The organism is Serratia sp. N21D137 (assembly GCF_047530005.1).
Classification (GTDB): Bacteria; Pseudomonadota; Gammaproteobacteria; order Enterobacterales; family Enterobacteriaceae; genus Chania; species Chania fonticola_B.
Map to the genome: position 1 here is coordinate 1 of NZ_JBLJAJ010000007.1, position 57,671 is coordinate 57,671.

Below are 57,671 nucleotides of genomic sequence, written 5' to 3' on the forward strand. Positions count from 1 at the left end.
GGGGGAATAATGCTGACGGGAACGTCGTTCTTTAGTACTCACGGAGGTGTCCACCTGGAAGAATAAGTGGACACCTAAACTACAGCGCCTGACGCATTAAGCCAGACGGTGCTGAGTTGACGCTTACAGAAAATTGCTCCGCTGCCCCAAAGCAGAACAAAAAGCATGGTTGTGCCGTACGAGGCCCAGGCATTCTTGGTTAGCATCATATAATCTGCCTATATTGTTGTCTTTTCAGGTCCACCAGACAACCTCCCCCGTAGGTAATTGCCCCATAAAACAAGTAATCAACAGGCGTTGCCGTACAGAAATACCGCTACCACCAAGTACAGCATGAACGAGATTACCATTTAGCAGTACGAGGTCACCTGCTTCCAAATCAATAGTTAGATGAGCATGTTCGTGCAAAAGCTCTACTGGATAAGGAAAACCACTATATTCAAGTCCTAGCTTTATTCGGGAATCATTATCTGGGGCGATATTCCAAACTTTGAGTTGGCCACCTTCACTTGGCATATCTGCGTAGAAGTTCATAGCCATTACATGCTCAACCCCCTGAATCTCAAAGCCATGTTGTGAAGGATCGCTCAATTGGGCCAAATCGTCATGCGGTAGTAGCAAATAATCTCCAGTATTGTTCCAGTAAACAGCCTTAGCATCCCCCGCAGGTCGTCCATCGTGGATTGCTGCTCGAACATTCATAGATTCCTTACGGAATCCTTCCCTCACTCGAGCAAGCGGATCCACACTGCCCTCGTAAATCGCATCTACCGGTTTCTTAAAGAAAGCGACTTGATCCAGATACTCTTGAGTCGTCTTTTCAATATGTGATGCGCCGACAAAGTATCCCTCAATCCCACCCTCACCTTCTCCATACCGTGGCGTGCGCGCTTTAGAACACCAAAAATTCTTTACTATTTGCGTCCTCTCTTCCACAGATAGAAACTGGCGTACTCGATACGCAGCCAACTGTCCGGATAGCACCTGATTAGCCCAAGTGAGATCCAAACGCTCAACAGATCCCTGAACCATGAAATTGCTATCAAATAGCCTTTCCCCCGTAATTGTCTCTCTATTCAAAGACATGATGACCTCCTTAATCGCCTTGGCGAAGATGACCCGTGTTCACTTTTTTGTGCAGCATCGTCCGCTGTCGATGCAAGAAACCCAAAATTGCAGGAACCGGGCTGATGACACGCTGATGCTCTGAGAGTTGCTTAGCATATTTCTGACGCGTTAAGGGTAAATATAGCCAGTGCGCTGTTGGCACAAGGTGATGCTCCTGATGATAACCATCGTTGAACGCGATAAAATTGTAAAACCGACCGTAATGACTTACCGAGTTGGCAAATGGGTCATCGGGATTTGCACCAAAATGTTCGTAGTAGTTCTGGATATTAACCAGCGCGAAAGACAGATAGAGTGCAGGAAAATAGCACAAGAGCACCCAATCCCATGCCACACATAACAATAGGAATAGCGCTAAGCACTGCACCACTCGGTCCCAGCGTAATTGCGCTATCTCACGCGATCTTGCTGATGGCGAGCGCGAATAGAAGAGGTCCATCTCAACGACACCCGCATGACTCCTCCAAAAGCAAACTGATTTGACCATTGCAACTAAACTGCTGAAAAAAGTGTAGAACGCTCCCCGAAATGCGTAATGTATTAGGCCCACGTGTTCACCGTTTACGCCATCGACGAACGTAGAAGAAGTATCTTGAGGCGGATGCCCGTTTTTACCACGATCATTATTGTATCGATGATGATTCCGTACATGCGTCAAATGGTAAGCTTGGACGGATTGCCCAATATTTATGGAGTTAAACATAGATACTGCGGCATTTAATTTTGATGAAACAAACCAAGGGGTATGCGTAAAAAAATGTGAAATAATTATAATGTTATAAGTCGTCATAACCACAAGCAGCGGTACGTTAAAACCCCAAGCACTCCAAGAAAAAAAAGACCATCGCGAGGCTAGCCAGAACGTTAGCACCAATTGTGCCAGACTCAGGATAAACATCAGAATATCCCATTGAGAATATTTCCACAGTTTCATCGCTGGCCCTCCTACTATAGATAGGATTGGAGGTTGCCACGCCGGCGAACATCCAATGTTGCGCAATGAAAAGAACCACCGAAACTATTAAAACACCTGAAATTACATGGGATAGGCGTAAATCCCCAAGACTTCATTTTTCTAATCATCGGTTCATCCTGTGCTTCAACAATCACACGGTGCTCATCCAGCATAAGGATATTCATATTTATCCACTTACTGGTCATATATAGCGGATGCGAGTCTGGAACTATTGGTTCTGGTGCCAGTAACATATCCCAGTTTTTGAAGATGGAGGGTTTCTCTCGTACGCGCTCAGGATTTACCAGCAGCTTGCCTGGTGCCAGTGGAACCAGAGTTGCATCTATGTGCATCGGATGCTTGTCATCAAACTCCAAAACATGGACACGATATTCGCTACCAAGATGGCGTCTTAACCATTCAATGCCGAATGCATTAGTCACATTGCTCTTTTGGGCTATGATATCTCGGCCACAGCGAGCAAAATCCGCCGCGTCAAACGTAGGCTCGAATTCAGTGACCACTAGCGGTATTGTGCCAAACGAGGCATTTTTTTCCCAATCAGGATCAAACTGCTCATCCGTCAACTGCGGTTTCGGCCCGGCACTCCATCGAGCGCCGCTATTAAAGTACTCTTTGAGCAATGGTTTATATGCGGAAACCTCGAAGTAACGGGAGCGCCATGCAAGAGGACATTCGATAATATCGTTGCCTATCACCAACAATACGTCTCGAGGCATTGCACAATATAACCCGCTGCTAGACCAACCCGGTGCACCAAAAATCAATGTCTGATCTTGGGGAACTGGACGACGAACTGTGACGCCTTCTCCTGTAAGAATACTGACAAATTCCTCGAGTTCCTCACGGGCCTTATCGATAAGATTCACGGGAAATGAGCGACCGGCCATGCGCTGAAACAGTGAATGTTGTGCAGCGGGCAATACGGGCTCAAGAGCAACATGCCAAGGTGGGAAGCACGCACCATCTACAACACCGACAATAACCTCTTCCAATGGATCCCATTCGGTATACGAACTCACAGCGCAATATTGAGATAATAACGCAGATTGATTATCTTGAGGTTTAAAAACTGTATTCATATGTTCCTCCTTGATTTTATAATCACATCCCTTAGGATTCCTCCCGTGCCAGATGTATAGATATTTTATCTAAAAAAATTACATTTATTCAGACTATCAATTACTCTACTACACTAACTACAACACCGATTAAATGATGTCATCATGGACTAAGGATCGCAGATAAGGCACTCATTATCATTAATTAAATTATTGCCACATCAATAACATACAATAAATCACAATGCGTCTTAAACGTATCGAATTTTTAGTCTCAAATATGAAACACCTTAGACTGTAGCAATACCACATATGAATTTCATCAAATTAAAGAATGAATCACCTAAACACGAATCAAGACTAACGTCAGAATTAACAGCAATAAGCAACGAGTAAAGTTCGACGATATATTGAGAGAAATAGAAAATGACGCAAGCTCTTTTGTAATGTCAACTTACAGGAGGTTTTTCGTGGCTTCCATGATACAGGTCACAACACTCACACAAACTCCTACATTTTTATAACATCTATACGAGTGCAGATTTGTCACTTAAACGCGCTTTGGCCTTATTGCCTGCCCCACTATTTCACCAGCATAGTGTGCCACAGACCTTCTGCGATTTCCTGCTACGTTAACTCTTTCAGCGGGCGGGCTTTGTCTGAGGCGTTCTTTTCACCATAGTGTCCATAGCAGGAGGCGCAGCTATTTTTATAGATCACACCAGGAGTCTGGACCAATTCCGGGACGGAGCCTGGCAAACGCGCTATTAATAGTGTTCCGTGTTACTCGCTTATCAGTTAATTACTCTACCGTTTTAATGCTTGGTTATTGCCGAAATGGGCTGCTGGCTACCCTTACTTCGCTGCAGGCTTCAGCAATCCGTTGTTACTGGTAGAGCTACCAGGCTTTATCCAGGTGTGACTGAAAGTTATCGCTCCGCTGTGGATAGTTTGTGGCAGCCAGCGCTACAGAGCTGAGAAAATATTATCCGTCACAGAAAAACAGGATCCGACTTATAGTACACATTGACATGATAGCAATTCTTTTAATAGGCGTAATTCTTATTATTAATTTCGCATCAAGGACATAGGCTGATTAAGGTCAAACTATGGAGGTAAGGCATGACCAAACGGGCGTAGCATGATGCTACACCCATTTAACCGCATATAGCGCTAGCGTTTTACGGCTGCGAGGTACTTGGCCATCTCTTCCTCAGGCACCATTCCACCACCTGTTGCCCACACCAAATGCGTCGCATTAGCGATACGTTGGGCATCGATCTTATGGCTGCCCAGATAATGTGGGTCGGCGCAGACTCGAGCTGGCCCCGCCATGCCAGCCAACGCAGAAGGCTCCAACTGAATGCTCTCTTCAGCGGCAAGCAAGCCAAGCAGGTCGTACATCTCCTGATCGCTCAGGGTGTAGAAACCATCCAGCAAGCGTTCCATGGCACGCCCGACAAACCCGGAAGCCCGGCCGACGGCCAAACCATCCGCCGCCGTGACGTTATCAATCCCCAGGTCCTGCACTGCAATGTGATCGTGCAACCCGGTGTGGATCCCCAGCAGCATGCAAGGTGAGTGCGTCGGCTCGGCAAAGATGCAGTGCACATGGTCGCCAAACGCCAGCTTCAGACCAAACGCCACTCCGCCAGGCCCGCCGCCTACGCCACAGGGCAAATAGACAAATAACGGATGGTCCTGATCAACCGGGATGTTCATCTGCGCAAACTGCTTTTTCAGGCGACCACCGGCCACCGCATAGCCGAGGAACAGGGTTTGCGAGTTCTCATCATCGATAAAGAAACAGTGCGGGTCAGACTCCGCCTGCTTACGCCCTTGAGCCACCGCCACGCCATAATCCTGCTCGTACTCCACCACGTTAACGCCGTGCTCACGCAGTTTGCGCTTTTTCCAGGCGCGGGCATCGGCAGACATATGCACGCTGACGCTGAACCCCAGCTTGGCGCTCATGATGCCAATCGACATCCCCAGGTTACCGGTTGAGCCCACGGCAATGCTGTACTGGTTGAAGAACTGGCGGAACTTGTCGCTAAACAGGATGCTGTAATCGTCGTCTACAGACAGCATGCCCGCCTCGATGGCCAGCTTTTCCGCATGGGTCAGCACTTCATAGATGCCGCCACGGGCCTTGATGGAGCCAGAAATCGGCAAATGGCTGTCCTTTTTCAACCACATCTTGCCCGCGATCGCCTGCTCATAACGCTGCTCCAACGCGCCCTGCATCGCCGGGATCGCCACTACCTCAGACTCGATAATGCCGTTCGTTTGCTGCGTTTCGGGGAAGGCCAGGCACAGATACGGAGCAAAGCGTTGCAAGCGCGCTTCGGCTTCGGCGACATCATTTTGCGTCAACCCGACATAGGGTAACCCTTCCTCCAGCGTGGTCGTATTGGGGTTGAACCAGGTCACCGCTTCCAAATCCATCAGCCGTTGCACCAAAGGAAATTTCACTACCAGGTTTTCAATGTCTAACGTATTCATAAAGAGTCTCTTTTGGTCTAGATGATATAAGAAAGCAGGAATGTGGTTCCCAGCGCAATCAGCGAAGCAATAAAGGTGGCCGAGGTATAATACTTAAACATCTCGCTGAGCGTCGCGCCGCAGTATTGTTTCACCAGCCAGAACAGCGAGTCGGTGACGATGGTGCAACCGATGGCACCCGAGCCAATGGCCAACGCGATGATCTCCGGGCTGACGCCAGGGTAATGCGGCAATACGGGGGCAACAATAGCCGTTGCTCCCATCATCGCCACGGTGGCCGACCCCACCGCCGCATGCAGGCAGATAGCCACCAGCCAGGCCAGCAAGATCGGATGCATATCCATATTCGACAGGATCACGGCCAGCGTATCCGCCAGCCCACTGGCTTTTAATATGCCGTTGAATGCACCACCAGCCCCGATAATCAGCAAGATGTTGGCGATGGAAGAGAAGCCGTTTTCGGTTTTGGTCAGCAAGGTGCCCATGCCCATATTGCGGCGAATACCCAGCACGTAGTAGGCCACGAAGGCGGCAATAAACATGGCGGTGATCGGGTTGCCGATAAACTCCAAGAAGGTATACAGCGCACTGTCTTTGGCCATATAGAGTTCCGCTGCGGTTTTCACCAACATCAGAATGATCGGCAATAGCACGGTAAACAGTGTGGCACCCAACGAAGGCAAGTCCTGCTCGTTGCGTACCTCCACGGAGGAAAACTCGGCGGGTACGGGTTTGAACGGCAGACGCTTGCCGACCAGCTTAAGGAACAGTGGCCCACCGATCAGCGAGGCGGCCAACCCGACAATCAAACCATACACAATCACCGAGCCCACATCGGCACCCAGCTTGTTGGTGACAAACAGCGCCGCCGGATGCGGAGGAACCACACAGTGCACGGCCATCAATGCGGTACACAGCGGGATCGCCAACTTCAGCAAGGAGGTATTGGTTTTTTTGGCAATCGAGAACGCCAGCGGGATCAGCAACACCACGCCCACTTCAACAAACAGCGTAATACCGCAGACCAACCCCACCAGCACCATGATCACATCAGCCGACAGCCAACGGCACTTTTGCAAGGTGATGCCAATGCGTTCTGCCGCCCCGGACACTTCCATCATGTTGCCCAGAATGGTGCCTAAACCAATCACCGCCGCCAGGAAGCCCAAGGTCCCGCCGATACCGCCTTCAATGGCATTGACCATTTCCAGCGGGTTCATGCCCATCAGGGCCCCCACATAAAAACTGGCCAGCAACAGCGCCAGGAACGGGTGGATCTTGAATTTTACGATAGTGAGAATAATGATAATGATGCTGCTTAGTAACGTAGCGACTACCCAGATCTGCGAGTCCATGTTCAGCGTCCTTCCAGGATAAATTTCACTCCTATTGGAAACTAACGCCCCAGCGCTGACAAACGATCAAAACGCCTCTTCACATGAGCCAGATTCAATCAATCAGGTGATTTCAGTCAACATTTGGTACTATTTCTGTCTTTGACTCACATTGCTTCATCTTTAAACCCCCAGCTTCGATATAATCTGGTTTATTTCACCGGTGATAACCATGTACGACGACAAGCACCAGCTCGCCCGCAACCGGCACCTGAATGGCTATCAGCTAGCCAAGTTGCATACGTTTGAGATTGCCGCGCGGCAAGGCTCATTCGTGCTGGCCGCCGAAGAGTTGGCGATCACCCCCAGCGCCGTCAGCCATCGGCTCAACAATCTGGAAGCCGAGTTGGGTTTCAAGCTATTCCAGCGCTTTCACCGCCGGATCGAACTCACCCCTGAGGGCGAGCGGCTGTTCTGGGTGTTGAAATCGTCACTCAGTTATCTCAATCAGGAGATACTGGAGATTAAAAGTCAGGAACTGTCTGGCACCCTGACTATCTACTCCCGCCCGTCGATTGCCCAATGCTGGCTGGTGCCCAAGCTGGCAGATTTCGATCGCCAATATCCGGCCATCAGCCTGAATATTCTCACCGGCAACGAGATGGTGAACTTCCACGGTGCGGGGATCGATCTGGCGATCTATTTTGATGACAAAACGCCGGAGAAACTCGATTGCCAGCATTTGATGGATGAGTCGATTGTGCCCGTTTGCAGCCCGGAGTACGCCGAGCACCATGAGCTAGCGGGTAATCCCGCCAACCTGCGCCGCTGCACGTTATTGCACGATCGTCAGGCATGGAGTTACGACTCGGACATTGGGGAATGGAATACCTGGGCTAGACACTTTGATTTGGAGTTTGCTGAAGGCCAGCGCGGTATGGGGTTTGATCGTTCGGATCTGGCGGTGATCGCGGCCATGAACCACGTGGGAATTGCCATGGGCCGCAAGAAGTTGGTGAGTAAGCGCCTGGAGAATAACGAACTTATCGCGCCCTTCCCCGGCATGGAAATGCAATGCGCCCAGCGCTACTACATTTCCACGCTCTCGGACCGGCAATGGCCTAAAATCAACGCCTTTATCCAGTGGTTAAAGGCCATGGCCGACGAGTCTTAATTAGCCGCCTGCTGGCGCGCCCATGCCAGCGTCTGCGCTGCCAGCTTATCGCTGGCCAGGCCAAAGGCCTGCACGACGTTGTCCATCGATGTACCGTGGATCGGCTCGCGCACCGCAAAACTACGGCTGGCCATCACTCGGCGATCGGAGGTGCGAACCAGGCGAGCATCAAAGCGGATCACCACTTCGCCCCGATCCCCGTTATAGACCCCTTGGAAGGAGGACAAATCGCCGCCTAGCTCAAGATCTGCCTGTAAATTGTCATCGTCGCTGCTCACCGAGCGGAAATGGCCGTTACTACGGAACTCCTGGATCAGGCGATTACGCAACAACAGCGGGGCCGGATCGCTCCAGCGTGAACCGCTAAAAGAGGTGATCTCCGCACCCTGAGGCTGCACAGCAATGCGCGTACCGTTCAAAAACTGGCTGGTATTGGGCTGCACGATACGTACCGAGCGTTCAGACGCCTGGCCCCCTGCCACGGCCACTGGCTGTGCTGGCAGCAAATACACCTGCTGTATCGGGCTTTCCGGCAAAATGGTGCAGGCGGCCAGCGGCATCACGGCCACCAGCACCAACAACCGAAGCACCTGGCGAAGTTTTAGCTTAATCATTTAGGGGTAAACTCCTTGGTACGTTCGCGGCCCCTGAGCAAGGCGGACGGGTTCTCTTCCAGGCGGCTCATGGCACCGCGTAAGGTCAATAAGGTTCTGCGTAATTCATCTACCGCCGGGCCAAGATCGTTGAATCCCTGGATGCCGCTATTCAGTGACTGCTGATTTTCACCAATCAGCTTGTTGAGCAGTGCAGTGGTTTTCTCAAGCGAAGCCATGGTATTTGCCGCATTGGCCACCAATTGCTTGCCCTGCCCGTCCAGCAACACGTTAGCATTGCGCACCAACCGATTGGTCTGCGCCAGCGTATCGTTGCTTTGCTTGGTCACCAGCGCCAGCTGCTGCAAGATGGTGCGGATATCTTCACGTTGCCCGGCTACGGTAGAGGTGATCTGTTCCAGATTATCCAGCGTATTCACCAAACGCTGCTGATTGTCCGGCGTCATGAGCTGATTCAAACGCACCAGCACCTGGTTGACATTGCTCATCACATCTTCGCCATTGGCGAGCAACTGGGTCAACGGTGATGGCGTGGCGACAATCACCGGGATTGCCCCATCCTCTCCTGTCAGCATCGGGCTGGTTTCGCTCCCACCGCTGAGCTGGATATTGGACGTACCGGTAATGCCAGCTATCGCCAGGCGAGCCTGAGTGTCCTCACGGATCGGTGCAGAGGCCGTGACCCGAATGCGCGCCCAGACTTTGGTCGGCACATTGGGATCCAATCGCAGCTGAGTGACTTCCCCCACGCGGATCCCACTGTAATTGACCGTGCTGCCCTGTGACAGGCCACTGACGGCTTCATTAAACACGATATCGTACTGCTTGAACTGGCGATCGGTGCCGGACTTGGTTAGCCACAGGCTGAACAGCAGCACGGCAGTGAAAATAATGAGCGTAAATAAACCAATCAAGACATGATGCGCACGGGTTTCCATTTGTTATTGCCTCTCTGGGATATTCGTTACGGCCTGCTGTGCCGCCCGCCCACGCGGGCCGTGGAAATACTCTTGGATCCAGGCATCGTCAGTGGCGGCCACCACCTCCAGCGTATCCACCACCAGCACCTTCTTCTGCGAAAGTACCGCTACCCGGTCACAGATTGTATAAAGCGTATCGAGATCGTGGGTGACCAGAAACACCGTTAACCCCAAGGCATCGCGCAACGTGCGGATCAGGCTGTCAAAGGCGGCGGCACCGATGGGATCCAGCCCGGCCGTTGGCTCATCCAGAAATACGATTTCCGGATCCAACGCCAGCGATCGGGCCAACGCGGCACGCTTGACCATGCCGCCAGAAAGCGAGGCCGGATACTTGTTGCCGGCACTGGCAGGCAGCCCGGCCAGCGCCAGCTTCACCTGGGCCAGCTGCTCGGCATCACGGCGCGGTAAGCCTGCGTATTCAATCAGCGGCAGCGCCACGTTTTCCGTCACCGTCAGCGAGCTGAACAAGGCACCACGCTGAAACAGCACGCCAAACCGCCTTTCCAGCACAGAGCGGCGCGTACCAGAGAGCGCCATCAGATCCTCGCCAAAGACGTGGATCTGTCCAGCGGTTGGGCGGCGCAGACCAACGATGCTACGCAACAGCACGGACTTGCCGGTGCCCGAACCACCGACCACGCCCAGGATTTCTCCTCGGCGCACGTCCAGATCGAGGTCCACATGCACACATTGGGGGCCAAAACAGTTTCGCAATTTACGGATGCGAATAATGGCTTCAGGGGTCGTCTGGCTCACACGCCCATCTCCATGAAGAACAGTGCAGCGACCGCATCCAGCAGGATCACCACAAAGATTGAATGCACGACGCTGGCGGTGGTATGAGCCCCTACCGACTCGGCGCTACCGCTGACTTTAAACCCTTCCAAACAGCCGATAATGGCAATCAGGAACGCAAATACCGGCGCCTTGCTCATCCCCACCAGGAAGTTCTGAAAACCGCCGCTACTCTGCATGATGGTTAAAAACATGGTGGGTGAGATATCCAGCGTCAGGGCACAAACCACCATGCCGCCAAAGATGCCGCTAATCATGCCGATGAAGGTCAGCATCGGCAACGCCAGGAGCAGCGCCAACACACGCGGCAGCACCAGCAGTTCAACCGGGTTCAGGCCCATCGCCTGAATAGCGTCTATTTCCTCATTGGCCTTCATCAGCCCAAGCTCTGCGGTAAAGGCGCTGGCGGTACGGCCCGCCATCAAGATAGCCGTCAGCAGCACTGCGAACTCTCGCAGGAAGGAAAACACCACCAGTTGCACGGTAAAGATGCTGGCACCGAAGGTAGACAGGACGGTTGACCCCAGGAAAGCGATGACGGCCCCTACCAGGAAGGTCAGCAGCATAATGATCGGCACCGCGTTCAGGCCGATTTGCTGGAGATTGGCCACCAGCGAGGTGATTCGCCAGCGCGTAGGGCGTAGCAGATTGGCAAACAGGGTTTGCAACGTCAGGCCGATAAACCCCAGCAGGGCAACCAGGTTGTGCCAGAAATTTTCCATCGACCGGCCGACGTTGGCCAGCAGTTCGATCGCCAGACCGGGCGGCTTTTCTGCCGGTGGCGGCTCAAAACCTTGCAAAGCACGGCCAACGGTTTCCAACAGCACGCGGCGTTCCACAGGAAGCGTGGGGGCTAACTGTTTGAGATCGGATATCCGTTGGTCACCCAGCAGATTGACCAGCAAGGTGGCACCTGCGGTATCCAGGCTGCCCAGTTGGCTGAGATCGAACACCGCATCGGCCGGCAAGCGGGCTTGCAGTTGCCCAACGGAGGGTTCCAACAGGCGATAATGTGCCAACACCCAATCCCCAGATGCCAAGATACGGGGAGGATGGAGCGTCTCGTCCAGGTTGAGAAAGGTGCTGAGTTGCGGTTCTGCCATCGATGACAGCCTCTGCTGGCGAAGAAATTTATACCCGTCGTCCTTCAAGCAACATCGTGAAAGCGATTGGGCAAAGTCTATTTATAACATTAGCGTAGCGGCTTTAAGCAGATTTGCTATAGCAGGGTAACATATCGTTATTCTTTATGGTCGTTCGGGGCGCTGCGCCCCTGAAAAGACGCAGGGCCGGGAGATCCCCAGCCCTGCTTGACGCGAATTACTTCACTTCGCCCATTGCTTTCAGCTTTTTGGACAGTTCGCGGCGTTCTTTCGACAGATCGGCATTTTTGATGATGTAATCATCAACGCGATCTTCATAGTCACCGCGCATGTTGGCGATGATGCCCTGAATGTCTTCAATGCTCATGCCCGGCTTGATGTACTCGCTCAGGTTGTCGAGCAGCAGCACACGCTTCTGGTTGTCACGAATTTTCTTTTCGTTGTCGACAATTTCACGCTGTAGCTTGTTTTTACGGCGGAACATACGCACAAACTCCAGAACGTCCTGGAAACTCGGCTTATTTGCATTATCCATCTTTATACCCTTGCTTTAGTAATACACAGATTCATTTGCTTACGGCCACAATGATACCAAGATACAGGGTTGTGGCCGTCAGACACAACTGTCATTGCCTTATCTTACCCACTTTAGCGCATTGACCCTATCCTGATGCACCTGCTTCATGATCTGATCCACTATTCCTGAGTATTGGCCGTACAGACCTTGAGCAGATCGCCCAACTCTTCCAACTGCTGCGCCAGTTCCATGCTCAGCCAGACATAGCCATAGATCGGGGCTTCGCTGAGTTGAGCGGCACTGGCCTCTTGCATTAATGCCTTCAGCTCTGCGGAGATATCGTTCAGTTCCCCGGCAATAACCTGTGCATGCAGGGGTTCACCATCTCGCATAATACTCGCCAGCGATTCGATCGCGCGCTGCGTCAACAGCTGTGAACTACGCAAGGTTTTGGCATTAAGCATAATAAAATGGGTTTCACGCGAGGCCCAGTAAGCATCGGCTAACAGCTCCAACGTGCAAACCAGATTGCGGCTCAGGGTTTGTACCGCCTCAAAGACCGGTTTGGCGATATGAGTCTCTTTGCTGGCGGGGGCGATCAGTGCGCGTAGTTTTACCACATCGCCCAGCAAGTTTTTGAGCCGGGGCTCCAGCCGGGGCCGCTCAATCATATTGGGTGAAAGGTAAGCGCCGTAGATCTTCCCTACCGTCTCCAGGCAATCCGCCATTTTCATTCGCCACAATACATAAGCCCGCTGCGGGTAGATACTGGTAAACAGCAGCGCCAGCAACGAACCAAAAATCACATCGCCACTGCGCCACAGTGCGATAGAGATATCGCCAGCCCCGGCGCCGATGACCACCGCCAGCGTAATGCCCACCAGCAACGCCATATAAGGCCGTTTGCCTAGCGTCAGATAACCACAGGCAAACATCACCACCCCGCACCAGGCCAGCATCAGCGGCAGTGAATACAGCTCCAGATATAGCGCAATCAGACCAGAGGCCGCACCAAACACCGTACCGGCAATACGCTCCAGCGCCCGTTGCAGTACGTTACCCCAAAAAGAGATCGGCCCCATCACCACGATCAGCGTGATCAACGGCCAGGTACCTTCCGGCACCGCCAGCAGACGGATCAGCAGAAAGGTCAGGATAAAAGCCAATCCGATCCGTACCCCGTGGACGATCCGGTAATTACGGTAGATCAGATGTTCAAAAGAAGAGATTTTTCTATCCAGACGCACGCTTGTACCCGCCAACCCTGCTGTAAAACCCTTATTTTAGTGGAACAATGCGGCTGAGGTACACACAAGCTGTTGAAAGATGTTTCCTGGTTAGGAATAGGTTTAGGTTGGCGCTAAAGATTTTAGCGGCGAAGGATTTACCTTTTTGCTAAAGAGTGAGATCATCGGCCCATGGAAACCAAAGAAATCAGGCGCAATAACCTGCGCGATCTGATGGCACGTTTCGCCCGGCAAGGCACCAACCAGAATGAGTTTGCTCTACTGGTGGGATCTTCTGCGCCAACGCTGAGCCAGATCACCGGTGAAAAATCCTCCCGCAACCTGGGCGACAACCTCGCCAGACGCATTGAGGCCAAACTCGGCTTGCCCAAAGGCTGGTTCGATGTGTTCCATGAGAAGGCGCTGGAACAGCCGTTTGCCAACGTGGCGGCCGAGTCTGATTTCCAACCGGCACGGCTCAAACCCGTGGTATGGGAAGATACCGAGCAGGACAAGGAAGAGTTTGTGGAGATCCCATTGCTGGATATCGATTTCTCCGCCGGTGACGGCTGCTACGAAATTGTCGATAGTGAAGAGTTTTCGCTGATCTTCCGCCGCTACTATCTACACAAGATGGGGGTGCCGGTAAACGCGGCGCGCATTATCCGCATCTCCGGATCCAGCATGGAACCCCGATTGCAGGATGGGGATGTGGTGGGAATCAATACCGCCGATACCCGCATCCGCGAAGGGAAAACCTATGCGATCCGCCACGGCAATCTGTTACGGGTCAAGATCCTGATTGAGCAGCCCGACGGTGGCGTGGTCATCCGCTCTCTGAATCGGGAAGAGTATCAGGATGAGCAGCTCAGCTATCCACAGCGCAAAGAGCAACTGGTAGTGCTGGGCCGGGTATTCTGGTCTTCCTCCTCCTGGTAAGATCCTGGAAGCGGGCGCAGCATGCGGCGCCCCTCCGTAACCAACCATTCAGCCTCTATTTAAAATCCACCGCCATTTGCTGCGGTATCGACAACCCACGCGTCGATTGCACACAGCGGCCAATATAATCGGTAAAGCGCGGCGGTTTAGGCATACCCAGCTTGAGGATTTTTTCGTTGCTAAAGCGCACGTTCAGCATGGCAAAGGAGCCGTACAGACGCATCGCTTTCAACATCAGGCGCTCATTGCACGGCCCGAAGATATCCTTCAACTGTTTGCGCATTTGCAACAGGGCTTCGTAGCTGACCTGTGCATAGCGATCGCCCACCGGTGGCTCCTCTAATGCGGCGGCGATGGCATAATCGATATCTGCAAAACTGACGCTGCTCTCCTCCCCCGCCGAAATATGGTAAACATCGTTATCCAAGCTCTCGCGGTTAAGCAGCATCACTAACGCATCGGCGCAATAGTCCACCGGGATCACATCGATACTATCTTGCAGCGAACACATAAACTTACGCAACATCAACGCCATACTGAATACCCAGAAAATACTGCTGGAGGGTTTGCAACCCAACTGCGTATGCCCCACCACGATCGAGGGCCGGGCGATCACCAGCGGCAGCTGTGGGCAGGTTTGCCGCATCAGTTGCTCGATGGTCGATTTGGAGCGGGTATATTCCACCAAGTGTTCGGCGGTTTCCTCAAACTCGGCGCTTTCTGCCACCAACGACCCCACCTGAGGTGAGCAAGACATTGCCGTGCCCACATGCAGAAAACGTTTTAATCCAACCACCTGAGCCATTCGCTGCGCAAATGCCAGAGTGCCTTCAACGTTAACCTTCCAAATAAGGGGGTTGTTACCAAATGACGCCACCGCGGCACAGTTAACGACATGGGTTACCTGGTTAATGCGGGCGTCAGACAAAAAGTATTCAGGTTCACTTAAGTCACCCAGTAAAATATTCTCTACAGTGAGCTTATTCAGAATGTTTTTATCTATATTGAACTTTTCCATATTAGTGAAAATACGGTTCAAGCCCTGCTCTTCTGTTTCCGCACGCACCAATAATAGATAGTTAACCTTCTGATTTTCTTTCAGTAACTTTTCAAGCACCGCACCACCGAGAAAGCCAGTCGCTCCAGTCAACAGTAACGTTTTCATCTTACATACCTACATTTGCATTGAATGAGGTGGAGTGTATGCCTATATTTATAAACCAGAAGTAAATAGAAATTAACTGATTACGTAACTACCCCTATTAATATTCTCTTGAAGAATATCCTGAAACACTCACAGACAATTAGTAACAGCTCAATGCCTCTTTCATTCCGTTTGTTTAATTAACATTTATGTTATCTCTGATTTAATTAACCAGATTAATCCCATACGCTTTTTAGGAGCTATCATGAGCTACAACCAAAAGGTCTGGCTGGCTGTATTAACGGTTTGCACGCTATTCTGGCTTGCCCTGATTAGCGGTCTGTATACCTATGCTAAATCATTGGATCATCAGCACGATCATGGCCAGCAAGAACAAGCGATGAGCATCAAGCCAGTAAAGCACCACCCCACTCTGGCACAGGCGCTATGAAGGTTCTGCCCTGAATGAGGTAGCGACAAATTCTCTTTAGCCAAATATTATGCGCTATCGAATAGGGAGAAAGACATGCCACGACCACTGGATGGCCTACCCCAGCAAGAACGTGAAAAGATCCAAACCGATTTGCTGGCACTCAGAATTATTTATAGCGAACGCTACGGCTACGCCGCCGAGTGGGAAAGCGCCGAAACGCACGTCCCCACGCATCTACGCGGCTACTTTCAGCAACGGTTGAACTTCTATCGTACTGCGCAGCGCCACTCAATTTAACGTTAAGCCTTAACCAATACTTGGCATCGGTGATCGCGCCGTTACAATAGGGCTATTCCCTACGCCAACAAGAGATGCGACTTTGAGCAGCAAGGCACCGGCCACATTCTACATCCACGACTACGAAACCTTCGGCAAAAGCCCGTCAATGGACCGTCCGGCGCAGTTTGCCGGGGTGCGTACCGATATGGATTTCAACATTATCGAAGAACCGCAGGTGTTTTACTGTGCGCCAGCCGATGACTACCTGCCTGACCCCGAAGCGGTGATGATCACCGGCATCACGCCTCAGCAGGCGCTGGCCAAAGGTGTTAACGAGGCCGAGTTTGCCCGCCGTATTCATGAAGCGTTCAGCGTCCCTGGCACCTGCATTCTGGGTTACAACAATATCCGCTTTGACGATGAAGTCAGCCGCAACATCTTTTACCGCAGCTTCTACGATCCTTACGCCTACAGCTGGCAAAACGGCAATTCCCGCTGGGATCTGCTGGATGTGATGCGGGCCTGCTACGCCCTGCGCCCGGAAGGCATCATCTGGCCAGAAAACGAAGATGGCTTTCCCAGCTTCCGTCTGGAACATCTGACGCGTGCCAACGGCGTTGAACACGAACACGCTCACGATGCGATGTCCGATGTGCATGCCACCATCGCCATGGCCAAGCTGGTCAAACAGTCGCAGCCAAGGCTGTTTGACTACCTGTTACAGCACCGCAACAAGCACAAGCTCAATGCGCTGATCGACGTCGCGGAAATGACGCCGTTAATGCACGTTTCCGGCATGTTTGGCGCGGCACGGGGTAACACCAGTTGGGTTTCACCCCTGGCCTGGCACCCGGACAATAAAAATGCGGTGATTATGTGCGATCTGGCAGGGGATATTACCCCGCTGCTGGAACTGAATGCCGACGAGCTGCGAGAACGCCTCTACACCCGCCGCGATCAATTGGCGGCCGATCAGGCCCCGGTGCCGATCAAGCTGGTGCATATCAATAAATGCCCGGTGCTGGCTCCGGCCAAGACGTTGCTGCCAGAAAACGCAGACAGGCTAGGCATCGATCGTCAGGCGTGTCTGGATAATCTGAAGGTGCTGCGCCAACACCCGGAGATCCGTGAAAAAGTGGTGGCCCTATTTGCCGAAGCTGCTCCTTTCACCCCGAACGATGATGTGGATGCCAAACTGTACGACGGTTTCTTCAGCGATGCCGACAAAGCAGCGATGAGGATCATTCAGCAAACCAAACCGCAGAATTTACCCGCGCTGGATTTGACCTTCAGCGATGGCCGGATGAAAGAGCTGCTGTTCCGCTTCCGGGCCCGTAACTACCCCAATACGCTGGACGACGCAGAGCAGCGCCGTTGGTTGCAGCACCGCCAGGAGGTGCTCAGTGCCGAGCGGGTGCAAAGTTATATCTTGCAACTGGAGTCGCTGTACAACCTGCACGAAGGGGATAAAGAGAAGATGGCGCTGCTAAAAGCGCTGTTTGATTACGGTAAACAGTTGGTGGGGTAGCCTCAACACACCTTCTCACTGAGTGGCATTACATTTCTTCAAGCAAATAAAAAGGGTTCCAACATGTGGAACCCTTTTTGCTATCGCGAAGCAGAAGAATGGATTAAGCCACGTCTTCGCTTGCTTGTGGCACCGGCAGGCTGAAGCTACGGGTGACAAATGTCAGATACAGCAGACCAATCGCCGCCCAGACCAGACCCAGCGTCATGGAACTGACTTCCAGGTTGACCCACAATGCACCGACGGTTAACGCCCCCAACACCGGCAGGATCAGGTAGTTGAAGGTGTCTTTCAGCGTACGGTTACGTTTCTCGCGAATGTAGAACTGCGAGATCACCGACAGGTTAACGAAGGTGAACGCAATCAGTGCGCCAAAGTTGATCAGTGCCGTAGCCGTGACCAGATCGAACGAAACGGCAGACAGCGCAATCGCACCGACCAGCAGCACGTTCAGCGCCGGAGTACGCCATTTTGGATGCACATAACCGAAGAAACGCTCCGGGAATACGCCATCACGGCCCATGACGTACATCAGGCGGGAAACACCCGCGTGAGATGCCATACCGGAAGCCAGTACGGTTACGCATGAGAACACCAGGATCACCGACTGGAAGAACTTGCCAGCCACATACAGCATGATTTCCGGCTGTGACGCATCAGGATCTTTGAAGCGTGAGATATCCGGGAAGTACAGCTGCACGAAGTATGACACCACGATAAAGATCACGCCGCCGATCAAGGCCGTCAGGAAGATGGCTTTCGGGATCACGTTTTCTGCATCTTTGGTTTCTTCGGATAACGAGCTGATGCCGTCAAAGCCAAGGAACGAGAAGCACAAAATGGTTGCACCGGTGATCATCGGCACCACGTGCGCGTTGTCAGACCAGAACGGACGGCTGCTCACTAGGGTACCGGCGCCTTCACCATGGGAGATGCCGTTAATGACCAGGCCCAGGAACACGATCATGATCGCCACCTGGACCACCACGATAATGGAGTTCAGGTTGGCCACCAGCTTGATGCCACGCAGGTTGAACGCCGTCATCAGCCCAACCAGGGCCGCAACGAAGATCCACGAAGGCACACCCGGGAAAATAGCTTCCAGGTAAATTTTTGCCAACAGGATGTTGATCATCGGCATGAACAGGTAGTCCAGCAGTGATGACCAACCCACCATAAAGCCGACGTGCGGGCTGATGGCTTTCTGGGCATAGGTATAGGCAGAACCGGCGGAAGGGAATTTCTTCACCAGTTTGCCGTAGCTCAGGGCGGTAAACAGGATCGCCAGCAGAGCAAAGGCGTACGCGGTCGCGACGTGACCGTCGGTCAGGCCGGAGACGATGCCGAAGGTGTCAAAGATGGTCATGGGCTGCAAATAGGCCAGACCCATCATGACGACCGGGACTAAAGTCAGTGTTTTACGCAGTTGGGCGCGTTGGCCGGCAGCGGGTGCGGCGTTGATGATGTTATCGGACATCGCGTAGCCCCCCCTTACCTTCAGTCTTGCGGATAGTAGACACGCCAAGACTCAAGGTTGCGGGGAAACTTCGCAACGTGCGACTGAATTCTAAAAGGGGGATGAGGGAAGCTGGATAACTAGGCACAAAAGCCTGTGTTGCTCCATAATCGCTGCGACCGCAACGGAAACCGGCGGGCACCGGTGCCAAGGTGAAAAATTGCCCCATCTTTCTTATCCTCATGAGTCACGACCATAAAGTTTTGGTTGATCGCGACGAACCTATTTATCTATCCGGCTCGATGTCCGGCCTCGCTTGATGTATGAAACGCACGTTGGTAGAACATAATGCAAAAAAAATAACCGACGCGTTAAAACGTCGGCTATCTGCATTTCGCGTATTTTGCCATAAGATCGCAGAAAGACAAGATCCTGAAACCTTCTAATACAAATTCTTTTGCTTAATATCAGGAAAAACGCCCTTCATTCCCATCAGGGTACCTGATATCAGGCATTTTTCAGCATCCAGTCGATCTCGGTTTCCGTCACCAACCGTTCAAACTGCATCAGTTCACCCATTTTGCAGGCATGATAAACCTGTGAAAAGCGTTCGCCGAGGTAGTGCGTCAGTTCGTGCTGATGCTCGAATTCGTACAGGGCATCGCTTTGGCGGATCGGGAACGGTAGCCCCTCCTGTTCCAAACCGTTGCCGGTCACTGGCTCAGGCAGCGGTAATTCGGTGTCCAGCCCGTACAACATCCCCGCCAGGATAGTCGCCACCACCAGATAAGGGTTGGCATCGGCACCGGCAACGCGGTACTCCACGCGGTGGTTCTGCGCATCGCCACAGGGAATACGCAACGCCACGGTACGGTTGTTATGCCCCCAGGACGCCTGGACCGGCACATACATCCCCGGCTGGAAACGGCGGAACGCATTCACGTTGGGCGCCAGCACCGCCATCGACGCGGGCATCAAAGCAATCATCCCGGCTAATGTCCGCTTAAGCAGCGCCGAGTCTTCGCCATCCGCTTCGGCAAACAGGTTTTTCCCCGCACTGTCTACCACGCTGAGATGGACGTGCATGCCACTTCCCGCGTAATCCTCATAAGGTTTCGCCATAAAGGTGGCATGCATATGGTGATGTTCGGCCACTTGGCGCACCAACCGCTTCAGCGCCAGCGCATGATCGCAGGCTTGCAGCACGTTGTCGGTATGATTCAGGTTCACCTCGAACTGGCCGGGGGAAGCTTCAGCCACCGCGCCATCCGCCGGTAGCCCTTGCATCTGTGCCAATGTGTCGATGTCGTTGAGCACCCCAGCAAAATGGTTGAGGTTATCCAGCGAATAGACCTGGCTCTGTACGTTACGTTCCTGGGTGCCTGGTGCGCACGGCGGCTGCAGATAACCTTCCGAGTCTCGCTGTCGATCGATGAGATAAAACTCCAGCTCTACCGCTACCACCGGGAACAGTCCGCGCTGGCGCAACGCCTGCCATATTCGGTTCAGTACATTGCGGGGTTCAACGTCAAAGGGAGTACCATCTTCATCCAGCATGGTCAGCAGCACCTGACCGATATGTTGCGGATCCGCCGCCGACGGCGTCAGCGTACCGGGCACGGGCATGCAGATCCGATCCGGCTCGCCCAGTTCCTGTCCCAACCCGGCCTCTTCCACCACGTTGCCCAAAATGTCCATAGCAAACACCGAAGCGGGGAAATAGCAGCCTTTTTCAACTTTTTTCAGCCCGGAGACGGGAATGCGTTTACCGCGGAAGGAACCATTGAGATCGGTGAGAAGGATATCGATATACTGCGTGGCAGGGTGGCGTTCCAAATAGTGAGCAACCTCACTTTGGAACGCGCTACTTCGCCTTTCTTCATTATGCTGTGCAAAATCTTCTACTACTGCGCTATTGGTTTGCATACATCACCTGCCGTTGTGCTCTTGGGAATGCCTTCGCATCCGCTTGCCGATTGACTTAACACATGGTCTGATTTCTCTGTAGAGTGCGCCACAGGGTGGCGCTCAAAATAACACCCATAATATGAAACATAGCTTTAACATAAATGGTTTGCAAATGTTACAATGGCGTTTGATTATTCGCCAGGGACTGCTAAATTGATAAAATATTGACCGAAAAGGCGTTGTTTGCGCTTTGTTGGTACAGAATTTCTTCCGCCAGACCAGGGGGAAACATGGGCAATATATTTTACAATGGCCGCCCAACTACCGATATCATGTGGTTTCGATATCACTCAGACAGGTACCCGGCTCCGGGTGTGATCCCAACCTGTCGCTCCTATCAGAAGGAACTACCGCTATGAGCGAAGTCAGCTTGGCACCAGGCAAGCGCCTGTCGCAGATCCGTCAGCACTTGGGTTTGTCACAGCGCAGGGTCGCCGAACTGTCCGGATTAACCCACAGCGCCATCAGCACCATTGAGCAGGACAAAGTCAGCCCTGCCATTAGTACGCTGCAGAAACTGCTGAAGGTCTATGGGCTATCGCTGTCTGAATTTTTTGCTGAACCTGAACGGCCAGATGAACCCAAAGTGGTGATCGAGCCGGACGATCTGATCGAGATCGGCAGCCAGGGCGTTTCGATGAAGCTGGTGCATAACGGCAGCCCTACCCGCAGCCTGGCCATGATGCTGGAGACTTATCAACCGGGCACCACCACCGGTGAGAAGATCAAACATCAAGGCGAAGAGATCGGCACGCTGCTGGAAGGAGAGATCATGCTGACGGTCAATGGCCAGACCTATCTGCTGACCGCTGGCCAGAGCTATGCCATCAACACCGGCATGCCCCACAGCTTCAGCAATACCTCAACGCGCGTTTGCAAGATCGTCAGCGCGCATACCCCAACCACCTTCTGACAAGACCCGCCGGAGGAGTGATGATGGAACATGTTGCCAGCTATTATGCCGCCAGCGCCAACCCCCATGCTCCTTATCCCCAGTTGAACGAGGCTATCCGCTGCGATGTCTGCATCGTCGGTGGCGGTTTTAGCGGCCTCTCCAGCGCCCTGCACCTGACCGAGGCCGGTTACGACGTGGTGGTGCTGGAAGCCGCCCGCATCGGTTGGGGAGCCAGTGGGCGCAACGGTGGGCAGGTGGTGAACTCCTACAGCCGCGATATCGATGTGATCGAGGCTCGCTACGGCCAGCAAACTGCAGCCATGCTCGGCAGCATGATGTTTGAAGGGGCGGAGATCATTCGCCAACGTATCGATCGCTACGCCATCGCCTGTGACTATCGCCCCGGAGCGGTTTCTGCCGCCTTAACCACCAAACAATTTAACGCGCTAACGGAAAAAATGGCGCATTGGCAGCGTTATGGCCACCAGCAACTGGAACTGCTGGACGGGGAAACCGTGCGCCGCACCGTGGCCAGCGAACGCTATGTCGGCGGGCTGCTGGATCGCCAAGGTGGCCATTTGCATCCGTTAAATCTGGCGCTGGGTGAAGCCGAAGCGGTACGCCGCCACGGTGGGCGGCTGTTTGAACAATCGGCGGTCACCCATATCAATTATGGTCAGCCCGCCACACTACACACTGCTCTTGGCTCCGTCAGCGCCAGCTTGGTGATCCTGGCAGGCAACGCCTATCTGGGGGAAAAGCTGGAACCCCGCCTCGGCCGCCTGAGTATGCCCTGCGGCTCGCAAATCATCGCCACCGAGCCTTTATCTGCGGATATGGCTCTATCGCTGCTGCCCGATAATTACTGCGTTGAAGACTGCAACTATCTGCTGGATTACTTTCGCCTGACGGCAGACAACCGTTTGTTATACGGCGGTGGCGTGGTCTATGGCGCACAGGATCCAGCAGATATCGAAGCCAGGATCCGGCCCTTGATGCTCAAAACCTTCCCGCAGTTGAAGAAGGTGCGCATCGATTACCGCTGGACCGGCAATTTCCTGCTGACCCTGTCGCGCATGCCACAGTTTGGCCGCCTGGAAAATAACGTTTACTACCTGCAAGGCGACAGCGGCCACGGCGTGACCTTGACCCATCTGGCAGGCAAACTGATTGCCGAAGTGCTACGCGGCGACGCGGAACGCTTTGACGCATTCGCTCAACTCCCCCATTTGCCGTTCTTCGGTGGCCGCCATTTACAGGTGCCATTTACCGCCCTAGGTGCCGCCTACTATGCCCTGCGCGATCGCTTAGGGTTCTGATCCCGCTTTTTATCTACGTTATGCCATTTTGCATGTTGCAAAAATGGCAATTCATGTTACAAAAGAGTTTCTTTAGCCATCTATACATCCAAATGAATTTCACGTTGCCGCCACCACGCCGCGATTTGAAACACGAGGGGCGCAACGTCTTCAGCCAAACTATGCCGACCAATACCGCTTCACGCCTGGAGATGCGCAATATCTCCATCGCCTTTGCCGGGTTCAACGCTCTGCAAAACGTCGATTTTACGCTGCAAGGCGGTTCAACCCATGCGCTGGTGGGAGCCAACGGCGCGGGCAAATCCACGCTGATGGGCATTCTCTCCGGCGCGCATAACCATTACCAGGGTGAAATTTTTATCGACGGCCAAAAGGTCGATATTCATTCGCCGCTGCAGGCCCGCCAGCACGGGATCCAGGTGGTGCAGCAGGAGGTGGATGTAGCGCTGATCCCCACGCTGTCCGTCGCGGAAAACATCATGCTGGACTGGCTCAATCAGCCGGGCCATCTGCTGAACTGGCGGCAGTTGCATCGCCAGGCTGCCGCGCTGTTGCAGCAGCTTGGGCTGAATATCAACCCACGCCAACGCCTGGAAGCCTGTACGTTGGCGGAGAAACAGCAGGTGCTGCTGGCTCGGGCACTATCCCACCGCTGCCGTTTTCTGGTGCTTGATGAACCGACGGCTCCGCTGGACAGCAATGAGAGCGAACGCCTGTTCCACATCGTGCGCCGCCTGCGCGCCGAAGGCATCGGCATCGTGTTTATTTCCCATCGTATCCACGAATTGAAAACCGTCTGTGATCATTTGACGGTCCTGCGCGACGGTCGCCATGCCGGTGAAAGCAGCATGCGGGGCCTGAGCGGTGAACAGATCGTCGAAAAAATGCTGGGCCATTCGCTGGACGATATCTTCCCGGCCCCGCGCCCACAGCACGGCTCGCGCCCGTTGCTGCGGGTAGAGGGATTGCACGATCGCCATAAACTGCGTGACGTTTCTTTAACCCTGCATCAAGGGGAGATCCTAGGCATTGCCGGGCTGGCGGGCGCAGGAAAAACCGAGCTTTGCAAAGCGTTGTTCGGCGCAACCCCCAGTAAATTGATGCAGGGAGAGCTGCGCGGCAAACCTTGGGCACCGCATTCACCGCATCTTTCGGTAGAACAAGGCCTGGCGCTGGTGCCGGAAGAGCGCCGCAAGGAGGGTATTTTTATCCACGAAGCCGTCCCGATGAACCTGAGCGTCAGTGCCGATGACAGCTTCTCCCGCTGGAGCCTGTTCAGCCGCCGCCAGGAACTGCGCTGGGCCTTAGAGATAATGCAACGGCTTGGCGTACGGGCCTCCGGCCCACAGCAAAAGCTGGCCCGCCTGTCGGGCGGCAATCAGCAAAAAGTGGCGATCGGCAAATGGTTACGTGGCAACGCCGAGGTGCTGATCTTTGACGAACCCACCAAAGGCGTAGATATCAAGGCCAAACAGGATCTGTTCCGGCTGATCGACGGTTTGGCTCGTGACGGCAAAGGCATTATCTATGCTTCCGGCGAGTTTTCCGAGCTGGTGGGCCTGTGCGATCGCATCTGCGTGTTATGGGATGGCCGCGTAGTGGCGGAGCTCAACGCCGCCGATATTGATGAAGAAACCCTGTTACTGTATTCCACCGGAGGAACTCCTGCGTGAGTAAAGCATTGTCCCTGAAAAGCGTTCTGCCCTGGCGCCACCAACTGTTTGAGTTTTTGTATAAATGGGGGATGTTGCTCACCGTTGTCGCCTTGATCGCGCTGTTTGGCCTGGCTTCCGACAATTTCCTCGAAGCCAACAACATCATCAACATTCTGCGTTCGATCGCCATCGTGACGGTGATTGCCATTGGCGTGTCGATCTCACTCTCGGTGGGCGGCTTCGATCTCTCCGTCGGTTCTACGGCGTCGTTGGCTAATGCGTTGGTGATTTCGTTGTTTGCCTGGTACGGCTTCGGCACTACCGGTGCCATCGTGCTGACGCTGCTGCTGTGTACGCTGGTCGGCCTGTTCAATGCCTTTTTGATCGTGGTGCTAAAGATCCCCGATATGCTCGCCACGCTCGCCAGCCTGTTCGTTATCCAGGGCGTGGCCATGACCTACAGCTACGGCGGCTCCATCACCCAGAATATGGTGCTGCCGAACGGGGATATGGCCGAAGGCGTGATCCCAGAGGTGTTTTCCTCTCTGGGGCAGGTGCCGGTGATCGTGCTGATTATGCTGGCGGTGACGGTGATCATGCAGCTTTTCCTGTCGCTGACCAAGCATGGCCGCCGGATGTATGCCATCGGCGGTAACCCGGAGGCCGCCCGGCTTTCCGGTATCCGCACGGTACGTTACAGGGTTACCGCATACGTGCTTTCTTCGCTGCTGGCGGGCCTTGGCGGCATTTTGCTGGCGTCACGTATCGGTTCCTCACAGGTTAACGCCGGAGGCGGTTACCTGATGGATGCGGTAGCGGCGGCCTATATCGGTTTCTCCCTGGCGGGCTCCGGCAAACCTAATGCGCTGGGTACCCTGGTTGGCGCGATTATCCTGGGCGTATTGCAAAACGGCTTGGTGATGCTCTCCGTGCCCTACTACGCTATGGATATCATTAAAGGGCTGGTGCTGGCATTGGCACTGGCGATCACCTACATCCAAAAACGCTAATCCACCCGGCGCACCACCGCGCTGCGCCGGGCTATCCCCCCTTTTCCCCGGGTTTGAATATATTACCGAACAAATATACAAATGATAGTTGTTATCATTTGTATTTACATTCATGACGATTTCCTTACAATGGCCTGACGTTTTCCTCACGCAACGAAAATTCTCGCGGCAGCGTGAAAACATATTCTTTTAAATCAAACAACTAACAGGAAAACCTGTTGACCTCGGACGGGAATATTTAACCCATGGAAAAGCCAAGCTATAACACTTTAACCGCGTTAATCCTCGCATCACTCGCCAGCGGCAGCGCTCTGGCACAAACAGAAGATACCATGGTGGTCACCGCCTCCGGTTTCCAGCAAAGAATTCAAGACTCGCCGGCCACCATATCGGTGATCCCTCGCCAACAGTTGGAAACCCGCGCGTACCGCGACGTCACCGATGCGTTGAAAGACGTGCCGGGCGTGGTGGTAACCGGCGGTGCCAGCAGCAGCGACATCAGCATTCGTGGGATGTCCTCTAAATACACGCTGATCCTGATCGATGGTAAACGTGTCGATACCCGAGGCACCCGCCCTAACAGCGACAACGCCGGTATCGAGCAAGGTTGGCTGCCGCCATTGCAGGCTATTGAACGTATTGAAGTGGTACGCGGGCCAATGTCTTCTCTCTATGGCTCCGATGCCATGGGTGGGGTGATCAACATCATCACGCGCAAAACCTCCACCACTAAAGACTGGGTTGGCTCCCTGCAAGGCGATGCCACCATTCAGGAAGACCGGGATTCCGGTGATATCTACCAGACTAACGCCTACGCCTCTGGCCCGCTGATCGATGGGCTGCTTGGCCTGCGGGTGAACGGTCTGTTCTCCCATCGTGGGGAAGACCACTTTACCAATGGCTTTAACGAACAGCGTATGCGCAGCGGCACGGCGGTATTCAGCCTGACGCCGGATGAGAAAAACGATTTTGATTTCGAAATCGGTCGTTCCCTGCAGGATCGTAACAGTACGCCGGGTAAGTCAGTCGCATTAGAAAACTGCCGCAAAGGCGTTTGTAAGCCGAATTCCTCCAGCGACAATCTGTATACTCGTAATAACTACTCGATCACCCATAACGGCTATTACGACTTTGGTAACAGCACCAGCTACGTTCAACGAGAAGAGACCAATAACCCCGGACGCAACATGAAGATGTACAACACCATCTTCAACACCCAGACCCAATTTGATCTTGGTTCCCACATGCTGAACCTCGGCGGGCAATACCGCTATGAGAAACTGAGTGACGGTGGCAACCAGTTGGAAGCGGCTGACGGTCTGGACCAACTGACCCGCTGGAGCTGGGCGCTGTTCGCCGAAGACGAATGGGCGCTGACCAACGATTTCAGCCTGACCACCGGGATCCGTATGGATCGCGATCAGAACTACGGCAGCCACTGGACACCGCGCATGTATGGCGTGTGGCACCTGACAGAAATGTGGACCGTGAAAGGCGGGGTTTCTGCGGGTTATCGCTCGCCAGACCTGCGCCAGTCCTCTGCCAACTGGGGCCAGATCACCGGCGGTGGCGTGAGCAACGGCATCATCGTGGGTAACCCGAATCTGAAGCCAGAAAAAAGCATCAGTGAAGAGGTCGGTATCCTGTGGGATAACCAGGAGGGGCTGAACGCAGGCATCACTCTGTACAACACCGATTTCAAAGACAAGATCACCGAAGTTCGCCGCTGTAACAGTTCAGAGGATCCGGCCTGTACCATCGGTAACACCACTTATGATTTCGTCAGCGACCGCGTCAACGTGGATAAAGCCAATATGCGCGGTATCGAAGTGACCACCGGTTGGCAGATCACCGAAGACTGGAAGCTGAGCACCAACTACACCTTTACCGAATCTGAACAAAAGAGCGGTGAGTTCCAGGGCAAGGCGCTGAACCAGATGCCGAAGCACATGATCAATGGCGTGCTGGATTGGCAAGCCACCGAGGATCTCGGCCTGTGGTCACGCGTTAACTTCCGCAGCGAAACCTCGGAATACCTGAGCCGCACCTCAATGGCGGTCAGCACGCCATCCTATACTTTTGTTGATGCCGGGGTGAGTTACCAGGCGCTGAAAAACCTGCAGCTTAGCGGCGGAGTTTACAACATTCTGGATAAAACCGTGGATTACGAGCACTACAACACCACGCTGGATGGCCGTCGTTATACCGTGGGCATGACTTACAACTTCTGATTGCCAAACAGAGTTTGTACCAAGGGGCTGCCATCGTGCGGCCCTTTTTTTGTTTGGTTTTTAGCTGGGGGGATTTTTGAGGGGGGGGGGAGAACGCGACGGTAACCCGCCGCGTCTAGAACTAATCGCTTACTTATCAGGGTTCCATTTCGGGAATTCCATTTCGCTGTACTTCACCACTTTGGTGCCGCGCGTCAGCTTATAACCGAACCAGATAATCAGGAACAGTGGAATACCGATGTAGGTTGCCGTCACGCCGTACCAGTCGATACGGTCCGCCAGGAAGGCCTGATAGTTCTGCCCCAGCGTGATGATCAAGCACAGCACGAAGGCAAACATTGGCCCCAACGGGAAGAAACCGGATTGATACGGCAGATCGCTCAGGCTATTCCCTTGCATCACATAGCCGCGACGGAAACGGTAGTGGCTGATGGCGATCCCCAACCAGGCGATAAAGCCGGTCATGCCCGAGGTATTAAGCAGCCACAGATAAACGGACTGATTACCAAACATCGAGCTAAGGAAGCACAGCGCCGCTACAACGGTGGTGGCATACAGCGCATTACGTGGCACTCCACCTTTTGACAGCTTGGCGAAAATACGTGGCGCCTTACCTTCCGAAGCCAGCGTGAACAGCATACGGGTTGAGGCATACATCCCGGAGTTACCCGCAGAGAGTACCGCCGTCAGGATCACCGCGTTCATCACCGCCGCCGCAGAGAGCAGGCCAGCATGTTCGAATACCAGCGTGAACGGGCTGACGCTGATGTCTTTCACGTCATTGCGTAACAGGCTCGGATCGGTATAAGGAATGATCAGGCTGATAATCAGGATCGCGAAGATATAGAACAACAGAATACGCCAGAACACCTGACGCACTGCGCGTGGAATGTTCTTGCCCGGATCTTCCGACTCGCCCGCCGCGATACCGATCAGCTCGGTGCCCTGGAACGAGAAGCCGACGATCATTGCCACGCCAATCATGGCCGAGAAGCCACCGGCAAACGGTGCATCGCCGATCGTCCAGTTATGCCAACCGGCATTTTCACCGCCCTTCAAGATACCGAAGATCATCAGTACGCCAAGGACGATAAAGATAATTACCGTGCTCACCTTGATCAGCGAGAACCAGTATTCCGCTTCACCGAAGCCTTTGACCGAGATGTAGTTAAGCAAGAACATCAGGCCAAGGAACAGGGCGCTCCAGATCCAGCCTGGCGTGTCTGGGAACCAATAGTTCATCACCAACTGTGACGCTACCAGGTCGACCGCAATGGTCACCGCCCAGTTGTACCAGTAGTTCCAGCCCAGCGCAAAGCCGAAACCTTCTTCAACATACTTGGCACCATAGGTGGAAAACGATCCTGAAACCGGCATAAACGCCGCCAGCTCACCCAGGCTGGTCATCAGGAAATACACCATCAGACCAATCAATGCATAGGAGAGTAACGCGCCGCCTGGGCCTGCCTGGGAAACCGTTGCGCCAGAGGCAACAAACAGGCCGGTACCGATGGAACCGCCAATGGCAATCATGGTTAAATGCCGCGCTTTCAGCTCGCGGCGTAATCCGGGTGCTTTCTGCCCCGCTGTTTTTATATCCTGCTGAGCCATTCTTACCCTATCTGCTCGTCAAAAATGAGGGCCGGATTGTAACAAATACCCGCCAGCGAACTAGTAACATTGCCCTGATATAAGATAGCTTCATAATCCGCCGCCAATTATTAGCAGCGGCCCTAATGATGGCTTTATGCGATCTTGTCCGGTTTTTGCCCAACGCAATAGCTCAAGAAACGCTGTAGCGCATTGGAAATGTGCTTTTGCCGATGATGGATCAGATACAACGTGCGCATCAATGGCGGTAGAGGAATGCTCAGTTCCACCAATACACCGCTAGCCAACTGTTCTTCCACTACGCGACGTGACAGGCAACTGATGCCGATGCCGTGGCGCACTGCATGCTTGATCGCTTCCGAGTTGCCCAACTCCATCACCAACTGGAAGTTTGGCAGGTGCGCCAGCAGCAGATGATCCAGTACTTCCCGCGTGCCAGACCCCCGCTCCCGCAGGATCCAAGGGGCACTGGCCAGCGTTGCCAGGGTCACCGGTTGCTGTAGCAATGGGTTATCCGGCGCGGCAAACACCACCAGTTCATCTTCAAGCCACGGCTGGGTGACCAACTCAGGCATGTGGCACGGCCCTTCGATCAGCCCCAAATCGACTCGAAAATCAGCTACCGCAACAATCACCTCCTGACTATTGCCCACGTTCAGTTCCAACGCTGTAGCAGGAAAATCTTTGCGATAGTGGGCGATCATCTCTGGCAGCATATAGTTGCCGATGGTGCTGCTGGCGGCGATGCGTAACGCGCCGCTGTCATGCAGGAACAGTTGTTCTATTTCCCCAGCCTGCTCCAACAGAGCCAGCGCTTTGGGGTATAGCAAGCGGCCATGTTCGTTGATCACCAGGCGTTTACCCACGCGATCGAACAACAACACCTTCAGTTGCCCTTCCAGATCGGCCAGCGCCGCGCTGACTGCCGATTGTGATAAAGCCAATACCACTGAGGCCTGAGTGGTGGATCCGCTTTTCAGCACCTCGGTAAAAACTTCCAGTTGGCGCAAAGTGATATGCATAACAGCCTCGACATAAAGAGAATGGTCAGACAAAACCATTAAAATGAAAACACCAAAAATCAGTTACACGGCATTGGTAATGCTTACTGCCCTGCCTTATAAGGTTATCACGTTTACAGGATTAGGCTTGGCGGAGTAGTCGACCGTCCAGCCGATCAACCACTTATTCCGATAAGTTATAAATATATAATCAATTTCTCTTTTAGGTCACCTGCTTTTATCATTGCACTCAGGAATTTAGCAGAGGACAGAATAATCATGGCGAGTCACAGCACTCATACCTATCCCGAACAGCGTTTTCCGCTGTTTGGACTACCACGGTTGATACCAGGCTTACTGCTGACCGGCGCGCTGACCGCGTTTTCGGTCTGGGCGGGCGATGTTCCCTGGGTTGCCGGGTTGGGATTAGGCGCCCTGACGCTGGCGATCCTGTGCGGCATCCTGGTCGGCAACACTCTTTATCCCTGGTTGCAGCCTAGTTGCCATAGCAGCGTACAGCTGGCCAAGCAGCGACTGTTACGCCTGGGGATCATTCTTTATGGCTTTCGTTTAACCTTCCAGCAAATTGCCGACGTGGGGGCCAGCGGGATCATTATCGATGCCCTGACCCTGAGCAGCACTTTCTTGCTGGCCTGCTGGTTGGGTAAAAAAGTGTTCGGCCTCGACAGCCAAACCACCATGCTGATCGGTGCCGGTAGCAGCATCTGCGGAGCCGCGGCCGTAATGGCCACCGAGCCGGTGCTGAAGGCAGACTCCAGTAAGGTTGCCGTCGCAGTCTCTACCGTAGTGGTGTTTGGTACGCTGGCGATCTTTGCCTATCCGTGGCTGTATCAACTGAATGAGCACTTCCAGTGGCTGCCGTTGACACAGGAAACCTTCGGCATCTACGCTGGCTCGACAATCCATGAGGTAGCTCAGGTGGTTGCTGCTGGCCATGCCATCGGCCCAGATGCGGAAAACGCGGCGGTGATCTCCAAGATGATCCGCGTCATGATGTTAGCCCCGTTCCTGCTGTTGCTGTCTGGCTATATCAGCCGCCGGGCCGGTAACGGCAGCAAGAGTGAAAAATCGGCCATCACCATTCCGTGGTTTGCTGTGCTGTTTATCGCCGTTGCCGGGCTGAACTCGTTCAACCTGATCCCGGCTACGCTGGTACAGCATCTGATCACCATCGACACCTGGATGCTGGCCATGGCAATGGCCGCTTTAGGGCTGACCACCCACATTAGCGCGGTACGTCAGGCGGGTGTGAAACCCATTCTGCTGGCAACGCTGCTGTTTGTCTGGCTGATCTTTGGCGGCGGTGCCATCAACCTGTTGGTGCAGCACCTGTTGTAATCCCCCCTCTTCAGGCCCGAGCTTTCGGGCCTGCTTGTTTTACCCCCACCATTCAATCCTTCGCTTATCAATGCCATAATGGCAGCGTTAACACAGGAGAATGAAAATGAAGTTTGTCGGTGCACACGTCAGCGCTTCTGGCGGCGTAGATCAGGCCGTGATCCGCGCACACGAATTAGAGGCGACCGCATTCGCCCTGTTCACTAAAAATCAGCGTCAATGGAAGGCTGCCCCGCTGCCTGCCGACGTGATAGACAAGTTTAAAAGTGCCTGCGCACAGTACGGCTACGGCCCAGGGCAAATCCTGCCGCATGACAGCTATCTGATTAACCTTTGCCATCCGGTAACGGAAGCGCTGGAGAAGTCCCGTGAGGCGTTTCTTGATGAGATGCAACGCTGTGAGCAACTGGGGCTGACGCTGCTGAACTTCCACCCGGGCAGCCACCTGATGCAGATAGATGAGGATAAGTGCCTGGCAAGGATCGCCGAGTCGATCAACATCGTGCTGGATAAAACCCAGGGCGTCACCGCCGTGATCGAGAATACCGCCGGGCAAGGCAGCAATCTGGGGTTCAAATTTGAACATCTGGCGGCGATCATCGACGGTGTAGAAGACAAGAGCCGCGTCGGTGTCTGTATTGATACCTGTCATGCCTTCGCCGCCGGTTACGATCTGCGTACCGAAGAAGATTGCCAGAAGACGTTTAAAGAGCTAGGCGACGTGGTGGGCTTTAATTACCTGCGCGGTATGCATCTTAACGATGCCAAGAGCGAGTTTGGCAGCCGCGTTGACCGCCACCACAGCCTGGGTGAAGGCAATATTGGTAAGACCGTGTTCAGCTATATCATGCGCGACGAGCGCTTCGATAACATCCCGCTGATCCTGGAAACGGTGAACCCGGATATCTGGGCCGAGGAAATTGCCTGGCTGAAGGCGCAGCAGTAATCAACAACTTGTGCTTGTTTAAGATGCCCCTAGCACTGGCTTGGGGCATTAGATAGATTTTTAGGAGGGGGAACAGATTACGTCCAGTCCAGATAGCCATTCTCATGTACCCAGACAATGCCAGCAGGACATTTTTCTGTTAGAAACCAAAACCCATCGAAAGCACCATCCTCCATTTCCTCCTGGTTTTTGGGGAAAGCATCTCGATACAATGCAATTTGTTCCTCAACAGTTCCCTTCAAAAAATTTCCGCGAGACGCTAATTTTATCCTTCCTTCTTGTATGAGACGTTGAAGAAGCTCCAAAAAATACGCTTTCTTCTCTTCATATGATAGTGCCTCTCTGCCGAAATTATCGGGGCTCATTGCTGACCATACAGTCCCAATTGATGACCCCTCTAATTCCTCGCTAAACAACTTGAACTCTTCATCGCTATATAGCATCGATAACCTCATCGGAATTTAATTTCTGTTCTCTTTTTTACTTTACCATTGCCCCTAAAGGCATCTAATTGTTGATTACCGATTATATCAATTGTCCAGCGAGCTTTGGTTTCCTCTTGGCTATTTGAATAATTCCGCAAGTTGATCGTTGCCCCATCAACTTTTGCATAGTAGACGGTACCTAAGGAGGTTTTTCTTTCTGTAAGTGCTAGGTGACCAGCCAACGACTGTGCATAGTTGAAGATCTCTTGCTCAGTCATCTTCTCGGTAGAGAACACCTTCACATTCCCTGGCTTGTTACTGCCCCCTTCACCAAGCACCTGTTCAAACTGCTTCCCGAACACATTCAGCTTACTATCCGCCTGTTTAGGATCAAATACCTTAATCAGTTGGTCTGTATTGATTTTCTGGATATCTCGCAGATAATCCGCAGTCTTAGCCGACAGATTTGCACCAGTCGCCGTCTCACCCTTGATAAAATCCGCAACAGGTTGTGTATTAAAGCTCTTGTTTTTATACAGTTCATCGGAGGTCTTAACTAGCTGTTGTGCTAGTTTCTTTGCGCTACTCTCAGACTTCCCAAGGATAAGCGTGCTGCCGGTAGTTACTGCACCAACCCCAATGATGGCCTCTGGAGAAACAATATCTGCCGCAAAAATACCGGCCTGATTCAGACAAAGCGCGGGATTAGTTTTACAACTGGCAATAGCCAGACGGGCAGCCAATACCAATTCAGGTGCAGCACCAATCAATGTCATGCCACCAGCGGAAAGTGCCAAACCACCTCCACCGACAACAGCAACCGCCACAGCAGCCTCACGACGCGCGACAACTCGCTTGGCGGCATCCTTATCGCCTTTGTCCGCTGCCAGAATATCCCGCTGATTATCTAGAGCATATTGATACAACATATGTTCGGTCATGTTATATCGGTATACGCTCTGGGCGCTATCTGCAGCACTGTACGCTCCCTCAGGCGTATGTGTCGTAAGGGCACCGGTCAAAGCCCCAATAACCCGTACCGTTTGCTCCTTCGTCTCGTTACCTTGTAGGGCTTCCTGCAAGCGCAGCAGTTGGCGTTCTTTCTCATTGAGATTAGACGGTTCGAACAAGGTGCTTTGCATCATCACCCCTGCCAGCTCCGCCGCCAATGCCCCGGCAGCAGCGCCTTTACCGTCACCACGCCCAATCTCTGCCGCAACTCCGGCCACCACAGCATGGCTTAGTACCTTGCCAGGAACACCCAATACCTGCCCGTTTTCGCCAATCAGATTGGCCCCTTCAGCATTAAGTTGACCACCGATATTGCTCAGCAAAGCATTGGTTAAGTTATCCCTAAAACTCCCACCGTTAATTGCGGTATTCAGGCTCGAGCTGATAATCGACTGGCCCGCCACGCGCTGCGCCACCTTGCTCCAATCACCATTGCTGAGCTGAGGCAACTTCACGTCCTTGGGATTAAGTGGTTTACCTGCCGCATCCTTATTCCATCCTGTTACACTATCAAAACCGTTCAGCGCGCCTCCAATTGCCATAGCGGTTGCAGTAGCCTTAACTGCGTCACTGTTACCCAACGCCTTCAACGTGTTCGACAGGTTGCCCTGATTCTCTACCAGCACAACGGCAGCCTGCGACGCTAGCGAAGACATTCCGGCGGTCACAACACCACTAGTTACGGCCCCACCGCCTACTGCTGTAGCCGTGCTGCTGGCAGCGGTTGCAACTAATGAGCTGCCTGCTGTCACTGTCGCCGCAGCAATGGCAATGACCGCCGCCACGGCCGGATTCAGTTTCTGGCTCTGATAGTCCCAACTGTCATAGGCGTCCTTCACTGCGTTCCATTGCACATCGTTGCGCTTGTTGAGATCTTTGATCCAGGCCATGCTCGGCGTATTCCCCAACGCATCAATAGCGCTTTGCAGTGCCTGCCCGTTCTTCACCTTCACATCGGTGCTGATACCATTGGCAGTATTGATCACCAATTTGCCACCAGCATGAATACTTGGTAGTACCCATTTCCCCTCTGAATAGCCTTTATCAGCCTGTTTGATAAAGAATCCCTTAGACAGGGAAACCGTTTGTTCAAAAGTGGTATCTTTGACCGCCCGGAAATTGATTGCTCCCCGAGTGCTGGTCAAACGAGCATTATTCCCAGCGGCTATTTTGCTCGCTTCATAAGTACTATTGTCTCGGCTCAGCAGATTGATATTGCCGCCAGCGAGAAACTCGGTGACCTTATTGGTGACGTCATGACGTGTTTGCGTCACCTCTTTCTTGGTGATACATAGGCTCCATTTATTACATTTTTTCTTTTTGTCTTCGTAGTGATTCGACTCTTCCATGGCTTGCGCATACAGATAACCTCCTTGCGCCGCTATATCTAGAGTGCCAGTACGAACAGCCAACTCCCGATTACGTGCATCCTCCTGTGCCTTGCGTTGTTTTTCCGCATCATATTGACGTTGTTTTTCAGTCCGCGCAGCATTCAGGCGGTTTTCAGCAACACTCTTTTCTCTTGCAGGCTGTTCCAAACGTTGCTGAGCCTGGTTGAACGTGTTTTGTGCCGTGTTAACCGCATTTTTGGCACTATTTACCGCATTCTGCCGGTCAATTAGGCGCTGGCGTATCTTGTCATATTCCGCCACAGTGGCTTCTTTTATCGCATTGGCAACTTTGACACCGTCAGGGGTGGGAGCCCAAGCCTCTCCCCATTGCAAGACATTATTGACAAAGGCACTTCCGCCTTCCCGCAACAGCCGATCTAGATGATCTTTATTGTCAATGCGAGCCGATGCATCAAAATGAACGCCTCCGCCACTGTAACTTGGCACCGCAACGAAACGGGCTGTTGACGAGGTTATGGGATGCGCGCCGACATCAAATAGTGACAACGTATCCGGATGTTGCTGCGCAGCGCCTAGTTCACGTTTACGAGCACCAAGCAGCCCCTCTGCCTGCGCTTTATTCTGCTGCGCCTCGTCAAATCTCTGACGGGATGCCTGAAACTGCCGCTCGGCCGCTGCCAATGCGGCATCCACACCGGATAGATTCGCCGCAGGCGCTACCGGGCCGGTTTGCCCTTTAGACTGTAACCGGGTCGCCTGGAACAAAATGCTGCCACGGGAAATTATCGTAAGCAGGCCACCAGCAATCAGTTCACTACCCTGCTGAATCAATTGTTCCGTGTAGCCACCGGAATGTACACGGTGAGTCTTGTTCTCCACTGCCTCGAAGCGAATATCGCCGCCAGAGGTCAGTGTCATATTGCCACCTGAGGTCAACTTAGCACCGTAAGCCAACAGTTGATTATTTACCGCCGCCGTCAGGTTTTTTCCTGCATGAAGAGTGGTGATCAGTTGGCGATCGTTCTTGTTGTTATCATTAGCCGCATCAACGACGGAGTACCCCAGTGCAGACAACCAGAGGTTTTGCCCCGCAAGCAGAGTGATATTACCATTGGCGGCTAACGTTGCCCCCTGGGTACCGAGATCGCGTGCTGTATTGATCAATAAATTACCACCAGCCTGTATCTGGCTACCCAGCTCAGGCGTACGTGAAGCAGGGAATAAAGCATTAAATTGTTTCCCCAATACACGGTAATTAAGATCGGCGTTATGACCAGCCAGTAAGGTGATATCCTTTCCGGCTTTAATATGGGTGCCGCGTAATGCCAGATAGCCGCCACTGTTGAGCAACACCGAGCCGGTAGAGTTCATTTGTCCGGCATTCAACATCTGGTTAAACTGCACCAGCCTGTTCTCAGCAGAAAGATGTTGTCCTACTCTCTCGTTATCCAACGCCTCATCATTTCTTTCGATCGAGATGCCAGCGCTGGCCGTCATAGCAATATTGTTGCTTTGTGGGGCCATATAGATGTTGCGTAAATAGATGCTTTTGCCCGCGTTCAACGTCAAATCGCCCGAGGCATTTAACTGGCTTAGCCAGCGAGAACCATCGCTGCCGAAATAACGTTGAGTCGGCGATGTGTGAACCTTGACGTTGCCGTTTCGGCTGGTCAGGGTAATGTTTTTCCCTTTCAGGTAGCCTTGGCGGGTATCCAACTCATTAACCGCCAAAACGGATAGACTATTACCCGCCGTCAGTTCTGTGCCGTCGGTATAAAATAGATCATCAGCAATAACAGTTAAATCGTCATGTGCACTAATTTTATCTGTGCTGATAATTTTATTGGCGTGCAACAGAATATTTTTCGCAGCTAACGTATCTGTTCGCCCTAATCCGATAACTTCATTGACACTCCCCTCCAGCGGAGACGATGTATAAAAATGTATTTTATCTTTAAAATCCGCCGTCAAATTATTACCCGCGGTAATTGATGAGTTCTGATACCCCGTTATTTTCCACGTCAGAATCTCCTGCTGCTTGTTATATTTCGCCTTTTCATTAACATATAATAAATCCCAGTTTCCAGTTGGCGCATCTTCATCGCTGGCAAAACCGCCGACGCCAAAAGTGGTAGACGCCAATCGCCAATAAAGATCCTTTTGCCCCAACTGTTCCCCTTTAACTGAGAAGGTGTTCCCGGTCAGTATCAGATCTTTAGCGGCTTTAATCGTGGATTGGTCATTCCATAATGTAGAGGCATTAATATAAGCATTACTGCCAGAACTGATCGTTGCGGGAGCTTGTGATTGGGTTATGATATATTCATCCCGTTTGACATTGACCTTATCGCTTTTTGAAAGATTGATTTCCCCGAACCAACTGCCAAAACCAAAGTCTTTCAATTCTGGTTCCAGCCGTACAATAGCATCTACACCGTTGCGTGTGTCGTAGTAACTACCCACGAAAGATTTATTAAACGCCTTGGAATTGCCAGGAATATTCCGCCACTCCGCGCTCACCGAATTACGCACGTTATTGAGTCTGTCTGCCCGAATAACCAGATCGCCACTATTGGTCTGAATACGTGCAGAACGGTTATCCACCATTTTAGCCTTGTTGCCCTGCGCGTCTTTCTGTATCCACAGATTCTTGTTGCTGTGCAGTGCAGCCTTGTCACCGACGTTGCTTACTGAGTCGGCAAAGATCCGCATATCACGATGCGCTGTCACATTGCCGCTATTACTGAATGCGGTCGCCGCCAGCGTCATATCGCGTTCAGCACGCACACTTGCATTAGCAGGAATAGCGACCTCACTAGCGCTGACGTTCAGATCCGTTTGCGCGTGCACGCTACCCAACACAATTTTTCCATTGGCGTTAAGTGTAATATCACGCTGCGAGCTGTTGATATTGTTAAGATTGACCCCAATACCCGTCTCGTTAGCAACCAAACGGATCCTGTTAGCATACATGCCACCCAATGCTTTGGTATCGACTGCTAACTGAGGCTTGGGCCCTTCGCCGTTGATCGGTTTGATGGTGCCATCCTTGATGCTGATTCGGTTAGCGCCTTGGATTAACGACAGATTTTGGGCGTTGATTTTACCGTTCAACTCGGTGGCACGGCTGATGATGTCGACATAGTCGGCCGAATTACCATCCAGCCCATTGCCGCCGATAGTTATAGCGCCTTTTTTTACCTCTAACGCCTCTAATGCTCCCCGCTGATCAAACTGTGGTTTACCTGTAGTCAAGGTGACGCCAGGGGTGTTAATAAACCCACAGCCATCACAACTAATGCCATTAGGGTTGGCAATTATCACGTTAGCTTTATTGCCGAAAACTTCCAGCTTGCCCTGCAGCTCTGAACGGCTACCACCAGTGACTTCGTTTACGATCAGGTGGGCGGCATTGCCGTTTAAATTGCCGTTGGCGCTTAACTCTCCCGCCAACTGCGACTTGCCAGCCTGAGTGGCGTTATTCAGCACAACGCCAGGCGCACCAACGTTGAAGTCTTTGTAGCTATTGTGCGAAATGCCCGCCTCATTGGGTGTGGCAATATCTACGACCGGCACATTACCCTGCCGCACTTGAGTCTGATTATTTGTGGTATTGATCACAGCACCAAATGCCGGATGCAATGGCTGTAGGGCGGTCAGATAAATCAGTAGGTAACTGGCTCCCCGAGCCAGCGGGTGATTGAGTTTATCCATATTCTGTCCCTCGAAAAGATATTGGTTTCAGGCCCTTTCCCGACCTCGGTTGTGTTGGCGCTATAACGTAACGGTGGCTTGCCAATAGGCCACCCAACGATCCGGTTGCAAGCTTTCCGGGTATCTTAAAGGTTTGCCAAAAATGAACGACTGGCCGAACCAGCGGCTGTTTATTACCGCCCCCACCGCCGCACCGGTGACATTTCCCCCGTCGATTCTCCCTGCCCGGCCTTGAACCCAACCTGAATCCATTGCACCGATAAGGGTGAGATCTCCCAACCCCGGCTGCCAACTAAGCTCATTACGCCAATAGGCTCCGCGGTTACCGGTCAGGTATTGCTCTCTGAAGCCACGCACCGAATATTGCCCGCCAACGGAAATACGTTCACTGGAATACAGGTTGTCCGGGGTGGTTTGACCATAGGCTGAAGCTAAGTAAGACAAGGAAGAAACCAGAGGATGAAAATAGCTAGTGCTGAGACTGAATTTACGGAATTTGCTGCGCGGCAGGTCACGGTGTTGCGGATCGTCCGCCGTCGCTCCCAACATAGATAAACCGTGACTGATAGTGGGATTGAACGTCAGATAGCCCTGTCCTAAAACCGCACTGTAATTGCCGCCAAAGCTTAGTGAACTGATTGTTGGGCTACTTACTGCCAATCGTTCCCCCGCCAACCGATTTTCCGTACGCCGCCGGGTCAGCTCTATATCTATGCCGAACTTACGCGTACCATCACGAAACAGCGTTCGGTTGGCGCTCAATCGATGAGTCTGGCTATCTCCCTGATAGTGATAAGTCGCTTGGTTGAACGGTATTGCCTGAAAAAAATCACTCCAGGCATAGTGATAACCAACTTGCCAGTAGCCGTAAGGCAGACTCATGCTGCCACTGAAGCTGCGACTACGGTGGTTATGGTTGAAATGGCTATTGCGCGCGACGGAAAATGCCCACTGGTCGGCAAGGCGTAGGGGATTATCCAGTGTCACCCCCACATTCATCTGGCCGGTGCCCGTGCTTTTTTGGTCGCTGTTATCGGCCCCTAAAGAGAGAGTCAGCGGCAAGCGCTTGGAAACTCGCAGCAATACAACGTTTGAATATCCGGGACGTAAATCGGGTTGGATATCAATATTCAACTGCTGCGAAGGCAAGCGATTGAGCTGTTCCATGCCTTGCTCAATATCCCGCAGGTTTAATACTCTGCCGATCAGGCCAGCAAACGCCATTTTCAGCGCCAGCGTCTCTTTCCCATCAAGGGTTATGGAACCAATCCGCCCTTCGCTAACGCTGATGATCAGCACACCGCTAGAAATATCCTGGGCTTTCAGGTAGGCCTGAGAGGTCACAAAACCACGTTGCAGATAAGCATTGGTCGTTTCACGTACCAATTGGTTGATATTGGCCAACGTCAGGCAGCGCCCTCGAAAGGGGAAGACAAGTTGTTCCTGCACTGACCATGAAAGGCTGCCAACTCCCTGTAAAACGATCAGGTGAACTTTTTGGCAGGCCTCCCCTGACAGATCTGGCGTCGGAGAAGGAAGTGTAGGCAACGAAACTTGGTTTTCTAATGCTTCACGCTGTTGCTGTGCCTGCTCCAACATCCCCCTTTGCCGTTGAATGATGCTATCGCGGTCAGCCGGGCTAAATTCTGCTGCCTGACTGTAATGAGTCATCCCACCGTAGGTGGATGCAATAAATACCAAAGATGAGACCCATCGCTTCCATGCAAACATTTTAATGTATCCATTTACGCTTAGTTACTAACGTGATCGTTATTCTATCAATTAGACCTAAATGTAAATGATTTTCATTTTCACCACTATTCGAAAATGATCACTTTATGAACAGTTAAGGCGATGGTAATGCCGATTTTTACGAGACAAATACTAAGTATGCAGGAGAGAAACGATGGGAGAAGGGAAACTCTTGTTGCGGCAAATCCTCAGGTGGGTAGAACTGACTAGGCTGTGCTCCTAAGGAGCACAGCTTATTATCAAGTAACTGTTACGCCACCGTGGCTACCGGCGCTTCAGAACGTTTAAGGACCGCATAGGCCACGCCCGCCAGCAGGGTACCCGCCACAATCGCCAGCAGATACAGCAGCACCGGCGAGATAGCACCAGGGATCAACAGCACGAACAGCCCACCGTGTGGTGCCATCAGTTTTGCACCGAAGGCCATCGACAGTGCACCTGTCAGGGCTCCACCTGCGATACAGCACGGCAGAACGCGCATTGGGTCACGGGCAGCAAACGGAATTGCCCCTTCAGTGATAAAACACAGGCCCAACACCAACGCGGCCTTGCCCCCTTCCTGCTCGGACTTCTCGAACTTGCGACGAGCCAGAATGGTCGCCAGCCCCATCGCCAGCGGTGGCACCATACCTGCCGCCATAATCGCTGCCATAGGTGCGTAGACCGAAGAACTCAACAGCGCTACACCAAAGGCATAGGCCGCCTTGTTAACCGGACCACCCATATCGGTACACATCATTGCACCGAGGATTGCGCCCAGCAGTACCGCGTTGGCGGTGCCCAGCGATTGCAACCAGTTGGTCAGGCCAACCATGATTTTGGCAACGGGTGTGCCCACTACGTAAATCATGATCAAACCGGTGATCAGGCTGGCAACCAGCGGAATAATCAGGATCGGCTTGAGCGCTTCCATACTCGGTGGCAAACGCAACTTACCGCTGATGGCCTTGGCCACGTAACCCGCCAGGAAACCGGCAATGATACCGCCAAGGAAACCCGCACCGGTGCTAACTGCCAACATACCGCCGATCAGGCCCGGCGTCAGGCCAGGACGATCCGCAATGGAGAACGCGATGTAGCCCGCCAGAACCGGCACCATCAGCGCAAAGGCCGAACCACCACCGATCTGCATCAGCGCCGCAGCCAGCGTCCCTTTGACTTCAAACGCCTTGATACCAAACACGAACGACAGCGCAATACACAGACCGCCCGCCACCACCATCGGCAGCATGTAAGACACGCCGGTCAGCAGGTGGCGATAAGGCCCTGCGCTCTCTTTCTTCTTGCCTGAGCTCGCGGTGCTGCCACTTTTTTGCGGTTGGAAAATCTCGGCTTCTACCTGTGCCTTATCCAGCTCCTGCGCGGTTTTCTTCAACGCCAAACCGGTCGAGGTGCGGTACATCGGCTTGCCGGCAAACTTGTCCAGATCCACTTCGATATCTGCCGCGACAATCACCAGATCGGCCGCCGCCACTTCTTCTGGGGTGATCGCATTCCCGGCACCGACGGAACCGCGGGTTTCAACCTTCACCCACCAGCCACGTTTCTTGGCTTCGCTCTCGATGGCTTCGGCCGCCATAAAGGTATGCGCAACGCCGGTCGGGCAAGCGGTAACGGCAACAATGCGTTTCGGACCGGCGGATTTTGCCGGTGCTACCGTCTGGGCCGGAGCCTGATACGGTTTGGCTTGCGCCTGTGCCGTGGCCAGGAAGGCTTCTGGTTCACGCACCGCGTGTTCCACATCACCGATATAAACCTGTTTGCCGTTCAGCTCAGCGTCAGCAGGTGCAGCAACACCCGCTACCACCACCAGTTCAGCCTCATTGGCCGTATTAACCAGCGTCAGGCCGGTTTTGGCCGCAGCGGCCTCAAGCATGCGTTTCGCCAGGTGGCTACGAGCCTGCCCGAGCGAACTGTCTATCATCAGCAGCGTTTTCATTCTGACTCCTGCGATTAATTAAAGGGTTTCAGATCGACGCGCGCCATCATCGCGGCCAACTGCGGGCGATCGGTGATACCAACGTTGCTCTGGCTCACTGCCAGGGCAGCCACGGCAGTGGCCAAGCGCAAGGTATGCTCGCTGGATTCACGCATCAGCAGGCCGTAAATCAGGCCGCCGACCATGGAATCACCAGCCCCCACGGTGCTGACCACCTCACAGGCTGGCGGTTTGGCGATCCAGGCGCCGGAGGCGTTAACCCACAGCGCGCCTTCAGCACCCAGTGAGATCACCACGTGGGCAATGCCCTGTTCACGCAGGGCGTGAGCGGCTTCCACTACATCTTCCAACTTCGGCAGGGGTTTGCCTGCCCAGATTTCCAGTTCACGACGGTTAGGTTTTACCAACCACGGCGAGGCTTTCAGCCCAGCCACCAGCGCTTCACGGCTGCTGTCAAAAATGATGCACGGACACTGCGCACGCAGACGGGTCATCCACTCGGTGAAGGCTTCCGGAGCAACCCCGGCAGGCAAGCTACCGCTGACCGCTACCATGTCGAACTGGCCCAGCCAGCTCAGGGAGTCCACCACAAAGCGTTCCCAATCCTGCGGCGTCACTTCAAAACCGGAGAAGTTGAAATCGGTCACTTCACCGTCTTTTTCCGTCAGCTTAACGTTGATACGTGTACGCCCAGGGACCACCTGGAAACGGTTGGCAATGCCCAAATCGCTGAACAGCAGTTGGAAACCATCCTGGTTATCTTTACCAAGGAAACCGCCAACGGTGACGTCGATACCCAAGTCTTTCAGTACCTTGGCAACGTTGATCCCTTTACCTGCCGCATGGAGACCGGCGGTTCTTACCAGGTTAACCTCACCCCGTTCGATCTCCGGGCAAAAGCCCACCAGATCGTAAGCCGGATTCAGGGTTATGGTGGCTACTCTTCTGCTCATGCTGCACCCTCGCCAAGACCTTCACTGATGGCTTCGCCGATGGCTTTCAGCGCTGCTTCAGCATCGTCACCACTGGCGGTAAAGCGCAGGTGATGACCTTTTTTCACTCCCAGTGCCACAACCTTCATCAGGCTGCGGCCGTTAGCCGGTTTACCGCTGCCGTCGAGATTGGTAACGGTAATTTCACTGGAGAACTGTTTGATTACGTTGACCAGCGCAGTGCCTGGGCGGGCATGCAGGCCATGCTCGTTGCGCACCACGTATTCCGCACTCAGAACCGCGCTCTCTTCAGCAACTTCGCTGGTCAGTAACGCCAGCACGCCCACCGCATCGGCGTTCAGCAAGCGTTCAGCTTTTTGGTTCACTAACAGATCGCTTAAATAGTTCAGTACCGTCAGCGGCTGTTGATCGGCGACGGCGACGGTCAGCAACAGCGCGACCTTTTCGCCCTCTTCATCAAACGCCTGTGCCGGGCGGCTGACGGTAGCGGCGCTGGTCAGGTTGCCTTCAGTGCTGTCACTCAACCAGATCCCCTGCCCCAGATTCAGCGGCTTGCGGGTGATCACATCGCTGACAAACTGGGCGTTAACCGCACCGATTTTTTGCAGACGGCCCGCGTTCAACGCTTGCAGCGTCATCAGCGAATCAGCGGCCACATCAAGAGCAATCAATGAGGCATCAAACTTGAATTCAGCCGCCAGTTTCTCGCCCATCAGCAAACTGCGCAGTTCTTCAGCTGAAGTCGTTTTTGCCAGCTGTTCGGCGACGCTGTCATCACTGAGCACATGCGTGAGCTGACGCAGTAGCGCCAGGTGTTCATCGGAACGCGCGGCAATACCGATCACCACATAGGCCGTCTGGCCTTCGCCCCACTCGATACCCTGTGGAAACTGGAATACCTGAACACCGGTGTTCAGCACCAGATCGCGGGTATCTGTAGTGCCATGTGGAATGGCGATGCCGTTGCCCAGATAAGTAGAGGTTTGCAGCTCGCGCTGCAGCATGCCGTCAACATAGGCGGCGCTGACGCATCCGGCGGAGGTAAGCGCTGCCGCTACCTGCCGGATGGCTCCCTGTTTGCCGCTAGCGGCAGCTCCCAGGTGAATATCTTGCTGTGACAACTGGAACATGGTTCTCCTCTCCTGCTGAATTGAATCGTTTCAGCCAAGTTAAGAAAAAGGAGCGTTACCCATCGCCTAACCAGGCCATCGATGACGCTGAAACGTTTCAATGAGTGTGTGAGCAGCTATCACCGAAAGCAAGTTTTCTCGATCTCCGCGTGATAGTTTTTTGACCTTACGCACACTTTTCTGGCTAAAACCCCCCTCCACGGGGGAAAATGGCATACTGTGCTGAAACAGTGCTGAAGGAAGATAACAACATGGTTGCCACCGGTATCGGGGTCATAATCGTTAACGCTCAAGGGCAAATCCTGCTGGGGAAACGCTGCAGCACCCATGCCCCTTTTTGGTCGATCCCTGGGGGGCATCTGGACGCGGGGGAAACCTTTGAACAGTGCGCCCAACGCGAAATCGCCGAAGAGACCGGGTTGCAGATCGATCCGCCAACCTTTATTGGCGTCAGCAATAATTTGCAAACCTGGCGTGCAGAGGGAAAACACACGGTGTCGATCTGTATGCTGGTTCAGCATCCAGGAGGAGAAGCCGAGCTGAAAGAGCCGGAAAAATGTGCCGAATGGCGCTGGTGTTCCCCGCACGACCTGCCGGAGCCCCATTTTGAAGCAAGCAGAACGGCGATCCACCTATGGTTGAGCCAACAGGTATATCTGCCGATATTGTGACGTTATTCCCTTCAATTTATCCTCAGCTCATCTCAAGCAGATCCCTATATAACCCAGAATATAACGCTACTTTATTGCTCAATCACTCTACTTTTCGCTGTAAATACCCCTAAGGTATTAGGTTTCTTTTGGGAAAATACCTATACTAATTCAGGTGTTTTTGACCTGGTGTCGAAACCTTTTTGGCAAGTTTTTCCTTGGTATTTCATAACTATAAGTGGGTTCAATATGAGCAAAAAACAAGCTGGCTTTGAAAAGCGACGCCGGTGGGGATGGCTATGGATTTTAGTGATCGGGATTATTCTCGGTGCCGCACTGCTGGCGGGGACCGCAACGGTCTTCCATAAAACCAGCGATACCGCCTTCTGTGTCTCCTGCCACACCATGCAACAACCTCTGGCCGAATATCAAGGCAGTGTCCACTTCCAGAACGCCAAGGGGATCCGCGCGGAATGTGCCGATTGCCACGTCCCTCATGAGCCACTCGATTACCTGTGGACCAAGATCCGTGCGGTGAAAGACATTTACGGCGAAATGACCGGCAAAATCGACACCCCGGAAAAATACGAAGCCCATAAGCTGGCCATGGCACAATCGGTCTGGAAGACGTTGAAAGAAAACGATTCAGCCACTTGCCGTTCTTGCCATAGCTTCGATGCCATGGATATCACCGCCCAGCGTCCTGAAGCCCGTATTCAGCATCCGGTGGCCATCAAGCAAGGTGAAACCTGTATCGACTGCCATAAGGGCGTAGCGCATATCCTGCCGGATATGAGCGGTGCCGCACAGGCCGGTGCTGCCGAACTGGCAAAAGCCGCGGCGGAAACCTCACCAACAGCAACCACGCTGTTTACCATCGCTACCGAACCGTTCTTCCTGAAAGCCGACGATACGCATAATGCCGGTAACCTGATGCCTTCAACCGAAGTTCACGTCGTGAAACAGGAAGGTGACAAGGTGCTGGTAGACGTTAGCGGCTGGCAACAGGATGGCGTCAGTGAAGTCTTCTACGCCGCACAAGGTAAACGTATCCTCAGCGTTCTGCTGGGCGAAGACGCGCGTAAACTGCTGAAAACCGGCAGCACCATGACCGATGCCGAAACCGGCCTGGTCTGGCATCAGGTGTCTCTGCAGGTCTGGTTGCCACGTAAGCAACTGATCGACGATCAGCAGAAAATCTGGCGTTACACCGCCGATATGATGTCCGCCAACTGTACCGGCTGCCACGGCCTGACCGCCCTTGATCGCTTCAACGCCAACCAGTGGATCGGCGTGATTAAAGGTATGGCTCCTCGCACCTCGCTGTCGCAAGAACAACTGCGCGTTCTGACGCAGTACGTTCAGAAACATGCCAGCGATATGCAACCTGCCACACCGGCCAAAAGTTAAGGGAGAAGCGAAATGAGCAAGTACCAACAACAACCATTGGCCATGAGCCGCCGTCGTTTCCTGGCCGGTGCCAGCGCCCTGGCCGCCGTGCCTCTGTTTGCGGGTCTGTGGCCTAAATCAGCATTGGCGGAAGCCATCAGCCAGGCATTGCCACAGTTCGTGGCCCTACGCCAGGCGCAGAAGGGCATCCTGACCGGTGCGCACTGGGGCGCATTTGAAGCCATCGTGCAAGACGGAAAAATGGTCGGCGTGTTGCCGGTCAAAGACGACCCTTACCCGAACGATCTGATCACCATGGCCCCCCACCAGGTCCATGCGGAAAACCGTATCAAGTATCCAATGGTACGTAAAAGCTGGTTGGAAGGCGGCCCTGGCAGCCGTACCGAGCTGCGCGGCAACGATGAATGGGTGCGCGTCAGTTGGGATAAGGCTATCGATCTGGTCGGTAACGAAATCATCCGTTTGCAAAAAGATCACGGCCCTCAGTCAATTTATGCCGGTTCTTACGGCTGGAAAAGCGTGGGCATGCTGCACAACAGCCGTACCCTGCTGCAACGCCTGATGAACCTGAGCGGCGGCTTCCTTGGCTATGCCGGTGACTATTCTACCGGTGCTGCACAGGTGATCATGTCGCACGTGATGGGGTCAATGGAGGTTTACGAACAGCAAACTGCCTGGCCAAACGTCATCGACAACAGCCAACTGGTGATCCTGTGGGGCTGTAACCCGATGGTTACGCTGAAAAACAGCTGGAACGTGCCAGACCACGTCGGCCAGACCGGCTTTGAGGCGCTGAAGAAGAAAGGCACCCGCATCATCAGCATCGATCCGGTGCACAGTGACAGTGCCAAATATGTCGGCGCACAGTGGATCGCTCCGCGTCCGTACACCGACAGCGCGATGCTGATCGGTATCGCCCACACCCTGTTGACCGAAAAGCTGCATAACCCGGACTTCCTGAAAACCTACACCGTGGGCTTCGACAAGTTCCAGGCCTATCTGCTGGGTGAAACCGACGGTACGCCGAAAACTGCCGAGTGGGCTGCCGATATCAGCGGCGTTGATGCCGAAGTGCTGCGCCAGTTGGCGCGCGATATGGCAAAACAGCGCACCATGATCATGGGCGGCTGGGGGATCCAGCGTCAGCATCACGGTGAGCAGCAGCACTGGTTGCTGGTGACCGTGGCGGCCATGCTTGGCCAGATCGGCCTGCCGGGCGGCGGCTTTGGCTTTAGCTATCACTACTCTTCCGGCGGTAGCCCAACGGCCAAAGGCGGCATCCTCTCCGGTATCTCTGCGGGGAATGCACCGAAGAATTCACCAACGCCAATCCCGGTGGCTCGTATCGCCGAGTGCCTGACCAACCCAGGCAAGACCATTCACTTCAATGGGACCGATGTCACCTACCCAGACGTGAAGATGGTATACGTGGCCGGTGGTAATACCTTCCACCAGCATCAGGATACCAACAATCTGGTCAAAGCCTGGCAGCGGCCGGAAACCATCGTGGTTAACGAACCGTACTGGACGGCCACCGCCAAGCATGCGGATATCGTGCTGCCTGCGACCACCAGCTATGAGCGTAACGATCTGGAGATGGGCGGCGACTACTCGCAGCTGTATGTCTTCCCGATGCATCAGTGCGTGCCGCCGCAGCATGAGTCACGCAACGACTTCGATATCTTCGCCGCTCTGGCCGCCAAGCTTGGCGTGCTGGATGCCTTTACCGAAGGCAAAGACGAAACTCAGTGGCTGAAAGGCATGTACGACGACATGAAGTTGCAGGCCCGCGCCGCCCGCGTTGCCCTGCCGCCGTTTGACATGTTCTGGGAGTCGAACAACTACATTCGTTTCCCGATCCCGCAGGAAAACAAACAGTGGGTACGTTTCGCCGATTACCGTGAAAACCCGCTGCTTAATCCATTGGGGACTCCATCCGGCAAGATTGAGATCTATTCCGATGCCATCTCGAAGATGGAGTATCTGGATTGCAAAGGTATCCCGACCTGGATGCCGCCGCATGAATGGTACCGTGGCCCAGAGGCAGCCAAATACCCGCTGTCACTGAATACCGCGCATCCGACCAACCGCCTTCACTCACAGCTCGACAACACGCCGCTGCGTAAGAAGTATGCGGTGGCCGACCGTGAAGCGATCTTGATCCATCCAGAAGATGCCAAGTCGCGCAACATCACTAACGGCGATTTGGTGCGGGCGTTTAACGACCGTGGGCAGATCCTGGTTGGTGCCATTGTCAGTGAAGACGTGCGCCCAGGTGCGGTGCGGATCAGCGAAGGTGCCTGGTACGATCCGGCCGATCCGTCAACGCCGGGGTCGATCTGTAAGAACGGCAACGTCAACTGCCTGACTTTCGATATTGGCTCATCCAACCTGGCACAGGGCAACTGTGGCCAGATGGCACAGTTGGAAATTGAGAAATATCAGGGCGAAGTGCTGAAGAATACCGCGCACGACGTTCCTGCTGGCGCATAACCGCTAGCCACCAGCGCAGGGTGATGGTGACATCGCCCTGCGCTTTTCCTGCCGACAGAGACAATGTATTTACCCTTTCCTTGATTGAAACCGGTTTTTGTTTTTTTTTAAACGAGCGTATCATGCGCGCGTCTCCCTTCTCTTTGGCTAGTCATTCAGCTTATGCGTACTTCCACTGCGGCGACACGACGCTTGCCCGATTTAACTTCGTTGGCATTTCTGGTCGTGGCTTTTCTCACCGGGATTGCCGGTGCCTTACAGACGCCCACGCTGAGTCTGTTCCTCTCCACCGAAGTGAACGTACGGCCAACGATGGTCGGGCTGTTCTTTACCGGCAGCGCGGTGATCGGCATTTTGGTCAGCCAGTTTCTGGCCAGCCGCTCAGACAAGAGGGGCGATCGCAAATCACTGATCTTTATCTGCTGCATGTTAGGCGCCTTGGCTTGTGCGCTGTTCGCCTGGAACCGTAACTATTACCTGCTGCTGTTCGTCGGCGTGTTGCTGAGCAGCTTCGGCTCGACCGCCAACCCACAGATGTTTGCCCTGGCACGGGAACATGCCGAGCACACCGGCCGGGGAACGGTGATGTTCAGTTCTATCCTGCGCGCTCAGGTTTCGCTGGCCTGGGTGATTGGCCCGCCGATCGCCTTTGCGCTAGCCTTGGGGTTTGGTTTTAAGGTGATGTATCTGGCCGCCGCCGCCGCCTTTATTCTCTGCGGAGCGCTGGTATGGAAGATGTTGCCCTCCATGCCAAAAGTGCAGAGTACCGGCGGGACGACGCTGGAAGCCCCCCGTCAGAATCGCCGGGATACGTTATTGCTGTTTATGGCCTGCACCTTAATGTGGACGGCCAACAGCATGTATTTGATCAATATGCCGCTGTACATGGTGCGGGAGCTACAGTTACCGGAAAAACTGACGGGAATACTGATGGGTACCGCTGCCGGGCTGGAAATCCCGACCATGTTGCTCGCAGGCATGGTGGCCCAACGCTTTGGCAAGCGTTTCCTGATGCGCTGTGCGGTAATTGCCGGGGTGCTGTTCTATGCCGGGCTACTGTTTATAACTGGCACCTGGCAACTGATTGCCCTGCAACTGCTGAACGCGCTGTTTATCGGGGTGTTGGCGGGAATTGGTATGCTTTATTTCCAGGATTTGATGCCCGGCCAGGCCGGAGCGGCCACCACGCTGTTTACCAATACCACCCGCGTAGGCTGGATTATTGCCGGTTCGATCGCCGGGGTCGTGGCTGAAATGTGGAGTTATCACGCGGTATTTTACTTTGCGTTGGCTATGGTACTGGGTGCCGTACTGTGTATGTGGCGGCTGAAGGACGTTCAAGGGGCGGTATCCGCCTCCAACTTGGCAAGATAGATCAGCGCCTCATCACGGCGGTCGTGGCACATCTCACGGCTGGCCTGCAGGCTGCCACAGACTTTGGGCCGCAGCGGCGAATGAAATATCCCACAGCGCAGTTGCGGGTCCAGATGGATGCAGCGGGTATTGGCCGGTTTGCCGTTGGGCATACCAGGGATCGGGCTGGAAATCGAAGGTGCGATACAGCAGGCACCACAGTCGGCACGGCAGTCCATCTGCGATCCTATGGGGGCTGATTATGTGGTTGAGACAATAGCAGAACGCCGCATTAAGTTATACTCATTCACAATGCTTACCAATAGTGCTAGAGTTTATTTTTCATGGAGTGGAAAGCTTAGAACTATCAATGGAGTGAGATCATGTCAGATAAAAATTTCAACCCAAGTTGGGAAGGCTACATGGGGGACTTCCTGAAGGGTAATGTCGGGATCAACCAGCTAAAACCCCAGCATGAGTTCCTTGATACTATCGGCTTAGAGAAAGCATTAAGCGATAATACGCAATATCACGTCGTTCTCACGATCGCTGAGGCAAAAGGTATTATTGATGACATCAACTCTCGCCGCCCTGGAAACCCAGGTCTGGGCCGTGGTGAAGCGTTCGCTCGGGGCTTTGAGCAACAAAGTACCAGCCGTGGCGATGCATTTTCCAGAGGCCTTGAACCAAAGAATGTCGTCTCCTCTGTATTTAAAGTGACAGATCCTGTTTCTACTTATGCAGGCAATATAAATGATGCGCGTGGGTTATATGATGTCATCATTGAATTCAAGAGAATAGGAATAACTGCCATGGTGTTTCCGGGAGCGAATGGAGTGAATCTTATTCACATATCCGGCTATGCGGGGCTTAGAAGAACTATAACTGGAACGCGATATGCTGCTAACCATCCACAAATGTTAGCGATGGGCATAGGACAGCAGGGTATTACTTCAGGAATAATGAGAGGTGTGAGGTTTTGCATTATCTTTTCTATAGGATATAGAATCATAGAAAGCATTTTTAAAGATGACTACACCTTGGCTGATTTCATCGGAAATATAACTATGGATATGGCTAAACTCGCCATTACCACCGTTGCATCTTATGCATTAGGTGTTTTTCTAACGGCAACAGCAGCAGTGGGTGGGAGCATTATCGGTGTCGCAGCAATAGTTTTTTTGTTGGATTTTTAATTGTTGCCGGTTTAGACGCCATCGATAAACATTATGGAATAAGCAATAAATTAATAGCATTATTGAAAGAAAGGATGAAGGTAAAACCAAGAACACCAGAAGCAAACTTTCAATATATCCTCAATGGGTTAAAAAGATGAGTGTAAATAATCGATTTTGGAAAGTATTAGGAGCAACGGCATTACTGATTGTATTTATATGCTTATCGATATTGATTTACAGTTATATCATCTCATTGATATTAATGAAGGATGAAATAACATTTTCAGCCTCTATATTTATCTGCTTTTTTGCAACACCTTTGATACTCTACACTTTTTCTTGCTCTGTTTTTTTCTTTATTTTTGACAGACAACCAAAATATAACATGATAATCAGCAAGTATTTAATCATGATAGCGTTCGCATCATTAGTTTTTAGTTTTCCTATATCCCTGTATGTGAACTACAAACTTAAACATGATGGTTATTTCACATGCGATAGAATTTCTTGGATGTCACCAACTACTTATGTAAAAGATTTATCACTTTGTCAATGATTTTACTATATTATAGAGGGACTTATGGCCAATTTAATTTATGCAAGTATCAACGGTATTAAGCAAGGTTTGATATCTGCTGGTTGCTCGACTCTTGACTCCATTGGCAATAGATGTCAAAAAGGACATGAGGATCAAGTTTACATTCTTGCTTTCGATCACAATATATCCAGAATGCAAAATGTATCCCACCAGCCAGTCAGAATAACCAAGCCGATTGACAAATCATCGCCCTTGCTTGGAATGGCAATATCAAATAATGAAAAATTACAAATTGCATTATACATGTACCGTGTCAATCCGGCTGGGACTTTAGAAGTTTTTTATACTATAAAGCTTAAGGATGCCTATATCTCAGACATCACCCAGCACTGCCCAAATGCACTGACACAAAATGATGGTCAGCCCTACGAGATCATTTCATTATCCTACACAAGCATTGATTGGCAGCATAATATTTCAGGCACATCGGGCTATAGTATATGGGATGAGAGAGTTTATTGATTTAGTGAATAGCCAGCAGATTTTCTGGTGGCTACTTATTGAACACGTCAACATTAAGACTACTATGAATAATAAATACGTTAAAATATTGCTAGCAACAGTGCTCTTTATACTATGTTCATTCGCAGCATTACTAACTTATCAATATGTAGTATTATTAGTATTCATGGAAGATGAGATAACATTTTCCGCATCTGTTCTTATGGTTTTCCTTTCCAGCCCACTGCTAATATATGCCATGCTTAGCGGTATATATTTTTTTATTTTCAATAAGCGCCCAAAATACGACAAAGGAATCACTCGATATTTGGTTTATCTAATGTTTACCTCATTTGTTATCAGCTTACCCATTGCTTTATATGTTGATTATAAACTAAAGCATACCGGTTATTTAACATGTAACAGGATATCATGGCAGTCACCTACAACTTATGTCACGAACCTATCACTTTGTCAGTGAAACCTACCATAAGATAAGGATAGTCTTGTGAAAAACAGATACTGGAAAGTATTAGGGGCAAGAGTACTGCTAATTATATTCACTGGTGGAACTTTAATGATTTACAGTTACGCCACTTCATTGATATTAATGAAGGATGAAATAACTTTTTCAGCCTCTATATTTATGTGCTTCTTTGGATCACCTCTGATACTCTATGCCTTATCTGGTTCTGTTTTTTTCTTTATTTTCGATAGATTGCCAAGACATAATATGATAGTTGTTAGGCATTTAATGAGATTGGCAGTGGCATCAATCCTTTTTAGTTTACCGGTCTCGTTGTATGTAAACTACAAACTTAAACATGATGGCTATTTCACGTGCGATAAAATTTCCTGGATGTCACCAACGACTTATGTGAAAGATTTATCACTTTGTAGATGAGTGGCATTTCCCGCAATACCCAACAATTAAACAAAGAAATACATCACAATACGTAAAGTGACGCCCCTCACCCTAACCCTCTCCCGCAGGGAGAGGGGACTGAATGTGCTACAACTTAACGTCAGTAACTGGCCTCGGCACCGCAATAACTCCATCTCGCTTAGGGAATATTATAACGTGACACTGATAGACTTCGGCACCTGACTACAGCACAGTTCTAACCCTTCGTGAGTGCGAACAGAGAGATTTCTGCACCTGACCACAACGCCATTGCAGCCCCGCCCTGTTAGAGAGGGCTGTATGAGCAAAAAAACCACCAAAATAACGCTCCTAACCGCTGAAGATTGCACCAATCACACCAAATATCCGCTTTACATGCACACATCGCGCACGTACCATTGAGCTAGTACAAAAGAACTCAAGGCCAACGGCCAACCAGGAGCAATAATGTCTGCGGACACCATCCAGAAGCTTTCCCGCCCTTCCGTACTCGGTGGCGCGATGATCATTGCCGGCACCGCCGTAGGTGCTGGTATGTTCTCCATTCCTATCGTAACTTCTGGCGTGTGGTTCAGCGGCTCCGTGGCGCTGCTGATTTATACCTGGTTCTGTATGCTGATCTCCGGGCTGATGATCCTGGAAGCCACCATGAATTATCCGGCGGGCGCCAGCTTCCACACCGTGGTCAAAGATCTGCTCGGCAAAGGCTGGAATACCCTTAACAGCCTGTCGATCACCTTCGTACTCTATATTCTGACCTATGCCTATATCTCGGCGGGCGGTTCGATCATCGCCCATACGCTGGAAGGCGTCTTCGGGGCCAACCAAACCCTGTCCGGATTGGTGTTTGCCATCGTTGTGGCCTTTATCGTCTGGTTATCCACCCGCGCCGTGGATCGCCTGAGCACCATTCTGATTGGCGGTATGGTGATTACCTTTGTGTTGTCCGTCGGTGATATGTTCACCCACGTGCAACCCGCCGTGTTGTTCAACCAGGGTGGTAGCGACGCCAACTACCTGCCCTATGCGCTGGCGGCATTGCCTTACCTGCTGACCTCGTTCGGCTACCACGGCAACGTGCCCGGCCTGGTGAAGTATTATCAGAAAGACAGCGGTGCCGTGGTGCGCAGCCTGGTATACGGTACCTTGCTGGCGCTGGCGATCTATATCCTGTGGCAGTATGTGATCCAGGGAAATATCGCTCGTGATGCCTTCAAACAGGTGATCGCCGAAGGGGGCAACATCGGCAGCCTGCTCAAGCAGATGGGTAACATTTCCAGTAGCTATGCGGTAGGCCAACTGCTGAATGCCTTCTCGTATATGGCGCTGGCCAGTTCATTCCTGGGGGTGTCGCTGGGGCTGTTTGATTTTCTCGCCGACTTCTTCAAGTTCAAGGATAACCAGGCAGGCCGCACCAAATCGGCACTGGTGACCTTCGTGCCGCCAACGTTAGCCGCGTTACTGTTCCCGAACGGTTTCCTGTACGCCATCGGCTTTGCTGGCTTGGCCGCCACCATTTGGGCGGTGATCGTCCCTGCGATGATGGCACGCGCCAGCCGCCGCCGTTTCCCACAGGCGAGCTACCGTGCTCCCGGCGGTCAAGGCATGATCCTGTTCATCATCCTGTTTGGGGCGATCAACGCCGTGGCCCACGTGCTAACGCTATTAGATTTGCTGCCGGTGTTTAAATAAGCCTCAGGAGCGGCTACGGCCGCCCTTTTTCCCCACTCTTTTTGCGCGCGGCTCTTGCCTGAAAAGCACGGCGCGAGTAACTTGTCGCAACTTCCTAAAATCCATTTCGACAGGGTATTCCAATGGCAAGAGCGAACGAAATCAAGCGCGGTATGGCGATCAATTACAACGGCAAACTGCTGCTGGTAAAGGACATCGATGTCCAGAGCCCAAGCGCCCGTGGTGCCAGCACGCTGTATAAAATGCGCTTCTCCGACGTCCGTACCGGGCTGAAGGTAGAAGAACGTTTTAAAGGTGATGATATTCTGGACACCATCAGCCTCTCCCGCCGCAAGGTAAACTTCTCCTATATTGACGGCGAAGAGTATGTGTTCATGGACGATGAAGACTACACCCCTTATATCTTCAAGAAAGATCAGATCGAAGATGAGCTGCTGTTCATCCCTGAAGCGGGTTTGCCGGGTATGCAGGTACTGACGCTGGATGGCCAGGTGCTGGCGTTGGAACTGCCGCAGACCGTGGATATGGAAATTGTTGAAACCGCTCCGGGCATCAAAGGAGCTTCTGCCAGTGCGCGTAACAAGCCGGCCACCATGGCGACCGGCTTGACCATTCTGGTACCCGAGTACCTGAGCAGCGGTGATAAAATCCGCATTCATATTGCAGAACGCCGCTATATGAGCCGCGCAGACTAGTCAACGGTAGGGGCGCAACCTGAGTGCGCCCTGCTTTTGCTAGAGTAACTCTGGGAAAAACCGCCGCTTTAACGCCAGCTCAACCCCACGAACCTCCGCCAAACCTTTCAACCGACCGATGGCCGAATAGCCCGGATTGGTTTTCTTCTTCAGATCGTCCAGCATCTGGTGACCATGGTCTGGTCGCATTGGGATAGGCCGCAGATCGCCCGCTTTATGACGGCGCTGTTCTTCTGCCAGAATAGCTTCAACCACCGCAACCATATCCACATCCCCTTGCAAGTGCGCCCCTTCGTGGAAGGTTTTAGGGTTTTGCTCGCGGCAAGTAGCACGCAGGTGGGTAAAGTGAATGCGATCGCCAAAGGTCTCAATCATCCGCACCAGATCGTTATCCGCACGCACGCCGTAAGAACCCGTACACATGGTGAAGCCGTTATAGATGCTATCTACCGTCTCTTTCAGCCACTGCATATCTTCGATGGTGGAAACAATACGCGGCAAGCCAAGGATGGGGCGCGGTGGATCATCGGGATGCACTGCCAACCTGACCCCCACCTCTTCCGCTACCGGCACGATAGCGCGCAGGAATACGGCCATATTTTCGCGCAACTGCGCCTTATTGATATGATCGTACTCCGCCAGCCGAGCACGGAACTGATCGAGCGTGTATCCCTCTTCCGCCCCAGGCAATCCGGCTATGATATTTCCGGTCAGCTTGGCAATATCTGCCGTACTCATCGCCTTGAAATAGCTTTGTGCCTGGGACTGCTCTTCGTCGGTGTAATCTTTTT

Annotated in this window: 46 protein-coding genes and 1 pseudogene (1 of these 47 running past the window's edge); 23 read left to right on the top strand and 24 right to left on the bottom strand. The window is 52.8% G+C overall.

All coding sequences use genetic code 11. The annotated features are described in order from the left end of the window. Positions 1 to 234: 234 nt before the first annotated feature. From ACMV5H_RS07730 to dsdX, 5 genes are all read right to left on the bottom strand, one after another. Positions 235 to 1,086, bottom strand: coding sequence for a hypothetical protein (locus ACMV5H_RS07730; RefSeq protein ID WP_414821664.1), 852 nt, complete (start codon positions 1,084 to 1,086; stop codon positions 235 to 237). 10 nt (positions 1,087 to 1,096) lie between these two features. After that, positions 1,097 to 2,062: a fatty acid desaturase family protein gene (locus tag ACMV5H_RS07735; RefSeq protein WP_414821665.1), complete on the bottom strand. Its 966-nt coding sequence runs from the start codon at positions 2,060 to 2,062 to the stop codon at positions 1,097 to 1,099. Positions 2,063 to 2,076: 14 nt separating this feature from the next. Beyond that, positions 2,077 to 3,186, bottom strand: a complete 1,110-nt coding sequence (locus ACMV5H_RS07740; protein ID WP_094981618.1) for an amidinotransferase — start codon at positions 3,184 to 3,186, stop codon at positions 2,077 to 2,079. A gap of 1,152 nt (positions 3,187 to 4,338) precedes the next feature. Beyond that, on the bottom strand, positions 4,339 to 5,670 hold the full coding sequence (locus ACMV5H_RS07745; RefSeq protein ID WP_179253271.1) for a D-serine ammonia-lyase: 1,332 nt from the start codon (positions 5,668 to 5,670) through the stop codon (positions 4,339 to 4,341). A 17-nt stretch (positions 5,671 to 5,687) separates the two neighbouring features. Then, positions 5,688 to 7,025 (bottom strand): D-serine transporter DsdX, encoded by a 1,338-nt coding sequence (dsdX, locus tag ACMV5H_RS07750; RefSeq protein WP_021805830.1) that lies wholly within the window; start codon positions 7,023 to 7,025, stop codon positions 5,688 to 5,690. Between the two features lie 211 nt (positions 7,026 to 7,236). Between dsdX and dsdC the strand changes: the two genes are divergently transcribed. Further along, positions 7,237 to 8,178, top strand: a complete 942-nt coding sequence (gene dsdC / locus ACMV5H_RS07755; protein WP_414821666.1) for a DNA-binding transcriptional regulator DsdC — start codon at positions 7,237 to 7,239, stop codon at positions 8,176 to 8,178. On the opposite strand, the gene ACMV5H_RS07760 is transcribed toward dsdC, so the two are convergent. The 6 genes from ACMV5H_RS07760 to ACMV5H_RS07785 form a co-directional block, all read right to left on the bottom strand. Next, positions 8,175 to 8,792: an ABC-type transport auxiliary lipoprotein family protein gene (locus tag ACMV5H_RS07760; protein WP_414821667.1), complete on the bottom strand. Its 618-nt coding sequence runs from the start codon at positions 8,790 to 8,792 to the stop codon at positions 8,175 to 8,177. The genes dsdC and ACMV5H_RS07760 overlap by 4 nt on opposite strands. Beyond that, positions 8,789 to 9,730, bottom strand: a complete 942-nt coding sequence (locus ACMV5H_RS07765; RefSeq protein ID WP_021805833.1) for an MlaD family protein — start codon at positions 9,728 to 9,730, stop codon at positions 8,789 to 8,791. The genes ACMV5H_RS07760 and ACMV5H_RS07765 overlap by 4 nt, the downstream gene beginning before the upstream one ends. Before the next feature lie 3 nt (positions 9,731 to 9,733). Beyond that, the gene (locus ACMV5H_RS07770) at positions 9,734 to 10,531 is read right to left on the bottom strand and encodes an ABC transporter ATP-binding protein (protein ID WP_021805834.1); all 798 of its coding nucleotides are present in this window, start codon (positions 10,529 to 10,531) and stop codon (positions 9,734 to 9,736) included. After that, positions 10,528 to 11,673, bottom strand: a complete 1,146-nt coding sequence (locus ACMV5H_RS07775) for an MlaE family ABC transporter permease (protein ID WP_115158147.1) — start codon at positions 11,671 to 11,673, stop codon at positions 10,528 to 10,530. Before ACMV5H_RS07775 ends, ACMV5H_RS07770 begins: the two co-directional genes overlap by 4 nt. 217 nt (positions 11,674 to 11,890) lie before the next feature. Further along, the gene (gene tmaR / locus ACMV5H_RS07780) at positions 11,891 to 12,208 is read right to left on the bottom strand and encodes a PTS system regulator TmaR (RefSeq protein WP_021805836.1); all 318 of its coding nucleotides are present in this window, start codon (positions 12,206 to 12,208) and stop codon (positions 11,891 to 11,893) included. 161 nt (positions 12,209 to 12,369) lie between these two features. Beyond that, a complete protein-coding gene (locus ACMV5H_RS07785) occupies positions 12,370 to 13,437 on the bottom strand; it encodes an FUSC family protein (protein ID WP_021805837.1) in 1,068 nt (355 codons plus the stop codon). A 171-nt stretch (positions 13,438 to 13,608) separates the two neighbouring features. Here ACMV5H_RS07785 and ACMV5H_RS07790 point away from each other — a divergent pair, with 171 nt between their 5' ends. Continuing rightward, on the top strand, positions 13,609 to 14,355 hold the full coding sequence (locus tag ACMV5H_RS07790) for a helix-turn-helix transcriptional regulator (protein ID WP_021805838.1): 747 nt from the start codon (positions 13,609 to 13,611) through the stop codon (positions 14,353 to 14,355). A gap of 55 nt (positions 14,356 to 14,410) precedes the next feature. Here the strand turns inward: ACMV5H_RS07790 and ACMV5H_RS07795 are convergent, their stop codons facing one another. Next, positions 14,411 to 15,520, bottom strand: coding sequence for an SDR family oxidoreductase (locus ACMV5H_RS07795; RefSeq protein WP_021805839.1), 1,110 nt, complete (start codon positions 15,518 to 15,520; stop codon positions 14,411 to 14,413). Positions 15,521 to 15,764: 244 nt separating this feature from the next. On the opposite strand from ACMV5H_RS07795, the gene ACMV5H_RS07800 reads away from it, so the two are divergent. The 3 genes from ACMV5H_RS07800 to sbcB all read left to right on the top strand — a co-directional run bounded on the left by ACMV5H_RS07800 (position 15,765) and on the right by sbcB (position 17,739). After that, positions 15,765 to 15,950, top strand: a complete 186-nt coding sequence (locus ACMV5H_RS07800) for a hypothetical protein (protein WP_021805840.1) — start codon at positions 15,765 to 15,767, stop codon at positions 15,948 to 15,950. 75 nt (positions 15,951 to 16,025) lie between these two features. Beyond that, the gene (locus tag ACMV5H_RS07805) at positions 16,026 to 16,229 is read left to right on the top strand and encodes a DNA polymerase III subunit theta (protein WP_021805841.1); all 204 of its coding nucleotides are present in this window, start codon (positions 16,026 to 16,028) and stop codon (positions 16,227 to 16,229) included. Positions 16,230 to 16,311: 82 nt separating this feature from the next. Beyond that, positions 16,312 to 17,739 (top strand): exodeoxyribonuclease I, encoded by a 1,428-nt coding sequence (sbcB, locus tag ACMV5H_RS07810; protein ID WP_115158150.1) that lies wholly within the window; start codon positions 16,312 to 16,314, stop codon positions 17,737 to 17,739. A gap of 103 nt (positions 17,740 to 17,842) precedes the next feature. On the opposite strand, the gene ACMV5H_RS07815 is transcribed toward sbcB, so the two are convergent. Next, the gene (locus ACMV5H_RS07815) at positions 17,843 to 19,216 is read right to left on the bottom strand and encodes an APC family permease (RefSeq protein ID WP_059201212.1); all 1,374 of its coding nucleotides are present in this window, start codon (positions 19,214 to 19,216) and stop codon (positions 17,843 to 17,845) included. A gap of 486 nt (positions 19,217 to 19,702) precedes the next feature. Next, a complete protein-coding gene (locus tag ACMV5H_RS07820) occupies positions 19,703 to 21,121 on the bottom strand; it encodes a glutamine synthetase family protein (protein WP_094981620.1) in 1,419 nt (472 codons plus the stop codon). A gap of 397 nt (positions 21,122 to 21,518) precedes the next feature. On the opposite strand from ACMV5H_RS07820, the gene puuR reads away from it, so the two are divergent. From puuR to ACMV5H_RS07845, 5 genes are all read left to right on the top strand, one after another. Further along, complete coding sequence (puuR, locus tag ACMV5H_RS07825; RefSeq protein ID WP_021805845.1) at positions 21,519 to 22,076, top strand: HTH-type transcriptional regulator PuuR; 558 nt, start codon at positions 21,519 to 21,521, stop codon at positions 22,074 to 22,076. A gap of 20 nt (positions 22,077 to 22,096) precedes the next feature. Further along, positions 22,097 to 23,377: an NAD(P)/FAD-dependent oxidoreductase gene (locus ACMV5H_RS07830; RefSeq protein WP_414821668.1), complete on the top strand. Its 1,281-nt coding sequence runs from the start codon at positions 22,097 to 22,099 to the stop codon at positions 23,375 to 23,377. A gap of 161 nt (positions 23,378 to 23,538) precedes the next feature. After that, positions 23,539 to 25,050, top strand: coding sequence for a sugar ABC transporter ATP-binding protein (locus tag ACMV5H_RS07835; protein WP_179249097.1), 1,512 nt, complete (start codon positions 23,539 to 23,541; stop codon positions 25,048 to 25,050). Beyond that, complete coding sequence (locus tag ACMV5H_RS07840; protein WP_037375450.1) at positions 25,047 to 26,042, top strand: ABC transporter permease; 996 nt, start codon at positions 25,047 to 25,049, stop codon at positions 26,040 to 26,042. The genes ACMV5H_RS07835 and ACMV5H_RS07840 overlap by 4 nt, the downstream gene beginning before the upstream one ends. A gap of 245 nt (positions 26,043 to 26,287) precedes the next feature. Beyond that, positions 26,288 to 28,273: a ligand-gated channel protein gene (locus ACMV5H_RS07845; RefSeq protein WP_166732960.1), complete on the top strand. Its 1,986-nt coding sequence runs from the start codon at positions 26,288 to 26,290 to the stop codon at positions 28,271 to 28,273. Between the two features lie 129 nt (positions 28,274 to 28,402). Here ACMV5H_RS07845 and ACMV5H_RS07850 read toward each other — a convergent pair whose 3' ends face one another. Beyond that, complete coding sequence (locus ACMV5H_RS07850) at positions 28,403 to 29,884, bottom strand: amino acid permease (protein WP_021805848.1); 1,482 nt, start codon at positions 29,882 to 29,884, stop codon at positions 28,403 to 28,405. Positions 29,885 to 30,018: 134 nt separating this feature from the next. Continuing rightward, positions 30,019 to 30,906: a DNA-binding transcriptional regulator YeiE gene (yieE, locus tag ACMV5H_RS07855; protein WP_021805849.1), complete on the bottom strand. Its 888-nt coding sequence runs from the start codon at positions 30,904 to 30,906 to the stop codon at positions 30,019 to 30,021. A 258-nt stretch (positions 30,907 to 31,164) separates the two neighbouring features. Between yieE and ACMV5H_RS07860 the strand changes: the two genes are divergently transcribed. Both ACMV5H_RS07860 and nfo read left to right on the top strand, forming a co-directional pair. After that, a complete protein-coding gene (locus tag ACMV5H_RS07860; RefSeq protein WP_414821669.1) occupies positions 31,165 to 32,244 on the top strand; it encodes a YeiH family protein in 1,080 nt (359 codons plus the stop codon). 106 nt (positions 32,245 to 32,350) lie between these two features. Then, positions 32,351 to 33,190: a deoxyribonuclease IV gene (nfo, locus tag ACMV5H_RS07865; RefSeq protein ID WP_414821670.1), complete on the top strand. Its 840-nt coding sequence runs from the start codon at positions 32,351 to 32,353 to the stop codon at positions 33,188 to 33,190. A 77-nt stretch (positions 33,191 to 33,267) separates the two neighbouring features. Here the strand turns inward: nfo and ACMV5H_RS07870 are convergent, their stop codons facing one another. The 6 genes from ACMV5H_RS07870 to fruB form a co-directional block, all read right to left on the bottom strand. Continuing rightward, positions 33,268 to 33,633: a DUF596 domain-containing protein gene (locus ACMV5H_RS07870; protein ID WP_115158155.1), complete on the bottom strand. Its 366-nt coding sequence runs from the start codon at positions 33,631 to 33,633 to the stop codon at positions 33,268 to 33,270. A gap of 8 nt (positions 33,634 to 33,641) precedes the next feature. Next, positions 33,642 to 39,692, bottom strand: a complete 6,051-nt coding sequence (locus ACMV5H_RS07875; RefSeq protein ID WP_414821671.1) for a DUF637 domain-containing protein — start codon at positions 39,690 to 39,692, stop codon at positions 33,642 to 33,644. Between the two features lie 60 nt (positions 39,693 to 39,752). After that, positions 39,753 to 41,423 carry a ShlB/FhaC/HecB family hemolysin secretion/activation protein gene (locus tag ACMV5H_RS07880; RefSeq protein ID WP_414821672.1) on the bottom strand — a complete coding sequence of 557 codons (1,671 nt, stop codon included), beginning with the start codon at positions 41,421 to 41,423 and terminating at the stop codon, positions 39,753 to 39,755. A 271-nt stretch (positions 41,424 to 41,694) separates the two neighbouring features. Continuing rightward, positions 41,695 to 43,383 carry a PTS fructose transporter subunit IIBC gene (fruA, locus tag ACMV5H_RS07885; protein WP_021805852.1) on the bottom strand — a complete coding sequence of 563 codons (1,689 nt, stop codon included), beginning with the start codon at positions 43,381 to 43,383 and terminating at the stop codon, positions 41,695 to 41,697. Between the two features lie 14 nt (positions 43,384 to 43,397). Beyond that, entirely contained in the window at positions 43,398 to 44,336 is a 939-nt protein-coding gene (fruK, locus tag ACMV5H_RS07890) for a 1-phosphofructokinase (RefSeq protein ID WP_021805853.1), read from the bottom strand. Further along, positions 44,333 to 45,466, bottom strand: coding sequence for a fused PTS fructose transporter subunit IIA/HPr protein (fruB, locus tag ACMV5H_RS07895; RefSeq protein WP_414821673.1), 1,134 nt, complete (start codon positions 45,464 to 45,466; stop codon positions 44,333 to 44,335). Before fruB ends, fruK begins: the two co-directional genes overlap by 4 nt. A 209-nt stretch (positions 45,467 to 45,675) precedes the next feature. On the opposite strand from fruB, the gene ACMV5H_RS07900 reads away from it, so the two are divergent. The 4 genes from ACMV5H_RS07900 (at position 45,676) to ACMV5H_RS07915 (ending at position 51,393) form a co-directional block, all read left to right on the top strand. Beyond that, positions 45,676 to 46,137: a nucleotide triphosphate diphosphatase NUDT15 gene (locus ACMV5H_RS07900; RefSeq protein ID WP_373368192.1), complete on the top strand. Its 462-nt coding sequence runs from the start codon at positions 45,676 to 45,678 to the stop codon at positions 46,135 to 46,137. Positions 46,138 to 46,365: 228 nt separating this feature from the next. Next, positions 46,366 to 47,526 (top strand): NapC/NirT family cytochrome c, encoded by a 1,161-nt coding sequence (locus tag ACMV5H_RS07905; protein WP_024528057.1) that lies wholly within the window; start codon positions 46,366 to 46,368, stop codon positions 47,524 to 47,526. A 12-nt stretch (positions 47,527 to 47,538) separates the two neighbouring features. After that, complete coding sequence (gene torA, locus ACMV5H_RS07910) at positions 47,539 to 50,019, top strand: trimethylamine-N-oxide reductase TorA (RefSeq protein WP_414821674.1); 2,481 nt, start codon at positions 47,539 to 47,541, stop codon at positions 50,017 to 50,019. A 162-nt stretch (positions 50,020 to 50,181) separates the two neighbouring features. Beyond that, entirely contained in the window at positions 50,182 to 51,393 is a 1,212-nt protein-coding gene (locus ACMV5H_RS07915; RefSeq protein ID WP_115158160.1) for a sugar efflux transporter, read from the top strand. Here ACMV5H_RS07915 and ACMV5H_RS07920 read toward each other — a convergent pair. Continuing rightward, positions 51,357 to 51,611: a YkgJ family cysteine cluster protein gene (locus ACMV5H_RS07920; protein WP_021805859.1), complete on the bottom strand. Its 255-nt coding sequence runs from the start codon at positions 51,609 to 51,611 to the stop codon at positions 51,357 to 51,359. The two genes, ACMV5H_RS07915 and ACMV5H_RS07920, sit on opposite strands and share 37 nt — an antisense overlap. 477 nt (positions 51,612 to 52,088) lie before the next feature. Between ACMV5H_RS07920 and ACMV5H_RS07925 the strand changes: the two are divergent. The 7 genes and pseudogenes from ACMV5H_RS07925 to yeiP all read left to right on the top strand — a co-directional run bounded on the left by ACMV5H_RS07925 (position 52,089) and on the right by yeiP (position 56,880). Then, positions 52,089 to 52,708, top strand: a pseudogene (locus tag ACMV5H_RS07925) (hypothetical protein). Positions 52,709 to 52,812: 104 nt separating this feature from the next. Then, on the top strand, positions 52,813 to 53,106 hold the full coding sequence (locus ACMV5H_RS07930) for a DUF1240 domain-containing protein (RefSeq protein WP_414821702.1): 294 nt from the start codon (positions 52,813 to 52,815) through the stop codon (positions 53,104 to 53,106). 24 nt (positions 53,107 to 53,130) lie between these two features. Further along, positions 53,131 to 53,610, top strand: coding sequence for an Hcp family type VI secretion system effector (locus ACMV5H_RS07935; RefSeq protein ID WP_024484964.1), 480 nt, complete (start codon positions 53,131 to 53,133; stop codon positions 53,608 to 53,610). 166 nt (positions 53,611 to 53,776) lie between these two features. Beyond that, a complete protein-coding gene (locus tag ACMV5H_RS07940) occupies positions 53,777 to 54,070 on the top strand; it encodes a DUF1240 domain-containing protein (RefSeq protein WP_414821703.1) in 294 nt (97 codons plus the stop codon). Positions 54,071 to 54,199: 129 nt separating this feature from the next. After that, positions 54,200 to 54,493, top strand: a complete 294-nt coding sequence (locus tag ACMV5H_RS07945; protein WP_414821704.1) for a DUF1240 domain-containing protein — start codon at positions 54,200 to 54,202, stop codon at positions 54,491 to 54,493. A 447-nt stretch (positions 54,494 to 54,940) separates the two neighbouring features. Further along, positions 54,941 to 56,185 carry a tryptophan permease gene (gene mtr / locus ACMV5H_RS07950; RefSeq protein WP_115158161.1) on the top strand — a complete coding sequence of 415 codons (1,245 nt, stop codon included), beginning with the start codon at positions 54,941 to 54,943 and terminating at the stop codon, positions 56,183 to 56,185. Positions 56,186 to 56,307: 122 nt separating this feature from the next. Then, positions 56,308 to 56,880 (top strand): elongation factor P-like protein YeiP, encoded by a 573-nt coding sequence (gene yeiP, locus ACMV5H_RS07955; RefSeq protein ID WP_021805861.1) that lies wholly within the window; start codon positions 56,308 to 56,310, stop codon positions 56,878 to 56,880. Positions 56,881 to 56,919: 39 nt separating this feature from the next. Here the strand turns inward: yeiP and uxuA are convergent, their stop codons facing one another. After that, positions 56,920 to 57,671: the 3' portion of a mannonate dehydratase gene (gene uxuA / locus ACMV5H_RS07960; protein WP_223536007.1), read on the bottom strand. Its footprint extends 439 nt past the window's final position; only the last 752 of its 1,191 coding nucleotides appear in the window; its start codon lies beyond the right edge, outside the window — the gene reads right to left on this strand; its stop codon occupies positions 56,920 to 56,922.

What these genes read in the sequence shown, in the direction of transcription:
- ACMV5H_RS07935 (WP_024484964.1), top strand. Translation starts at nt 53,131, where the DNA reads ATGGCCAATTTAATTTATGCAAGTATCAACGGTATTAAGCAAGGTTTG.
- ACMV5H_RS07760 (WP_414821667.1), bottom strand. Translation starts at nt 8,792, where the DNA reads ATGATTAAGCTAAAACTTCGCCAGGTGCTTCGGTTGTTGGTGCTGGTG.
- nfo (WP_414821670.1), top strand. Translation starts at nt 32,351, where the DNA reads ATGAAGTTTGTCGGTGCACACGTCAGCGCTTCTGGCGGCGTAGATCAG.
- fruA (WP_021805852.1), bottom strand. Translation starts at nt 43,383, where the DNA reads ATGAAAACGCTGCTGATGATAGACAGTTCGCTCGGGCAGGCTCGTAGC.
- ACMV5H_RS07815 (WP_059201212.1), bottom strand. Translation starts at nt 19,216, where the DNA reads ATGTCCGATAACATCATCAACGCCGCACCCGCTGCCGGCCAACGCGCC.
- ACMV5H_RS07860 (WP_414821669.1), top strand. Translation starts at nt 31,165, where the DNA reads ATGGCGAGTCACAGCACTCATACCTATCCCGAACAGCGTTTTCCGCTG.
- ACMV5H_RS07940 (WP_414821703.1), top strand. Translation starts at nt 53,777, where the DNA reads ATGGAAGATGAGATAACATTTTCCGCATCTGTTCTTATGGTTTTCCTT.
- ACMV5H_RS07905 (WP_024528057.1), top strand. Translation starts at nt 46,366, where the DNA reads ATGAGCAAAAAACAAGCTGGCTTTGAAAAGCGACGCCGGTGGGGATGG.
- ACMV5H_RS07835 (WP_179249097.1), top strand. Translation starts at nt 23,539, where the DNA reads ATGCCGACCAATACCGCTTCACGCCTGGAGATGCGCAATATCTCCATC.
- ACMV5H_RS07740 (WP_094981618.1), bottom strand. Translation starts at nt 3,186, where the DNA reads ATGAATACAGTTTTTAAACCTCAAGATAATCAATCTGCGTTATTATCT.
- ACMV5H_RS07830 (WP_414821668.1), top strand. Translation starts at nt 22,097, where the DNA reads ATGATGGAACATGTTGCCAGCTATTATGCCGCCAGCGCCAACCCCCAT.
- ACMV5H_RS07805 (WP_021805841.1), top strand. Translation starts at nt 16,026, where the DNA reads ATGCCACGACCACTGGATGGCCTACCCCAGCAAGAACGTGAAAAGATC.
- ACMV5H_RS07775 (WP_115158147.1), bottom strand. Translation starts at nt 11,673, where the DNA reads ATGGCAGAACCGCAACTCAGCACCTTTCTCAACCTGGACGAGACGCTC.
- ACMV5H_RS07735 (WP_414821665.1), bottom strand. Translation starts at nt 2,062, where the DNA reads ATGAAACTGTGGAAATATTCTCAATGGGATATTCTGATGTTTATCCTG.
- ACMV5H_RS07790 (WP_021805838.1), top strand. Translation starts at nt 13,609, where the DNA reads ATGGAAACCAAAGAAATCAGGCGCAATAACCTGCGCGATCTGATGGCA.
- torA (WP_414821674.1), top strand. Translation starts at nt 47,539, where the DNA reads ATGAGCAAGTACCAACAACAACCATTGGCCATGAGCCGCCGTCGTTTC.
- ACMV5H_RS07870 (WP_115158155.1), bottom strand. Translation starts at nt 33,633, where the DNA reads ATGCTATATAGCGATGAAGAGTTCAAGTTGTTTAGCGAGGAATTAGAG.
- ACMV5H_RS07820 (WP_094981620.1), bottom strand. Translation starts at nt 21,121, where the DNA reads ATGCAAACCAATAGCGCAGTAGTAGAAGATTTTGCACAGCATAATGAA.
- ACMV5H_RS07930 (WP_414821702.1), top strand. Translation starts at nt 52,813, where the DNA reads ATGAAGGATGAAATAACATTTTCAGCCTCTATATTTATCTGCTTTTTT.
- ACMV5H_RS07800 (WP_021805840.1), top strand. Translation starts at nt 15,765, where the DNA reads ATGAGCTACAACCAAAAGGTCTGGCTGGCTGTATTAACGGTTTGCACG.
- ACMV5H_RS07875 (WP_414821671.1), bottom strand. Translation starts at nt 39,692, where the DNA reads ATGGATAAACTCAATCACCCGCTGGCTCGGGGAGCCAGTTACCTACTG.
- fruK (WP_021805853.1), bottom strand. Translation starts at nt 44,336, where the DNA reads ATGAGCAGAAGAGTAGCCACCATAACCCTGAATCCGGCTTACGATCTG.
- ACMV5H_RS07795 (WP_021805839.1), bottom strand. Translation starts at nt 15,520, where the DNA reads ATGAAAACGTTACTGTTGACTGGAGCGACTGGCTTTCTCGGTGGTGCG.
- dsdC (WP_414821666.1), top strand. Translation starts at nt 7,237, where the DNA reads ATGTACGACGACAAGCACCAGCTCGCCCGCAACCGGCACCTGAATGGC.
- yeiP (WP_021805861.1), top strand. Translation starts at nt 56,308, where the DNA reads ATGGCAAGAGCGAACGAAATCAAGCGCGGTATGGCGATCAATTACAAC.
- ACMV5H_RS07915 (WP_115158160.1), top strand. Translation starts at nt 50,182, where the DNA reads ATGCGTACTTCCACTGCGGCGACACGACGCTTGCCCGATTTAACTTCG.
- dsdX (WP_021805830.1), bottom strand. Translation starts at nt 7,025, where the DNA reads ATGGACTCGCAGATCTGGGTAGTCGCTACGTTACTAAGCAGCATCATT.
- ACMV5H_RS07845 (WP_166732960.1), top strand. Translation starts at nt 26,288, where the DNA reads ATGGAAAAGCCAAGCTATAACACTTTAACCGCGTTAATCCTCGCATCA.
- ACMV5H_RS07850 (WP_021805848.1), bottom strand. Translation starts at nt 29,884, where the DNA reads ATGGCTCAGCAGGATATAAAAACAGCGGGGCAGAAAGCACCCGGATTA.
- yieE (WP_021805849.1), bottom strand. Translation starts at nt 30,906, where the DNA reads ATGCATATCACTTTGCGCCAACTGGAAGTTTTTACCGAGGTGCTGAAA.
- ACMV5H_RS07765 (WP_021805833.1), bottom strand. Translation starts at nt 9,730, where the DNA reads ATGGAAACCCGTGCGCATCATGTCTTGATTGGTTTATTTACGCTCATT.
- ACMV5H_RS07945 (WP_414821704.1), top strand. Translation starts at nt 54,200, where the DNA reads ATGAAGGATGAAATAACTTTTTCAGCCTCTATATTTATGTGCTTCTTT.
- puuR (WP_021805845.1), top strand. Translation starts at nt 21,519, where the DNA reads ATGAGCGAAGTCAGCTTGGCACCAGGCAAGCGCCTGTCGCAGATCCGT.
- ACMV5H_RS07920 (WP_021805859.1), bottom strand. Translation starts at nt 51,611, where the DNA reads ATGGACTGCCGTGCCGACTGTGGTGCCTGCTGTATCGCACCTTCGATT.
- tmaR (WP_021805836.1), bottom strand. Translation starts at nt 12,208, where the DNA reads ATGGATAATGCAAATAAGCCGAGTTTCCAGGACGTTCTGGAGTTTGTG.
- ACMV5H_RS07900 (WP_373368192.1), top strand. Translation starts at nt 45,676, where the DNA reads ATGGCATACTGTGCTGAAACAGTGCTGAAGGAAGATAACAACATGGTT.
- fruB (WP_414821673.1), bottom strand. Translation starts at nt 45,466, where the DNA reads ATGTTCCAGTTGTCACAGCAAGATATTCACCTGGGAGCTGCCGCTAGC.
- mtr (WP_115158161.1), top strand. Translation starts at nt 54,941, where the DNA reads ATGTCTGCGGACACCATCCAGAAGCTTTCCCGCCCTTCCGTACTCGGT.
- ACMV5H_RS07730 (WP_414821664.1), bottom strand. Translation starts at nt 1,086, where the DNA reads ATGTCTTTGAATAGAGAGACAATTACGGGGGAAAGGCTATTTGATAGC.
- ACMV5H_RS07880 (WP_414821672.1), bottom strand. Translation starts at nt 41,423, where the DNA reads ATGTTTGCATGGAAGCGATGGGTCTCATCTTTGGTATTTATTGCATCC.
- ACMV5H_RS07745 (WP_179253271.1), bottom strand. Translation starts at nt 5,670, where the DNA reads ATGAATACGTTAGACATTGAAAACCTGGTAGTGAAATTTCCTTTGGTG.